This window comes from Vibrio sp. 10N.222.52.B7, from assembly GCF_041474275.1.
In the GTDB taxonomy this organism is placed as follows: Bacteria; Pseudomonadota; Gammaproteobacteria; order Enterobacterales; family Vibrionaceae; genus Vibrio; species Vibrio crassostreae_C.
On sequence record NZ_JBFRTU010000005.1, the window covers coordinates 1 to 55,477 of the forward strand.

55 protein-coding genes are annotated in these 55,477 nt (G+C 45.1%); 31 read left to right on the plus strand and 24 right to left on the minus strand.

The window, feature by feature from the left end; genetic code table 11:
- From pckA to hslR, 3 genes are all read right to left on the minus strand, one after another.
- On the minus strand, positions 1-1,166 hold a 1,166-nt coding region (pckA, locus tag AB4512_RS02115; protein WP_372174252.1), incomplete at its 3' end, for a phosphoenolpyruvate carboxykinase (ATP).
- A gap of 337 nt (positions 1,167-1,503) precedes the next feature.
- Positions 1,504-2,397 (minus strand): Hsp33 family molecular chaperone HslO, encoded by an 894-nt coding sequence (hslO, locus tag AB4512_RS02120; protein WP_017062491.1) that lies wholly within the window; start codon positions 2,395-2,397, stop codon positions 1,504-1,506.
- 18 nt (positions 2,398-2,415) lie between these two features.
- Positions 2,416-2,802 carry a ribosome-associated heat shock protein Hsp15 gene (hslR, locus tag AB4512_RS02125; RefSeq protein WP_017062490.1) on the minus strand — a complete coding sequence of 129 codons (387 nt, stop codon included), beginning with the start codon at positions 2,800-2,802 and terminating at the stop codon, positions 2,416-2,418.
- A 331-nt stretch (positions 2,803-3,133) separates the two neighbouring features.
- Between hslR and gspC the strand changes: the two genes are divergently transcribed.
- The 12 genes from gspC (at position 3,134) to AB4512_RS02185 (ending at position 14,666) form a co-directional block, all read left to right on the plus strand.
- On the plus strand, positions 3,134-4,015 hold the full coding sequence (gene gspC, locus AB4512_RS02130) for a type II secretion system protein GspC (RefSeq protein ID WP_017062489.1): 882 nt from the start codon (positions 3,134-3,136) through the stop codon (positions 4,013-4,015).
- A gap of 41 nt (positions 4,016-4,056) precedes the next feature.
- Positions 4,057-6,081: a type II secretion system secretin GspD gene (gene gspD, locus AB4512_RS02135; protein ID WP_372127721.1), complete on the plus strand. Its 2,025-nt coding sequence runs from the start codon at positions 4,057-4,059 to the stop codon at positions 6,079-6,081.
- Positions 6,081-7,583 carry a type II secretion system ATPase GspE gene (gene gspE / locus AB4512_RS02140; RefSeq protein ID WP_102320992.1) on the plus strand — a complete coding sequence of 501 codons (1,503 nt, stop codon included), beginning with the start codon at positions 6,081-6,083 and terminating at the stop codon, positions 7,581-7,583. The genes gspD and gspE overlap by 1 nt, the downstream gene beginning before the upstream one ends.
- 1 nt (position 7,584) lies before the next feature.
- Positions 7,585-8,805, plus strand: coding sequence for a type II secretion system inner membrane protein GspF (gene gspF / locus AB4512_RS02145; protein ID WP_372174255.1), 1,221 nt, complete (start codon positions 7,585-7,587; stop codon positions 8,803-8,805).
- 88 nt (positions 8,806-8,893) lie between these two features.
- Complete coding sequence (gspG, locus tag AB4512_RS02150) at positions 8,894-9,337, plus strand: type II secretion system major pseudopilin GspG (protein ID WP_017062485.1); 444 nt, start codon at positions 8,894-8,896, stop codon at positions 9,335-9,337.
- Between the two features lie 78 nt (positions 9,338-9,415).
- Positions 9,416-10,009: a type II secretion system minor pseudopilin GspH gene (gene gspH, locus AB4512_RS02155; RefSeq protein ID WP_372174257.1), complete on the plus strand. Its 594-nt coding sequence runs from the start codon at positions 9,416-9,418 to the stop codon at positions 10,007-10,009.
- Positions 9,996-10,391 carry a type II secretion system minor pseudopilin GspI gene (gspI, locus tag AB4512_RS02160; RefSeq protein ID WP_017062483.1) on the plus strand — a complete coding sequence of 132 codons (396 nt, stop codon included), beginning with the start codon at positions 9,996-9,998 and terminating at the stop codon, positions 10,389-10,391. The genes gspH and gspI overlap by 14 nt, the downstream gene beginning before the upstream one ends.
- Positions 10,378-11,145 carry a type II secretion system minor pseudopilin GspJ gene (gene gspJ, locus AB4512_RS02165; protein ID WP_017063073.1) on the plus strand — a complete coding sequence of 256 codons (768 nt, stop codon included), beginning with the start codon at positions 10,378-10,380 and terminating at the stop codon, positions 11,143-11,145. The genes gspI and gspJ overlap by 14 nt, the downstream gene beginning before the upstream one ends.
- Entirely contained in the window at positions 11,129-12,178 is a 1,050-nt protein-coding gene (gene gspK / locus AB4512_RS02170; RefSeq protein WP_372083054.1) for a type II secretion system minor pseudopilin GspK, read from the plus strand. Before gspJ ends, gspK begins: the two co-directional genes overlap by 17 nt.
- The gene (gene gspL, locus AB4512_RS02175) at positions 12,147-13,376 is read left to right on the plus strand and encodes a type II secretion system protein GspL (protein ID WP_372174259.1); all 1,230 of its coding nucleotides are present in this window, start codon (positions 12,147-12,149) and stop codon (positions 13,374-13,376) included. The genes gspK and gspL overlap by 32 nt, the downstream gene beginning before the upstream one ends.
- 20 nt (positions 13,377-13,396) lie before the next feature.
- Positions 13,397-13,885, plus strand: a complete 489-nt coding sequence (locus AB4512_RS02180) for a type II secretion system protein M (RefSeq protein WP_019826466.1) — start codon at positions 13,397-13,399, stop codon at positions 13,883-13,885.
- Between the two features lies 1 nt (position 13,886).
- Positions 13,887-14,666, plus strand: coding sequence for a type II secretion system protein N (locus AB4512_RS02185; protein ID WP_048607634.1), 780 nt, complete (start codon positions 13,887-13,889; stop codon positions 14,664-14,666).
- A 118-nt stretch (positions 14,667-14,784) separates the two neighbouring features.
- Here the strand turns inward: AB4512_RS02185 and cysQ are convergent, their stop codons facing one another.
- The 4 genes from cysQ to AB4512_RS02205 form a co-directional block, all read right to left on the minus strand.
- Positions 14,785-15,612, minus strand: a complete 828-nt coding sequence (gene cysQ / locus AB4512_RS02190) for a 3'(2'),5'-bisphosphate nucleotidase CysQ (protein WP_017062477.1) — start codon at positions 15,610-15,612, stop codon at positions 14,785-14,787.
- A gap of 36 nt (positions 15,613-15,648) precedes the next feature.
- A complete protein-coding gene (gene nudE / locus AB4512_RS02195) occupies positions 15,649-16,200 on the minus strand; it encodes an ADP compounds hydrolase NudE (protein WP_372174260.1) in 552 nt (183 codons plus the stop codon).
- Between the two features lie 277 nt (positions 16,201-16,477).
- Entirely contained in the window at positions 16,478-17,062 is a 585-nt protein-coding gene (gene nfuA / locus AB4512_RS02200; protein WP_372174261.1) for a Fe-S biogenesis protein NfuA, read from the minus strand.
- A gap of 109 nt (positions 17,063-17,171) precedes the next feature.
- Positions 17,172-17,885 carry a ComF family protein gene (locus AB4512_RS02205; RefSeq protein ID WP_372174263.1) on the minus strand — a complete coding sequence of 238 codons (714 nt, stop codon included), beginning with the start codon at positions 17,883-17,885 and terminating at the stop codon, positions 17,172-17,174.
- A gap of 93 nt (positions 17,886-17,978) precedes the next feature.
- On the opposite strand from AB4512_RS02205, the gene bioH reads away from it, so the two are divergent.
- Complete coding sequence (bioH, locus tag AB4512_RS02210) at positions 17,979-18,755, plus strand: pimeloyl-ACP methyl ester esterase BioH (protein WP_372174265.1); 777 nt, start codon at positions 17,979-17,981, stop codon at positions 18,753-18,755.
- Positions 18,756-19,110: 355 nt separating this feature from the next.
- The gene (locus AB4512_RS02215; RefSeq protein WP_017066129.1) at positions 19,111-19,584 is read left to right on the plus strand and encodes a hypothetical protein; all 474 of its coding nucleotides are present in this window, start codon (positions 19,111-19,113) and stop codon (positions 19,582-19,584) included.
- Positions 19,585-19,711: 127 nt separating this feature from the next.
- Here AB4512_RS02215 and AB4512_RS02220 read toward each other — a convergent pair whose 3' ends face one another.
- Both AB4512_RS02220 and greB read right to left on the minus strand, forming a co-directional pair.
- Positions 19,712-22,042 (minus strand): Tex family protein, encoded by a 2,331-nt coding sequence (locus AB4512_RS02220; protein WP_372174267.1) that lies wholly within the window; start codon positions 22,040-22,042, stop codon positions 19,712-19,714.
- 664 nt (positions 22,043-22,706) lie between these two features.
- Positions 22,707-23,189, minus strand: a complete 483-nt coding sequence (gene greB / locus AB4512_RS02225) for a transcription elongation factor GreB (protein WP_017063080.1) — start codon at positions 23,187-23,189, stop codon at positions 22,707-22,709.
- Positions 23,190-23,367: 178 nt separating this feature from the next.
- On the opposite strand from greB, the gene ompR reads away from it, so the two are divergent.
- Complete coding sequence (ompR, locus tag AB4512_RS02230) at positions 23,368-24,087, plus strand: two-component system response regulator OmpR (protein ID WP_008218409.1); 720 nt, start codon at positions 23,368-23,370, stop codon at positions 24,085-24,087.
- A gap of 153 nt (positions 24,088-24,240) precedes the next feature.
- Positions 24,241-25,536 (plus strand): two-component system sensor histidine kinase EnvZ, encoded by a 1,296-nt coding sequence (gene envZ, locus AB4512_RS02235; RefSeq protein WP_017062469.1) that lies wholly within the window; start codon positions 24,241-24,243, stop codon positions 25,534-25,536.
- A 276-nt stretch (positions 25,537-25,812) separates the two neighbouring features.
- Here envZ and recG read toward each other — a convergent pair whose 3' ends face one another.
- The 4 genes from recG to gmk form a co-directional block, all read right to left on the minus strand.
- A complete protein-coding gene (gene recG, locus AB4512_RS02240; protein ID WP_372174269.1) occupies positions 25,813-27,891 on the minus strand; it encodes an ATP-dependent DNA helicase RecG in 2,079 nt (692 codons plus the stop codon).
- 177 nt (positions 27,892-28,068) lie between these two features.
- Positions 28,069-30,195, minus strand: a complete 2,127-nt coding sequence (gene spoT, locus AB4512_RS02245; RefSeq protein WP_372174271.1) for a bifunctional GTP diphosphokinase/guanosine-3',5'-bis pyrophosphate 3'-pyrophosphohydrolase — start codon at positions 30,193-30,195, stop codon at positions 28,069-28,071.
- A gap of 53 nt (positions 30,196-30,248) precedes the next feature.
- A complete protein-coding gene (rpoZ, locus tag AB4512_RS02250; RefSeq protein WP_009848003.1) occupies positions 30,249-30,521 on the minus strand; it encodes a DNA-directed RNA polymerase subunit omega in 273 nt (90 codons plus the stop codon).
- A 119-nt stretch (positions 30,522-30,640) separates the two neighbouring features.
- A complete protein-coding gene (gene gmk / locus AB4512_RS02255; protein WP_017062466.1) occupies positions 30,641-31,264 on the minus strand; it encodes a guanylate kinase in 624 nt (207 codons plus the stop codon).
- 765 nt (positions 31,265-32,029) lie between these two features.
- Between gmk and AB4512_RS02260 the strand changes: the two genes are divergently transcribed.
- From AB4512_RS02260 to AB4512_RS02270, 3 genes are all read left to right on the plus strand, one after another.
- A complete protein-coding gene (locus AB4512_RS02260) occupies positions 32,030-33,400 on the plus strand; it encodes an NCS2 family permease (protein ID WP_372174272.1) in 1,371 nt (456 codons plus the stop codon).
- Between the two features lie 221 nt (positions 33,401-33,621).
- Complete coding sequence (locus AB4512_RS02265; RefSeq protein WP_372174274.1) at positions 33,622-34,047, plus strand: phosphate-starvation-inducible protein PsiE; 426 nt, start codon at positions 33,622-33,624, stop codon at positions 34,045-34,047.
- A gap of 310 nt (positions 34,048-34,357) precedes the next feature.
- Positions 34,358-34,570, plus strand: coding sequence for a cold-shock protein (locus AB4512_RS02270; RefSeq protein WP_017071067.1), 213 nt, complete (start codon positions 34,358-34,360; stop codon positions 34,568-34,570).
- 332 nt (positions 34,571-34,902) lie between these two features.
- Here the strand turns inward: AB4512_RS02270 and AB4512_RS02275 are convergent, their stop codons facing one another.
- Positions 34,903-35,769 carry a YicC/YloC family endoribonuclease gene (locus tag AB4512_RS02275; protein ID WP_017059268.1) on the minus strand — a complete coding sequence of 289 codons (867 nt, stop codon included), beginning with the start codon at positions 35,767-35,769 and terminating at the stop codon, positions 34,903-34,905.
- A 248-nt stretch (positions 35,770-36,017) separates the two neighbouring features.
- Between AB4512_RS02275 and rph the strand changes: the two genes are divergently transcribed.
- Positions 36,018-36,734: a ribonuclease PH gene (rph, locus tag AB4512_RS02280; protein ID WP_372174276.1), complete on the plus strand. Its 717-nt coding sequence runs from the start codon at positions 36,018-36,020 to the stop codon at positions 36,732-36,734.
- A gap of 107 nt (positions 36,735-36,841) precedes the next feature.
- Positions 36,842-37,483, plus strand: coding sequence for an orotate phosphoribosyltransferase (gene pyrE / locus AB4512_RS02285; protein ID WP_017059267.1), 642 nt, complete (start codon positions 36,842-36,844; stop codon positions 37,481-37,483).
- A 138-nt stretch (positions 37,484-37,621) separates the two neighbouring features.
- Here pyrE and lpxL read toward each other — a convergent pair whose 3' ends face one another.
- From lpxL to coaBC, 3 genes are all read right to left on the minus strand, one after another.
- Positions 37,622-38,602, minus strand: coding sequence for an LpxL/LpxP family Kdo(2)-lipid IV(A) lauroyl/palmitoleoyl acyltransferase (gene lpxL / locus AB4512_RS02290; RefSeq protein WP_372174277.1), 981 nt, complete (start codon positions 38,600-38,602; stop codon positions 37,622-37,624).
- A 39-nt stretch (positions 38,603-38,641) separates the two neighbouring features.
- Positions 38,642-39,232: a nucleoid occlusion factor SlmA gene (gene slmA, locus AB4512_RS02295; RefSeq protein ID WP_017063086.1), complete on the minus strand. Its 591-nt coding sequence runs from the start codon at positions 39,230-39,232 to the stop codon at positions 38,642-38,644.
- Between the two features lie 139 nt (positions 39,233-39,371).
- A complete protein-coding gene (coaBC, locus tag AB4512_RS02300; protein ID WP_136979983.1) occupies positions 39,372-40,613 on the minus strand; it encodes a bifunctional phosphopantothenoylcysteine decarboxylase/phosphopantothenate--cysteine ligase CoaBC in 1,242 nt (413 codons plus the stop codon).
- Positions 40,614-40,836: 223 nt separating this feature from the next.
- Between coaBC and radC the strand changes: the two genes are divergently transcribed.
- From radC to AB4512_RS02330, 6 genes are all read left to right on the plus strand, one after another.
- Positions 40,837-41,511, plus strand: coding sequence for a DNA repair protein RadC (gene radC / locus AB4512_RS02305; protein ID WP_048666236.1), 675 nt, complete (start codon positions 40,837-40,839; stop codon positions 41,509-41,511).
- Positions 41,512-41,802: 291 nt separating this feature from the next.
- Positions 41,803-42,039, plus strand: coding sequence for a 50S ribosomal protein L28 (rpmB, locus tag AB4512_RS02310; RefSeq protein ID WP_004728407.1), 237 nt, complete (start codon positions 41,803-41,805; stop codon positions 42,037-42,039).
- 13 nt (positions 42,040-42,052) lie between these two features.
- A complete protein-coding gene (rpmG, locus tag AB4512_RS02315) occupies positions 42,053-42,220 on the plus strand; it encodes a 50S ribosomal protein L33 (protein ID WP_002535344.1) in 168 nt (55 codons plus the stop codon).
- A 204-nt stretch (positions 42,221-42,424) separates the two neighbouring features.
- Complete coding sequence (locus tag AB4512_RS02320; RefSeq protein ID WP_372174279.1) at positions 42,425-42,949, plus strand: hypothetical protein; 525 nt, start codon at positions 42,425-42,427, stop codon at positions 42,947-42,949.
- A 2-nt stretch (positions 42,950-42,951) separates the two neighbouring features.
- Positions 42,952-43,761 carry a bifunctional DNA-formamidopyrimidine glycosylase/DNA-(apurinic or apyrimidinic site) lyase gene (gene mutM, locus AB4512_RS02325; protein ID WP_372174281.1) on the plus strand — a complete coding sequence of 270 codons (810 nt, stop codon included), beginning with the start codon at positions 42,952-42,954 and terminating at the stop codon, positions 43,759-43,761.
- Positions 43,762-43,852: 91 nt separating this feature from the next.
- Positions 43,853-44,857 carry an NAD-dependent epimerase gene (locus tag AB4512_RS02330; protein ID WP_010433784.1) on the plus strand — a complete coding sequence of 335 codons (1,005 nt, stop codon included), beginning with the start codon at positions 43,853-43,855 and terminating at the stop codon, positions 44,855-44,857.
- A gap of 134 nt (positions 44,858-44,991) precedes the next feature.
- Here the strand turns inward: AB4512_RS02330 and AB4512_RS02335 are convergent, their stop codons facing one another.
- The 3 genes from AB4512_RS02335 to AB4512_RS02345 form a co-directional block, all read right to left on the minus strand.
- On the minus strand, positions 44,992-45,744 hold the full coding sequence (locus AB4512_RS02335; RefSeq protein ID WP_016792613.1) for a glycosyltransferase family 25 protein: 753 nt from the start codon (positions 45,742-45,744) through the stop codon (positions 44,992-44,994).
- A 250-nt stretch (positions 45,745-45,994) separates the two neighbouring features.
- Positions 45,995-46,477, minus strand: coding sequence for a pantetheine-phosphate adenylyltransferase (coaD, locus tag AB4512_RS02340; protein ID WP_017063092.1), 483 nt, complete (start codon positions 46,475-46,477; stop codon positions 45,995-45,997).
- 1 nt (position 46,478) lies between these two features.
- On the minus strand, positions 46,479-47,561 hold the full coding sequence (locus tag AB4512_RS02345; RefSeq protein WP_017063093.1) for a glycosyltransferase family 9 protein: 1,083 nt from the start codon (positions 47,559-47,561) through the stop codon (positions 46,479-46,481).
- Between the two features lie 95 nt (positions 47,562-47,656).
- Here AB4512_RS02345 and AB4512_RS02350 point away from each other — a divergent pair, with 95 nt between their 5' ends.
- On the plus strand, positions 47,657-48,370 hold the full coding sequence (locus tag AB4512_RS02350; protein WP_372174283.1) for a 3-deoxy-D-manno-octulosonic acid kinase: 714 nt from the start codon (positions 47,657-47,659) through the stop codon (positions 48,368-48,370).
- Between the two features lie 40 nt (positions 48,371-48,410).
- Here AB4512_RS02350 and waaA read toward each other — a convergent pair whose 3' ends face one another.
- Positions 48,411-49,673 carry a lipid IV(A) 3-deoxy-D-manno-octulosonic acid transferase gene (gene waaA / locus AB4512_RS02355; RefSeq protein ID WP_372174284.1) on the minus strand — a complete coding sequence of 421 codons (1,263 nt, stop codon included), beginning with the start codon at positions 49,671-49,673 and terminating at the stop codon, positions 48,411-48,413.
- A gap of 132 nt (positions 49,674-49,805) precedes the next feature.
- On the opposite strand from waaA, the gene AB4512_RS02360 reads away from it, so the two are divergent.
- The 3 genes from AB4512_RS02360 to AB4512_RS02370 are packed head-to-tail and all read left to right on the plus strand — an operon-like array spanning position 49,806 to position 52,550.
- A complete protein-coding gene (locus AB4512_RS02360; protein ID WP_372174286.1) occupies positions 49,806-50,837 on the plus strand; it encodes a UDP-N-acetylglucosamine 2-epimerase in 1,032 nt (343 codons plus the stop codon).
- 9 nt (positions 50,838-50,846) lie between these two features.
- Positions 50,847-51,614: a glycosyltransferase family 2 protein gene (locus AB4512_RS02365; RefSeq protein ID WP_102508080.1), complete on the plus strand. Its 768-nt coding sequence runs from the start codon at positions 50,847-50,849 to the stop codon at positions 51,612-51,614.
- A 3-nt stretch (positions 51,615-51,617) separates the two neighbouring features.
- Positions 51,618-52,550 carry a polysaccharide pyruvyl transferase family protein gene (locus AB4512_RS02370; RefSeq protein WP_372174288.1) on the plus strand — a complete coding sequence of 311 codons (933 nt, stop codon included), beginning with the start codon at positions 51,618-51,620 and terminating at the stop codon, positions 52,548-52,550.
- A 46-nt stretch (positions 52,551-52,596) separates the two neighbouring features.
- Here the strand turns inward: AB4512_RS02370 and AB4512_RS02375 are convergent, their stop codons facing one another.
- The 3 genes from AB4512_RS02375 to AB4512_RS02385 all read right to left on the minus strand — a co-directional run.
- Positions 52,597-53,676 (minus strand): glycosyltransferase family 4 protein, encoded by a 1,080-nt coding sequence (locus tag AB4512_RS02375; protein WP_371725386.1) that lies wholly within the window; start codon positions 53,674-53,676, stop codon positions 52,597-52,599.
- A 4-nt stretch (positions 53,677-53,680) separates the two neighbouring features.
- Positions 53,681-54,427 (minus strand): glycosyltransferase family 25 protein, encoded by a 747-nt coding sequence (locus tag AB4512_RS02380; protein ID WP_372174290.1) that lies wholly within the window; start codon positions 54,425-54,427, stop codon positions 53,681-53,683.
- On the minus strand, positions 54,420-55,477 hold a 1,058-nt coding region (locus AB4512_RS02385; RefSeq protein ID WP_372174292.1), incomplete at its 5' end, for an O-antigen ligase family protein. The genes AB4512_RS02385 and AB4512_RS02380, both read right to left, overlap by 8 nt.

A 55,477-nucleotide genomic window follows, 5' to 3' on the forward strand; every position in this document is an offset into this window, starting at 1 on the left:
GCTGTGAAGCCAGATAGGAAGTGGTACTTCGTTTGTTCTGGAGTCAGTTTAGATACTGGCGGTAGAACACCAAATGCATCAGCGGTCAGGAAGATAACTTTTTGAGCGTGACCGGCTTTTGATACTGGTTTAACAATGTTGTCGATGTGATGAATCGGGTAAGAAACACGAGTGTTCTCTGTTTTTGAACCGTCATCAAAATCGATAGAACCATCGCCACGAACCGTTACGTTCTCTAGTAGTGCATCACGACGGATTGCGTTGTAGATTTCAGGTTCAGCTTCTTTAGATAGACGAATTGTCTTCGCGTAACAACCACCTTCAAAGTTGAAGATACCATCGTCATCCCAACCGTGCTCATCATCACCGATTAGCTCACGTTTAGGATCGGTTGATAGGGTTGTTTTACCAGTGCCTGATAGACCGAAGAAAATAGCGACATCGCCTTTCTCGCCAACGTTTGCACTACAGTGCATTGAAGCAATACCTTGTAGAGGTAGTAGGTAGTTCATCATTGCGAACATACCTTTTTTCATCTCACCGCCGTACCAAGTACCGCCAATGATCTGAACACGTTCAGTCAGGTTGAAAGCGACAAAGTTCTCAGAGTTTAGACCTTGTTTCTCCCAGTTAGGGTTGGTTGTTTTAGCACCGTTCATTACCACGAAATCAGGTTCGAACGTTGCTAGTTCTTCGTCGGTTGGACGAATGAACATGTTCTTAACGAAGTGCGCTTGCCACGCTACTTCAGTGATAATACGCACACTTAAACGCGTATCTGGGTTAGCACCACAATAACCGTCGATGACAAACAGACGCTTGCCAGATAGCTGAGTTGTTACAAGCTCTTTCAGCTCGTCCCATACTTCAGTGGTAATCGGTTTGTTGTCATTTTTGCCTTGATCTGACCACCACATGGTATCGCGTGTTGTGTCATCTTTAACAATGTACTTATCTTTTGGTGAGCGGCCAGTAAAGATACCAGTATCAACCGCAACGGAGCCTAGTTCCGTTACTACGCCTTTTTCGTAGCCTTCTAGACCCGGCAGTGTTTCTTCAACGAATAACTGCTCGTAGCTAGGATTACGAAGAACTTCGGTAACGCCAGTCAGTCCGTGCTTAGTTAGATCAATTTGTGCAGCCTTAGTATGTTCCATAACGGTCATAGGTGCTCCTTGTAGGATATTTTGTAGGGATTTTGTAATAATTTTTTATTGTTATCTGCTCACCATGCTAGCAACGAGGCTCGGGGGAAACAGGGATACAGCTCAAAAAATATCCATATTAACCTTGGGGTTTTAAGCGCCTCGTCACATATTGGCCCAACTAGTCTATCCTGTACGCAAACCTTTGCGCTAGGGGCGAGAACATTATTAATTGATTAAAATTAAGCGGTGATTTTATTACGAGATGTTACGGAGTTTGCGCTATTTTGATCACAAAAAAGGCCAGCTGAGGGCTGACCTTTTTGGGGTAAATTACGTGTTTTTGGTACGCCGTAAATTAATGAACCGTATTGCTGCCTTTATCTGCTGCTTCTGCGTACAGTGCATCAACATCATTCTTGTCGAACGAGTAGTTTGTGCCACAGTAATCGCAGTGTAGACCAACGCTTCCTTCGGTGCTTAGGATGTCGTAGATCTCTTCTTGAGCAACGGTAATGATAGCAGCGCCACTTCTTTCGCGTGAACAGCCACAGAAGAACTCAACCGGTTGTGGTGTGAATAGCTGTACTTTCTCTTGGTTGTACAAACGGTAAAGCAGTTCGTTCGCTTCTAGAGTGAATAGCTCTTCGTTTTTCACGGTGTCTGTTAGTTGCTCTAGGTGCTCGAAGTCGTCTGGAGTACCGGTGCCGTCAGGCATTACTTGTAGCAACATACCTGCAGCGTGTGCTTTGCCTTCATGCTCGCCAGTGCGCAGCCATAGACGAGTCTTAAGCTGTTCAGAGTTAGCGAAGTAGCCTTCAAGCACTTGTGCAAGCGTGTCACCTTCAAGACCAACGATACCTTGGTAACGCTCACCTTTCTTAGGATCGATAGTGATCACTAGATGACCTTTACCCATTAGGGCGTGTAGACCTGCGTCGTCTGCGATATCGCCTTCAAAGCGAGCAACACCACGGATCTTCTGATCGTGATCGCCATTGATAACTGCTAGAGATACTGGGCCGTCACCTTGCAGCTGCATCGTGATAGAACCTTCAAACTTTAGGGTCGCCGTTAGTAGCGTCGTTGAAACCAGTAGCTCACCCAACAGCTTTTGTACTGGAGCTGGGTATTCCTTGCTAGAAATAATCTGTTGGTACGCTTCGTCCATCTGTACCAATTCACCACGTACTGATAGGTCTTCAAATAGGTAGCGATTTAAAACATTACTTGTAGACATTGGGTCTGCCATTTGGCTATTCCTTCTAGCTTATTGAGTCTTGAACTTGATGATGTCACGACGTTGCTTTTTATCTGGGCGACGTTCTGGTGCTGGGCTATGAGCATTTAGCTTGCGCTGTTGTGCAAACTCTTCTCTTTTTGCCAAGCTTTCGGTGGTTTCTTCATAGAGGGTTTGAGCGATCGGGGCTCCACCACGATGGGCTGAGATTTTCTCGATCGTTACCGTCTTTTCTTCATTACCTTGGCGCAGTGTAATCACAGCCCCAAGTTCGACAATTTTACTTGGCTTGCTGCGCTGACCATTATAGTGGACTTTGCCACCATCGACCATGTTGCGAGCAATAGACCGGGTTTTGTAAAAACGAGCTGCCCACAACCATTTATCGAGTCTGACAGCTTCATTAGCAGTTTTCATATAGGGCTGTGCCTTATTAAGTGAGAAATGAATGCGGTTTAACTGTAACGAACAGTGCGCAACATGTTTTTGATGATGCTTATCACATTAAGTAGAAGCTTAAAGTGGAGGCGGTTGGCATTTTTTTCAAGTCATAATACAAAATAGCCATGTTATGCCGATTTATCGATTTGCTATGATATAGTTCAGGATCTTATTGCTTAAATAAGCTTGGTATCGAACGAATGAATAAAAAAGCTGAAAGTTTAATGATTTGCAGCGTTTGTCGTCATGAAAAGGGACTAGGAAAGTGAACTTTTTAGAGCTCAAAAATCGCGTAGGGAATTCTCCTATGTTGAGCCGCTTATTAGAGAATGGATTTGTACTTCAGCAGAAACTAAGCTTAGCGACCTGTTGTGTATTGATTGCAGCTTCCGCATGGATCTTAGGGCAGCTTGCATGGTTTATCGAACCTGCTGAGCAAACTATCGCGCCTTGGACAGCAACGGCTTCATCGTCTTCAGCACCTCAATCGACCCTTGATATCTCTTCTTTGCAGCAGAGCAACATGTTTGGTGCTTACAACCCAAGCACGCCCGCTGTGGTTGAACAGCAAGTTATCCAAGATGCGCCTAAGACGCGATTAAACCTCGTTTTAGTGGGTGCAGTCGCGAGCTCGAATCCAAAACTGAGCTTAGCGGTGATCGCCAATCGCGGCACGCAAGCGACCTACGGAATTAATGAAGAGATTGAAGGCACTCGAGCCAAGTTAAAAGCGGTATTAATCGACCGCGTTATCATTGATAACTCAGGACGAGACGAAACCTTGATGCTTGAAGGTATTGAGTACAAGCGTTTGGCTGTATCAGCGCCTGCGCCACCTCGTAGCTCTTCTTCGGTTCGTGGTAATAATCCGGCTTCAGCAGAAGAGAAGCTTGATGAAATTAAAGCGAAGATAATGAAAGATCCGCAACAAATCTTCCAATATGTTCGACTGTCTCAGGTGAAGCGTGACGATAAAGTGATCGGTTATCGTGTGAGCCCTGGCAAAGATTCAGAACTTTTTAACTCTGTTGGGCTCCAAAACGGAGATATTGCCACTCAGTTAAATGGACAAGACCTGACAGACCCTGCTGCTATGGGCAACATATTCCGTTCCATCTCAGAACTAACAGAGCTAAATCTGGTGGTCGAGAGAGATGGTCAACAACATGAAGTGTTTATTGAATTTTAAAACTTTGCGTCTAACGAAGGACGAAAGTGTAGGAGAAGTACGTGAAGCATTGGTTTAAGAAAAGTGCATGGTTATTGGCAGGAAGCTTGATCTGCACACCCGCAGCCATCGCGAGTGATTTTAGTGCCAGCTTTAAGGGCACTGACATTCAAGAGTTTATTAATATTGTTGGCCGCAACTTAGAGAAGACCATCATCGTTGAACCTTCGGTACGCGGGAAAATTGATGTGCGCAGTTATGACGTACTCAATGAAGAGCAATATTACAGCTTCTTCTTAAACGTATTAGAGGTGTATGGCTACGCGGTCGTTGAAATGGACTCGGGTGTTCTTAAGATCATCAAAGCCAAGGATTCGAAAACATCGGCAATTCCAGTCGTTGGAGACAGTGATACGATCAAAGGCGACAACGTGGTGACACGTGTTGTGACGGTTCGTAATGTCTCGGTGCGTGAACTTTCTCCTCTGCTTCGTCAACTAAACGACAATGCAGGCGCGGGTAACGTTGTGCACTACGACCCAGCCAACATCATCCTTATTACAGGCCGAGCGGCGGTAGTAAACCGTTTAGCTGAAATCATCAAGCGTGTTGACCAAGCGGGTGATAAAGAGATTGAAGTCGTTGAGCTAAAGAATGCTTCTGCGGCAGAAATGGTACGTATCGTTGATGCGTTAAGCAAAACCACTGATGCGAAAAACACACCTGCATTTCTACAACCTAAATTAGTTGCCGATGAACGTACCAATGCGATTCTTATTTCCGGTGACCCTAAGGTACGTAGCCGTTTAAGAAGGTTGATTGAACAGCTTGATGTGGAAATGGCAACCAAGGGCAACAACCAAGTAATTTACCTTAAATACGCCAAAGCAGAAGATTTAGTCGATGTGCTGAAAGGCGTGTCGGACAACCTGCAATCAGAAAAGCAATCTTCAACCAAAGGCAGCTCATCGCAACGTAACCAAGTGATGATCTCCGCTCACAGTGATACCAACTCGTTGGTGATTACCGCACAACCGGACATCATGAATGCGCTTCAAGATGTGATCGCACAGTTGGATATTCGTCGTGCTCAAGTATTGATTGAAGCCCTAATTGTCGAGATGGCAGAGGGTGATGGCATTAACCTTGGTGTGCAATGGGGTAACCTTGATACTGGTGCTGTGATTCAGTATGGCAACACAGGTGCGTCAATCGGTGGCGTAATGGTTGGTTTAGAAGAAGCGAAAGACACTGAAACGACCACCGCAGTCTATGATGATAATGGCGCCTTTTTGCGTAATGAAACGACCACAGAATCCGGTGACTACTCAACGTTAGCTTCTGCTCTTTCTGGCGTTAATGGCGCGGCAATGAGCGTAGTGATGGGTGACTGGACTGCCTTGATCAGTGCAGTAGCGACCGATTCAAATTCAAATATCCTATCTTCTCCAAGTATCACCGTGATGGATAACGGCGAAGCGTCGTTCATTGTGGGCGAAGAGGTGCCTGTTTTAACTGGCTCGACCGCAGGCTCAAGTAACGATAACCCATTCCAAACGGTTGAACGTAAAGAAGTGGGTATCAAGCTAAAAGTCGTGCCACAAATCAATGAAGGTGACTCAGTTCAGCTGCAAATAGAACAAGAAGTATCGAACGTATTAGGCGCAAACGGGGCAGTAGATGTTCGTTTTGCTAAGCGTCAGCTAAATACGTCAGTGATTGTTCAAGACGGTCAAATGCTGGTGCTGGGTGGCTTGATTGACGAGCGAGCGCTGGAAAGTGAATCTAAGGTGCCGTTCTTGGGCGATATCCCTGTTCTAGGACACCTGTTCAAATCAACCAGTACTCAGGTTGAGAAAAAGAACCTAATGGTATTCATCAAGCCGACCATTATTCGTGATGGTATGACGGCCGATGGTATTACTCAGCGTAAATACAACTTTATTCGTGCTGAGCAGTTGTATAAGTCAGAGCAGGGCCTGAAGCTGATGGATGACGATAATATTCCAGTACTGCCTAAATTTGGCGAAAGCATGAATTACCCGGCTGAACTTCAAGCCTTCATTGATCAGATGGAAACAGAATAATGGCTGAATTGGTAGGGGCGGCACGTACTTATCAGCGCTTGCCGTTTAGCTTTGCGAATCGCTATAAGATGGTGTTGGAGTATCAACATCCAGAGCGCGCACCGATACTTTATTATGTTGAGCCACTGAAATCGGCGGCGATCATTGAAGTGAGTCGTGTTGTGAAAAATGGTTTCACGCCACAAGCGATTACTCTCGATGAGTTTGATAAAAAACTGACCGATGCTTATCAGCGTGACTCGTCAGAAGCTCGTCAGCTCATGGAAGACATTGGTGCAGATAGTGATGACTTCTTCTCACTAGCGGAAGAACTGCCTCAAGACGAAGACTTACTTGAATCAGAGGATGATGCACCAATCATCAAGTTAATCAATGCGATGCTGGGTGAGGCGATCAAAGAGGGTGCTTCGGATATTCATATCGAAACCTTTGAGAAATCACTGTCGATCCGTTTCCGTATTGATGGTGTGCTGCGTGATGTGTTGGCGCCGAGCCGTAAACTGGCTCCGCTGCTCGTGTCACGTGTAAAGGTTATGGCTAAATTGGATATTGCGGAAAAACGCGTGCCACAAGATGGTCGTATTTCTTTGCGTATTGGTGGCCGAGCGGTTGATGTTCGTGTTTCAACCATGCCTTCTTCGCACGGTGAGCGTGTGGTAATGCGTCTGTTGGACAAAAACGCCACTCGTCTAGACTTGCACAGTTTAGGTATGACAGCAGAAAACCATGAAAACTTCCGTAAGCTGATTCAGCGCCCACACGGCATTATCTTGGTGACCGGCCCGACAGGTTCAGGTAAATCGACGACCCTGTACGCAGGCCTGCAAGAACTCAACAGCAATGAACGAAACATTTTAACCGTTGAAGACCCGATCGAATTCGATATCGATGGCATTGGTCAAACACAAGTGAACCCTAAGGTTGATATGACCTTTGCGCGTGGTTTACGTGCGATTCTTCGTCAAGATCCCGATGTGGTAATGATTGGTGAGATACGTGACTTAGAGACCGCAGAGATCGCTGTTCAAGCCTCTTTGACCGGTCACTTAGTTATGTCGACCCTTCACACCAATACGGCAATCGGTGCAATTACGCGTCTGCGTGATATGGGCATCGAACCCTTCTTGATCTCTTCTTCGCTGCTGGGTGTTTTGGCTCAGCGCCTGGTTCGTACTTTATGTAACGAATGTAAAGAACCTTATGAAGCCGATAAAGAGCAGAAGAAACTGTTTGGGTTGAAGAAGAAAGAAAGCCTGACGCTTTACCATGCCAAAGGTTGTGAAGAGTGTGGCCATAAGGGTTATCGAGGTCGTACTGGTATTCATGAGCTGCTGATGATTGATGACTCAGTACAAGAGCTGATTCACAGTGAGGCTGGCGAACAGGCGATTGAGAAAGCAATTCGTGGCACAACACCAAGTATTCGAGATGATGGCTTGAGCAAAGTTCTGAAAGGGGTAACGTCCTTAGAAGAAGTGATGCGTGTGACCAAGGAAGTCTAGTATGGCGGCATTTGAATACAAAGCGCTGGATGCCAAGGGTAAGAGCAAAAAGGGCTCGATTGAAGCGGATAACGCTCGTCAGGCTCGCCAGCGCTTAAAAGAACAAGGCTTGATGCCGGTTGAGATGACCGAAGCTAAAGCTAAAACGACGAAAGGTGCACAGCCTTCGACCAGCTTTAAGCGTGGTATCAGCACGCCAGACCTTGCTTTGATTACTCGCCAAATTTCCACCTTGGTGCAATCAGGCATGCCGCTAGAAGAGTGCTTGAAAGCCGTGGCGGAGCAATCTGAAAAGCCACGTATTCGAACCATGTTACTGGCGGTTCGTTCGAAGGTAACGGAAGGTTATTCGCTAGCCGATAGCTTGGCTGATTACCCACATATCTTTGATGAACTGTTTAGAGCCATGGTCGCGGCTGGTGAGAAATCGGGTCACTTAGATGCGGTATTGGAGCGACTGGCTGATTACGCAGAAAACCGTCAGAAGATGCGCTCTAAGTTGCTGCAAGCGATGATCTACCCTGTGGTGCTGGTGGTGTTTGCGGTGACGATTGTTTCGTTCCTGCTGGCAACCGTGGTACCTAAGATCGTTGAACCGATTATCCAAATGGGCCAAGAACTTCCTCAATCGACACAATTTTTATTGGCATCGAGTGAATTTATCCAGAATTGGGGCATCCAATTACTGTTGTTGATCATCGGTGTGATTGTGTTGATTAAGACCGCTCTGAAAAAGCCGGGTGTTCGCATGAGTTGGGATCGCAATCTATTAAGCATTCCACTGATCGGCAAGATCGCGAAAGGAATTAATACCTCTCGTTTTGCACGAACACTCTCTATCTGTACCTCGAGTGCGATTCCTATCCTTGAGGGGATGAAGGTTGCGGTTGATGTAATGTCGAATCACCATGTGAAGCAACAAGTACTGCAGGCGTCAGACAGTGTTAGAGAAGGGGCAAGCCTGCGTAAAGCGCTCGATCAAACCAAACTCTTCCCTCCAATGATGCTGCATATGATCGCCAGTGGTGAGCAGAGTGGTCAGTTAGAGCAAATGCTAACAAGAGCGGCAGATAACCAGGATCAAAGCTTTGAATCGACCGTGAATATCGCGTTAGGTATCTTTACGCCAGCACTTATCGCTTTGATGGCAGGCTTAGTGCTGTTCATTGTGATGGCGACTCTGATGCCGATGCTTGAAATGAATAATTTGATGAGTGGTTAATCAACTGCTCATAAGACGTTAGTTTTTGGATTAACGAGAAGAAGGACATTATTACCTTCAACTCGCTGTCTGTAATTTGGAGAAAATAATGAAAAACAGAATGAAGAAACAATCAGGCTTTACCCTATTAGAAGTGATGGTTGTTGTGGTTATCCTTGGCGTATTGGCGAGCTTTGTTGTACCTAACCTATTGGGTAACAAAGAGAAGGCTGACCAACAAAAAGCCATCACTGATATTGTGGCGCTAGAGAACGCGCTAGATATGTACAAACTGGATAACAGCGTTTACCCAACAACGGATCAAGGTCTTGATGCATTGGTTTCTAAGCCAAGCAGCCCAGAGCCTCGTAACTACCGCGACGGTGGCTACATCAAGCGTCTGCCAAACGACCCATGGGGTAACGAGTACCAATACCTAAGCCCTGGTGATAACGGCACTATCGATATTTTCACTCTTGGTGCTGATGGCCAAGAAGGTGGTGAAGGTATTGCGGCGGATATCGGCAACTGGAACATGCAGGATTTCCAATAAGCTTCAGCTTATTGTTTGATTCGTTATTGATGCTTGATACGTTATTGATGGTAGGACGTAAACAGATGGAGTCTAAAGGTGAAAACTAAGCAAACACAGCCAGGTTTCACCTTGATTGAGATTCTCTTGGTGTTGGTACTACTGTCAGTAACGGCGGTTGCGGTGATCGCGACCATTCCTACCAATAGCAAAGATGTTGCTAAAAAATACGCTCAAAGCTTTTATCAGCGAGTTCAATTACTCAATGAAGAGGCTATTTTGAGCGGCTTAAATTTTGGCGTTCGAGTTGATGAAAAGAAATCGACCTATGTACTGATGGCGCTTAAGTCTGAAGGCTGGCAAGAAGTCGATTTTGAAAAAATCCCCTCTTTAACTGAACTACCGGAAGAACTCGCATTGTCACTGACCTTAGGTGGTGGCGCATGGGAAGACGATGATCGGTTGTTCAACCCAGGAAGCTTGTTTGATGAAGATATGTTTGCTGATCTTGAAGAGGAAAAGAAGCCGAAACCACCACAGATCTACATCTTGTCGAGTGCTGAAATGACGCCATTTGTATTGTCGTTTTATCCAAATACCGGAGACACCATACAAGATGGTTGGCGTATTCGAGTATTGGACAATGGTGTGATTCGACTGCTAGAACCGGGAGAAGAAGATGAAGAGGAATAACCGTTCTCCTTATCGTTTTCGTGGTATGCCCCTTGGTTCTCGAGGAATGACGCTGCTTGAGGTATTGGTTGCGCTCGCTATCTTTGCGACTGCGGCGATCAGTGTGATTCGTGCTGTTACTCAGCACATCAATACCCTCAGTTATCTCGAAGAAAAAACCTTCGCGGCTATGGTCGTTGATAATCAAATGGCTTTGGTGATGCTGCATCCTGAGAAGCTAAAAAAAGCGCAGGGCACACAAGAGTTGGCCGAGAGAGAGTGGTTTTGGAAGGTCACGCCAATCGATACTAGCGATGATTTATTAAAGGCGTTTGATGTGAGTGTGGCAACCAGTAAACAAGCTTCTCCAGTGGTCACGGTGCGCAGCTATGTGGTCAAGTAAAAGCGTGTCGTTAGCTCAGAGCAAGTCGCTAAGTAAGAGCATGTCCGCCAATAAGCGTGTGCCTCGTAAACAAGGACTATCTTCGAAAGGGAGAGGCTTTACCTTAATTGAGGTTTTGGTCTCGATCGCTATCTTTGCCACGTTAAGCATGGCGGCTTATCAGGTAGTCAATCAGGTTCAGCGCAGCAACGAGCTTTCAATCGAGCGCAGTGCTCGTTTAAATCAACTGCAACGTAGCTTAGTCATTTTAGATAATGATTTTCGCCAGATGGCGGTGCGACAATTTCGTACCAACGGTGAAGAAGCATCATCTAAGCTGATCTTAATTAAAGAGTATTTACTGGATTCCGACAGCGTTGGCATCATGTTTACTCGCCTTGGCTGGCATAACCCACAGCAGCAGTTTCCTCGCGGAGAAGTCACCAAAGTGGGTTACCGCATTAAAGAAGAAACGCTTGAGCGTGTGTGGTGGCGCTACCCCGATACTCCTGCAGGACAAGAAGGTGTGATTACGCCTTTGCTTGATGATGTTGAAAGCTTGGAATTCGAGTTTTATGACGGAAGCCGCTGGGGGAAAGAGTGGCAAGCCGACAAATCGCTACCGAAAGCGGTAAGGTTAAAGCTAACCTTGAAAGATTATGGTGAGATAGAGCGTATTTATCTCACCCCTGGTGGCACGCTAGATCAGGCCGATGATTCTTCAAACAGTGACTCTTCAAGTAGTAATGAGGGGAATAATGACTCATCGAACTAATAAGTTTGCACTGACAAGGTCTGCCATGGGGCGCAAGCAGCGAGGTGTTGCGCTGATCATTATCCTGATGCTACTGGCGATAATGGCAACCATCGCAGGCAGTATGTCGGAACGCCTGTTTACTCAATTTAAGCGCGTGGGCAATCAACTGAATTACCAACAGGCTTACTGGTACAGCATTGGTGTCGAAGCGCTGGTGCAAGACGGCATTAGGCAAAGCTACAAAGACAGTGATACCGTCAACTTGAGTCAACCATGGGCGTTAGAAGAACAGGTATACCCGTTGGATTATGGTCAAGTTAAAGGCCGTATTGTTGATGCTCAGGCATGTTTTAATCTCAATGCGTTGGCTGGTGTGGCGACGACTTCAAGTAACCAAACACCTTATTTAATTACGGTTTGGCAAACCTTGTTGGAAAACCAAGATATTGAGCCTTATCAGGCCGAGGTTATCGCACATTCAAGCTGGGAATTTGTTGATAGTGATACCCGAACCACCTCTTCAGCAGGTGTCGAAGACAGTACTTATGAGGCGATGAAGCCATCTTATTTGGCAGCGAATGGCTTAATGGCCGATGAGTCCGAGCTACGCGCGGTTTATCAAGTCACGGGTGAGGTGATGAATAAGGTTCGCCCCTTTGTTTGTGCTTTGCCGAGCGACGATTTCCGTTTGAATGTGAATACTCTTACGGAAAAGCAGGCGCCGTTATTGGAAGCGATGTTTGCCCCCGGCTTAAGTGAATCGGATGCCAAACAGCTGATAGACAAACGCCCATTCGATGGTTGGGATACGGTGGATGCGTTTATGGCTGAACCTGCCATTGTGGGTGTGAGTGCCGAAGTTAGTAAAAAGGCGAAAGCATATTTAACTGTAGATAGCGCCTATTTTGAGCTTGATGCAGAGGTATTAGTTGAGCAGTCACGTGTACGTATACGGACGCTTTTCTATAGTAGTAATCGAGAAACAGTGACGGTAGTACGCCGTCGTTTTGGAGGAATCAGTGAGCGAGTTTCTGACCGTTCGACTGAGTAGCGAACCACAAAGCCCTGTGCAGTGGTTAGTTTGGTCGACAAGCCAACAAGAAGTGATAGCAAGTGGCGAACTGTCTAGCTGGGAGCAGCTGGATGAGTTAACGCCTTACGCTGAAAAGCGTAACTGTATCGCTTTATTGCCGGGAAATGAATGCTTAATTAAGCGTGTTGAGATCCCGAAAGGTGCTGCTCGCCAGTTCGATTCTATGCTGCCGTTTTTATTAGAAGACGAAGTCGCACAAGATATCGAAGACTTACACCTGACTATTTTAGAGAAAGACGCAACGCACGCGACAGTGTGTGGTGTGGAACGTGATTGGCTTAAGCAGGCGCTGGATACTTTCCGCGAAGCGAACATTATCTTTCGTAAAGTATTGCCTGATACCTTAGCGTTGCCTTTAGAAGATCAGGGCATCAGTGCGCTGCAGATCGACCAACATTGGTTATTGCGTCAAAGCAACTATCAAGCAGTGTCGATCAATGAGGCGTGGCTAGCGATGTTCTTACAAAGCGATTGGGTTGCCTTAGATGACGAAGAGCAATCACCAACGATTTTTAGCTACACCGCACTGCCAAGTGATGACGTTCAACTGCAAAGTGGCATTGAGTGGCAAGCTAAACCTGCGGAACTGGTGATGTCTTTACTGAGCCAACAAGCCATTACAAGTGGCGTAAACTTACTGACTGGCACCTTTAAAACCAAATCTTCATTCAGTAAGTACTGGCGTGTATGGCAAAAAGTAGCGATCGCAGCTTGTTTGCTGGTGGCGGTGATCGTCACTCAGCAAGTCTTAAAGGTTCAGCAGTACGAAGCACAAGCCGAAGCGTACCGAACGGAGAGTGAACGTATTTTTAGAAGCGTACTTCCGGGCAAGCAACGTATTCCGACGGTCAGCTACCTTAAGCGCCAGATGAACGACGAAGCTAAGAAGTATGGTGGCTCGGGTGATGGAGATTCCTTACTTGGATGGCTAGCGTTACTGCCAGAAACTTTAGGACAAGTGAAAGCCATCGAAGTGAATAGTATTCGCTACGACGGCAACCGCTCAGAGGTGAGATTGGAAGCGAAAAGTACTGACTTCCAATATTTCGAGACTGCGCGAGTGAAACTTGAAGAGAAGTTTACCGTTGAGCAAGGGCCATTGAATCGTAATGGTGATGCCGTATTTGGCAGCTTTACTCTTAAACCCCATCAATAACCTGCGTAAGGAGATCAGTGATGAGAAATATGATTGAGCCACTCCAAGCGTGGTGGACTTCAATAAGTCAAAGAGAGCAACGACTAGTGATTGGTTGCTCAATTCTATTGGTGGTCGGTGTCGTTTATTGGGGGCTAATCCAGCCACTCAGTCAGCGAGCTGAACTTGCGCAGACCCGCATTCAAAGCGAGAAGCAACTACTGGCTTGGGTAACCAATAAAGCCAATGAAGTGGTTGAGCTAAGAGGCAGCGGTGGCATCAGTGCGAGTCAACCTTTGAATCAATCTGTGCCTGCTTCTATGCGTCGCTTTAATATCGAGCTGATACGTGTACAACCACGTGGCGAGATGTTGCAAGTGTGGGTAAAACCTGTGCCTTTTAATAAGTTCGTTGACTGGCTTACATACCTGAAAGAAAAACAGGGTGTTGAGGTCGAGTTTATGGATATTGATCGCTCTGATAACCCTGGGGTTATTGACGTCAACCGACTACAGTTTAAACGAGGTTAATGTGAAACGCGGTTTATCTTTTAAGTATGGCCTGCTCTTCAGTAGCATCTTTATCGTCTTTTTCTCGGTCAGCTTGTTGCTGCACTTGCCGGCTTCTTTTGCTCTCAAGCAGGCTCCTGCTGTGCGCGGCTTGAGTATCGAAGGCGTGGAGGGCACCGTTTGGCAAGGCAGCGCTAACAACATCGTGTGGCAGCGCATCAATTACGGTTCAGTGCAGTGGGATTTCCAGTTTTCTAAGCTATTTCAAGCCAAAGCAGAACTGGCGGTTCGTTTTGGTCGTAACAGTGACATGAACTTATCAGGTAAAGGGCGTGTCGGGTACAGCATGAGCGGCGCGTACGCAGAGAACTTAGTAGCTTCAATGCCTGCTATGAACGTGATGAAATACGCTCCAGCTATTCCAGTACCGGTTTCTATTGGTGGACAAGTTGAACTGACGATCAAGCATGCGGTTCACGCTCAGCCTTGGTGTCAATCTGGCGAAGGTACACTGGCTTGGTCTGGTGCCGCAGTCGACTCTCCTGTTGGCTCGCTAGACCTTGGCCCTGTGATTGCAGACATAACCTGTGAAGACAGCACAATTGCAGCGAAAGGCACTCAGAAGAGCGATCAGGTAGACAGTGAGTTTTCAGCGAGCGTAACACCCAACCAACGCTATACGTCGGCGGCATGGTTTAAGCCGGGGGCGGAATTCCCGCCAGCAATGCAGAGTCAGCTTAAGTGGTTGGGCAACCCTGATAGCCAAGGTAAGTACCAGTTTACTTATCAAGGTCGTTTTTAGCTAAACAGCTAGGGTCACTAAATTACGAGATATAAAAAACGGGCACCTCACTGAGGTGCCCGTTTTGTTTGTTCTGAGAATCTAGAGGATATCTGACGGTTAAAGGGAGCAAACTCGCCTAGTCTTTGCCTTGCAAAATTTCCACCCACGGTAAATCTGCATCACCGAGCACAATGAAGTTTGGATTCTCAAGCGTTTCTCTTTCATTGTACGAAAGTGGTTCTAGTTGAGTACTTAAGATACGTCCGCCAGCTTCTTCAACAATGCACTGGGTTGCGGCGGTATCCCACTCTCCGGTTGGTCCAAGGCGCAGATAACAATCCACAGCACCTTCTGCTACTAAACATGCCTTAAGCGCTGCTGAGCCTAGAGGAACCAAATCATAATTCCATGCTGAGCTCATACGGCTAGTGATGCGATTGATGTCCTGGCGACGGCTGATCGCCATGGCGATTGACTGGTTTGGCAGCTCGTGACGATGCGTTTTGATTTTCACGCTGTCATTAAGGTCTGGGATCTTCCAAGCGCCTTTGCCACTGTAAGCGTAATAGCTCACACCTGAAACGGGTGCGTATACCACGCCCATCACTGGCTTGTTATGCTCGATTAGGGCGATAATTGTCGCGAAATCACCACTTCGTGCGATGAACTCCTGGGTACCATCGAGTGGGTCAACCAACCAGTAGCGATCCCATTGAGAGCGTTGCTCTAGGCTGATGTCGGCGTCTTCTTCGGATAATACGGGAATATCAGGCGTCAATTCACTGAGTTTTTTTAATATCAGCTTATGTGCTGCAAGATCGGCACTGGTTACTGGAGTGTCATCACTCTTAATGAACTCTTCGTAATCCTTTTTCTCGTATATCTCTAAGATGAGTTGACCAGCAGAGCGAGCAATCTCAATGACAGAGGGTAGGAGGTGAGACAAATCTTTTGTTATTGGCATAAATGTTCTCTTACTCTTAGAGCGAGCCTGAATGTTCTAGTTATTGTTTAATACACGAAGGCTTAAAAGCAGGGCTGTAATACTCCGAGCCTCACAGAAATCGAGATGTGTTAACAGTTCTTCGGCTTGAGCAAGTGGCCAGCGCACAATATCGAGTGGCTCTGGCTCATCACCTTCTAGCTTGTCTGGGTAGAGGTCTTCTGCAATAAACAACGTCATTTTGCTAGAGAAGTAAGAGGGTGCAAGGATCACTTCCTTCAGCGGAATAAGCTTGTTGGCACCGAAGCCTATCTCTTCTTTGAGTTCGCGAACGGCGGCTTCGTTTGGCTGCTCACCTGGATCGATAAGCCCTTTCGGAAAGCCCAGTTCATAGCGTTCTGTGCCCGCTGCGTATTCACGCACCAATAGAATGTCGCCTTGTTCAGTAATCGGAACCATCATTACTGCGTTGCGGCCACTAGGCTTCATGCGTTCGTAAGTGCGCTGTTCGCCGTTTGAAAAGCGTAAATCGAGAGACTCGATAGAGAATAGTTTTGATTGAGCGACAGTTTGCTGAGCCAAAATCTCTGGCTTGGTCCTTTTTGTCATTGCGCTCGCTCCTTAGCTCATTGGAATTCTTTCTTATAAAGTCATTCTAATATAGGGGAAATGACGTTGAGTTCCTAGATCCGAGTTTTCATATCCTAGAATTATTAGAGCAGGAACCGATTGCGATCACTTGAATACCTTACTCAAGGTGGTAACCAACCGAGAATTCTGGTTATTTCGTTCAGGAATACAAGAGCATATCTGCTTAGCCCTAAAACAAAAAAGGTTGATGCTTGCGCATCAACCTTTTAATCAGTGATTCATACTAACTGAGTAATTAGTAGTAAGAGTGCTCACCACGATCGTGCTCAGTTGCATCACGAACAGCGGTCAGTTCACCTTCGAATTGTTGAAGAAGTTCTTTCTCGATGCCTTCTTTTAGAGTCACATCAACCATAGAACAACCGTTACAACCACCGCCGAATGCTACGATAGCAGCACCGTCTTCAGTGATTTCCACCAAGCTAACGTGACCACCGTGACCAGCAAGCTGTGGGTTAACTTGTGTTTGGATTGCGTATTCAACGCGCTCTACAAGTGGTGCATCATCAGATACTTTACGCATTTTAGCGTTTGGTGCTTTAAGCGTTAGTTGAGAGCCCATTTTGTCAGTCACGAAGTCAATCTCAGCTTCGTCTAGGAATGGTAGGCTTAGCTCATCTACGTATGCACAGAATGCTTCGAAAGAAAGCTTTGTATCAGACGCTTCGATAGCATCTGTTGGGCAGTAAGAAACACCACACTCAGCGTTTTGTGTGCCTGGGTTTACCACGAACACACGAATGTTTGTACCTTCAGGCTGCTGTGACAGCAGATTGGCAAAATGAGTTTGAGCTGTTTCTGTAATAGTAATATTTGACACGACGAATACCTGAGTAGATTTGTAGGTTATTAGCGCCATTCTACTCCTGTCAGATTTGTAATTCAGCCCTTTTTTGTTGGATTGCTGTACAAGTAGTGATTCACAGCTTTTATCCAGAGGGCTCAGGAGTGCGGCAGATGCAGTAAATATCAATCCTTTTAACGCCCACTTCAAGTAGTAATTGGCATAATTGATACACAGTACTGCCGGTGGTTACAACATCATCAATTATCGCGACGTGAGAGGGGATAGTTCCTTGAACGTCTTGTTTTAGCAGCGCAAAAGCGCTCTTTAGATTGTGTAATCGTGCGGATTTAGTCAGCCCTTGCTGGGAAGCCGTTGAGCGAATTCGACGAAAGAGCACATCACTTTCAACGCCAAGCTCTTGAGCCGTGTAGTTGGCTAGCAGCTGACTTTGATTAAAGCCGCGATGAGTGTATCGGCGCCAATGCAGCGGTACGCTGGTGATCAGCGGAGCAGGATGTTCGATACGTGATGCCAATAGCTTAGATAGATCACGTGCAAACCAAAACTTATCAGCGTACTTCATTTGCTGAATATAACCTGCTGTCGGAAAGGTGTAGTCCCCAACGCAATAGAGACGATGCCAAGGTGGAGGTTGAGATAAGCACTGTCCGCACTGCTCTACTGTGAGCAGTGTTTTTAAACCACATCGTTGGCAGCGTGGTACTGGCTGAAAGAGTTTGAGACAAGAATTGCACCATCGAGGATGTGTATCACTGGGCAGTTTATCAAGTTTGCACAGGTGGCATTGAGGTGTGACCAGACGTGGTGTGTGTTTTTGTAGCCAATCAGATAACATAGCTCGTGATGCTTTTGGGTTATGGTGTTCCTTTTGCTCACCATACTGAAAAGCGCGGATTATCGCTGATGGAAAAAGTAGGGAATATTGAGAATGAGTGACGCGTTATATTGGCATGTTTCTGGACAAGGGCCTGATTTAGTTCTGGTTCACGGTTGGGGAATGAACGGTGCGGTATGGCAACAAACCGTTAATGCATTAGAAGCTGATTTTCGAGTGCATGTTGTCGATTTACCAGGGTATGGACACAGCGCGCACTGTCACGCTCAAGATCTTGAAGATATTGCTCAGCAGCTTTTGGCCGAAGCACCAAAGCAAGCGATTTGGGTGGGTTGGTCACTTGGTGGCTTGGTCGCAACGCACATGGCTCTCCATCACTCAGATTACGTGAGCAAGCTGGTGACTGTCGCCAGTTCTCCTAAATTCGCGGCCGCAAAAGAGCCCGTGTTATGGCGAGGCATTCAGCCAAACGTATTAAACGCATTCACCGAACAGCTGGTTGAAGATTTCCAAACCACCATCGAACGCTTTATGGCATTGCAAGCCATGGGCAGCCCTTCAGCAAGACAAGATGTAAAACAGCTCAAACAAGCGGTGCTGTCTCGCCCGTTGCCGAACCCTGACTCATTATTGGCAGGATTAAAGATGCTGTCGGATGTCGATCTGCGTGAACAACTGCCTGAGATTTCAGTACCAATGCTACGCTTGTATGGTCGATTAGATGGATTGGTGCCAATCAAGGTTGCGAAAGACTTAGGCACAGCCTTGCCTCATACCGAGCAATACATATTTACCCAGTCTTCGCATGCACCGTTTATGACCGAAGCGGATGCCTTTTGCAGTGAGCTTGTCAGCTTCGCACAAAAATAATTGCTAAATATATATCCGGCTTGGTCGATATATAAGCTAATACCAATCACAGTAAGTAAGTGTTCAAAAATAGCGTAGGTAAAAGGCTTGAGAACAAGGCAGCTTTTTTTTGACAAGTAGTTTCGATAAGTAGTTATTCTACAATCAAAAAATTTAACGCCGTTATCGAGCATTTTAACAAGCTAGGATGATCAGTTATTTACTACGATTGGTATAACACCAACGTGTTGCTTGATACTCAGACCTAACTCTCTCCTGAGCTGATTGCGGTAAGTTGGGCTATGCCTGTTGTGCTGACTCACAGTACAACAGCGTTATAGCAAAAACGATGGGCGATTCTTGAGGAGAGTTCGCGATGATTGTGTCACCTGCAACTGCAGTGAGTGTGCCACTAATCGCCCCGTCCGTTAATGTGCAAACAGAGCAAGTTGCGCGTGATAATAGAGTCCGAGAACCTATTGCTCCCGCAGTAGCATTGGCGAGAACCAATGCAGAGCGTAAGGTAAAATCAGACGATAAACGAAGGCAGCAGTCGGCTTGGGATCCTTCAGACCATCCAGGTTATGAAATGGAGAACGAGTCAGAGGCCAATTCGGTTAGCCAAGAAGAGCCACAAGACCCTTTTGATCGGCTGTTCAGCTTATTGGCACTGAAAACATACAGTGCTGATCAAGGCAAAGGTTATACCATGCGTTTCCGCCTGCCAAAGCATGTTTTAGATGCGGCGATTCAGGAAGGACAGATGGAGAAACGACGTAAGGTCATAAAGTATCATTATGGTCATGCTGTTGCGCCTCATGCTCCATCAGAGATGTTGGTGGTCTTATAAATCAAAAGTTTACGAGTCAACCAAGCTTCGATGTCTTTTTTGAACACATAATAAAAAAACCTGCATACCCTAAGGGATGCAGGTTTTCTGTTTTTAAGCTAATCCGTTTTTTAGGTGAGCTAACGGATTACTTTTTCGCTTTAGCAAAAGCAGCTGCGAATGCACCGCCCATTGCGCTATTTTGTTGTGGCTCTTCACGACGGCGTTGTCCACCTTGCGAGTGTTGATTCGGGCGGCTTTGCGTGCGAGGTGCACTTGAACGTTGAGCTCGGTTGTCTTGTCCCGGCTCGTCTTTCATACGCATGCTGAGTGCAATACGTTTACGCTGAACATCCACTTCCATCACTTTCACTTTCACGATGTCACCCGCTTTAACCACTTCACGTGGATCAGAGACAAAGCGATCGGTAAGCGCTGAAATGTGCACTAAACCATCTTGATGAACGCCAATATCGACGAAGGCACCGAAGTTAGCCACGTTTGATACCACACCTTCTAGAATCATGCCCGGCTCTAAGTCTGAAACGCTGTTTACACCGTCGGCGAAGGTAGCAGTCTTGAACTCTGGGCGAGGGTCACGGCCCGGCTTGTCCAGCTCTTTGATGATGTCAGTCACCGTCGGTACACCAAAGTTTTCATTGGTGTAATCAATTGCATGCAGGCCACGCAGGAAGTCTGTGTTACCCACCAGAGATTTGATGTCTTTGTGGTTTTTCTCAGCGATGCTTTTCACCACAGGGTAAGCTTCTGGGTGAACCGATGATGCATCGAGAGGGTTCTTGCCGTCCATAATTCGTAGGAAACCAGCACACTGTTCAAAGGCTTTTGGCCCCAAGCGAGCGACTTTCTTCAGCGTAGTACGTGCTTCGAAGCGACCATTCTCATCACGGAAATCCACGATGTTTTGAGCGATGGTGCTAGAAAGGCCCGCTACGCGAGTTAGCAGTGCGGCAGACGCAGTATTCACATCAACGCCTACGGCGTTTACACAGTCTTCGACAATCGCATCTAGACGCTTAGCGAGCATAGTTTGGCTCACATCGTGTTGGTATTGGCCCACACCGATCGATTTAGGGTCAATCTTCACCAGCTCTGCCAATGGATCTTGCAGACGACGCGCGATAGACACCGCACCACGGATCGATACGTCCATGTTCGGGAATTCTTTTGCCGCTAACTCAGATGCTGAGTACACCGATGCACCTGCTTCGCTAACTATAATTTTTTGCGCTTTTAGGTTGCCACGCTTAATCACATCAGCCACGAAGCTGTCGGTTTCGCGTGAAGCCGTGCCGTTACCAATCGCAATCAGGTCGACATTGAACTGACGAACCATCTGCTCAACCACGTGTGCCGATTTGTCGTATTGCTTTTGAGGTGGGTGAGGGTAAATCGTTTCTGTCGCGAGAACCTTACCGGTTGAATCCACGACAGCGATTTTCGAACCGGTACGTAAACCCGGGTCCAAGCCTAAGGTTGCTCGAGGGCCAGCTGGCGCTGCCATGAGTAGGTCTTTTAGGTTGGTTGCGAATACTTCAATCGCTTCGATCTCAGCACGCTCTTTCATCGCACCCATCAATTCTGTTTCCATGTGCATAGAAACCTTGATGCGCCATGCCCAGCTAATCACTTGCTTACGCCATGCATCCGCAGGTGCGCTGCTTAAGGTAATACCGTAGTGATCAGAGATGATGTTTTCGCAGTAAGAACCACGTACACCTTCTTCTTGCTCTGGGTCTGCGTTCATTGCCAGTGTTAGGAAGCCTTCATTGCGGCCACGTAACATGGCAAGTGCACGGTGAGACGGTACTTTGCTCAGAGCTTCGTTATGCTCGAAGTAGTCTTTGAACTTCTCACCTTCGTTCTCTTTGCCAGCCACAACACGAGCACCAAGCTCTGCATTACGATTTAGGTGTTGGCGAATCTTTTCAAGCAGGTTTGCGTCTTCCGCAATGCGCTCCATGATGATCGCGCGTGCGCCATCGAGTGCAGCTTTGGTATCGGCAATGCCTTTATCGCTGCTGATGAAGTTAGCGGCTTCCGTTTCCGGATCGTGCTGTGGTTCATTCCACAGTGTGTCGGCAAGTGGTTCTAAGCCCGCTTCAATCGCGATCTGGCCTTTAGTACGGCGCTTTGGTTTGTATGGCAGGTATAAATCTTCTAGGCGAGTCTTGCTGTCTGCTTGAGTGATATCACGCTCGAGTTCTGGCGTGAGTTTTCCTTGGTCTTGAATCGACTTAAGAATTGTTTGGCGACGATCGTCTAGCTCGCGAAGGTATGAAAGGCGGCTATCAAGGTTACGTAGTTGGGTATCGTCTAAGCCACCCGTAACTTCTTTACGGTAGCGGGCAATAAAGGGAACGGTGTTACCGTCGTCAATTAGGTTTACTGCGGCAGTGACTTGCTCAGAACGGACATTCAGTTCTTCAGCGATCAGTCGACAGATAGCTTGGCTCATCCGATGAATCTCTTATTTAATATCATGACAAATACATGGGGGTGAGCGTACGCTTTTTCTAGCTTTGGCTGTGTAATTATCCTGTCAGAAGTCGAATTTCCGTTTCTGATACCCGCTTTGTGCGAGATCTCTTACAAGTGATGTGAGACTAAGTCGCTTTAGACCGATGAAATCGTCTTGATGTTACATTAAGTTGCTGATTTTATTTGATTGTGTGTTTGTGGGCGTATTTCTCACCTGAAATGTTTTTTAAGACTATCTAGGAAACACGGCCATTTGCCGTAATATTTAACTTGTCGACAGGGAGTTGGCAGGAACAGGAAAAAGCCTAATGGACTAGGTATCTTCAGGATGAAGATTTGATTACTTAGGATGAGTGGTCAGCAAGGAAGTGATAATCTCTGGATGAGATTCGCCAGTCAGGATGACAGGCTAGAATGGACACCGCTAGGATGGCGATGAACAAAAAGGAAATTGGTTAAAGGATTTAGCCACTATCAAGGAAAGATGCAGGGAGCACCTTATCTCGAAGAGATAAACAGTAGCCGGATTGCTGCGATAGAGACTTAACCCCGCTAGGCGAAAGCCTTGCGGGGTTTTCTTTTATCTGGAGTTTGGGTTTGCTTGAACACTCAGCTCATCGCTAGGTGTTTATTAGGTTTGGTTATTCGTTGTCTGCGTAGCAAATTGAGTTAATGAACCACTCTTTGTCGCCTTCTGGTGTTTTTACCGTAAACTCATCATCCACTTCTTTCTTGAGCAGAGCTCTAGCCATTGGTGAGTCGATAGATATATAGCCTTTAGCATCGCCGTAGATCTCTTCTGGGCCGACAATTCGAAACTTCTTAATTTCCCCATCATCATTCTCAATTTCGACCCAAGCACCGAAAAAGACCTTACCTTCTTGTTGAGGTGAGTAATCCACGATCGTGACATCAGGTAGGAACTTTCTTAAGAAACGCACTCGGCGATCAATCTGACGAAGCAAACGCTTATTGAAGGTGTAATCTGCGTTTTCTGAACGATCTCCTAGGCTTGCAGCCCAAGTGACTATTTTGGTGATCTCTGGACGCTTCTCGTGCCATAAGTGGTCATGTTCTGCTTTGAGTTTGTTATAACCTTCTCGGGTGATAAGTTTGGTTTTCATAAATCTGACTTAATGAAATGATGATCTAAGATAGAATATATAGAAAGGCAACATACGTTAACAATTATTTAGGCGACTTTTTCTCCAATAATGTTACATTTTTAATGTCTTATACCAATATACAATTTACCAAGAATGCTTAACCTTAGGTTTAAGCTTTAATAGGTGGAACCATTACATGCAAGAAAACTACAAAATTTTAGTGGTCGATGACGATGCTCGTTTACGTGCACTGTTAGAACGCTATCTGTCAGAGCAGGGCTTTCAAGTGCGTAGCGTGGCAAACAGTGAGCAGATGGACCGCCTGTTAACCCGTGAAAATTTTCACTTGATGGTATTGGATTTAATGTTGCCGGGCGAAGATGGTCTATCGATCTGTCGTCGTCTACGAAACGCAAACAACTCGCTACCAATCCTGATGCTTACTGCAAAGGGTGATGAAGTGGATCGCATTGTGGGCTTGGAAGTGGGTGCTGATGATTACCTGCCAAAACCATTTAATCCACGTGAACTGCTTGCTCGTATTAAAGCTGTACTGCGTCGCCAAGTCATTGAAGCACCGGGTGCACCAAGCACAGAAGAGTCTGTGGTTGAGTTTGGTGAGTTCCGCTTGAACTTAGGTACTCGCGAAATGTTCCGCGGTGAAGAGCCAATGCCGCTTACTTCGGGTGAATTTGCGGTTCTTAAGTCCTTGGTAACGAATGCTCGTGAGCCAATGTCTCGCGATAAGCTGATGAACATGGCTCGTGGCCGTGAGTATTCAGCAATGGAACGTTCTATCGATGTTCAGATTTCACGTCTGCGTCGTCTAGTTGAAGAAGATCCAAGCAAACCTCGCTACATCCAAACGGTGTGGGGCTTGGGTTATGTATTCGTTCCAGATGGCAAAGCTGTGTAATTCAGCTTAATAAGCTCTACAGTAGCTTTATCGATTCTGTGAATCTTACGGGTCATCTCATTAATATGCGATGGCCCGTTTTCTATTCAGCACAATGGTTTAGAGTTATAGTCATATAACACTTTCTTTATCTTTCTACATCTCGGGTACCCCATGCGTATACGTAGCTCCTTTACTCAGTCGATAGTGCTTTTCTTAACGCTATTGGTCGCTAGCCAAATTTTTTCTTATTACGCGGTGTTTAACTATGCGTTGATGCCAAGTTTGCAGCAGTTTAATAAGATTTTGGCTCACGAGCTAAACCTGGTATTGGACCAAGGCAGTGATATCGAGATCGATGCGCCATTGCGTCAGCGTGTGCTTGAACAGCTCGGGGTAACCGTTCACGCCAAGGACAGCGAAGCGGCGGGTGAGTATTACCATGCGGTCGCAATCGACCTGATGAGTGAGGAGATGACCAAGGAGCTGGGTTCTGAAACTGAAGTGCGGCTGATCTTGGGTAAAGAGAGCTATGTGCTTTGGATGGACATTGCGCAGTTACCCAACTCTTTAATTCGTATTCCGTTATCAGAGCTGCAAGAAGAGGATTTTGCACCACTGTTTCGTAACAGTCTGATCATGGCGCTGTTGATTGTCGCAGGTGGTTGGTTGTTTATCCGATTGCAAAACCGTCCGTTGATAGCGCTAGAGAAAGCGGCGCAAGGTGTCGGGCGAGGTGATATTCCACCGCCATTGCCAGTTCAAGGCGCACAAGAGATTCGCTCGGTAACTCGAGCCTTTAACCAGATGTCGAAAGGCATCCAAGAGCTAGAAGAAGACCGCGCCTTGTTGATGGCGGGTATCAGCCATGATTTACGTACTCCGTTAACGCGTATTCGCTTAGCAACCGAGATGATGTCGCCAGAAGACAGCTATTTGGCGGAAGGCATCATCAGTGATACCGAAGAGTGTAACGAGATCATCAGTCAGTTCATGGATTACCTAAAGCCTGTTGACAGAGACTCATTCCAAGCGGTGTTTGTCGATGATATTGCGCGAGAAGTCTCTAGCTCTGAAGGTGGCTATGAGGTCCAGATTGAAACCGATATTCCAGAAACCATGAAACCTGCGTTGGGCAACCCGATCGCAATGAAGCGTGCTGTGAGCAACTTGGTGGTGAATGCGCTGCGTTACGGTAATGGTTGGGTCAAGGTATCAACTGGTATGACGGCGGATAACAAGCTTGCTTGGGTGACGGTAGAAGATAACGGGCCGGGTATTCCACAAGACCAGATCGGAAAGCTGTTTGAACCTTTCACGCGTGGTGACACGGCTCGTGGTAGCGAAGGAACGGGCTTGGGCTTAGCAATTGTGAAACGTATCGTTAGCCAGCATCAAGGTGCTGTTGTGGTCAATAACCGCAGTGAAGGTGGCTTAAAAGCGCAGATCAGTTTCCCGGTTAAGCCCTAGTTATCATCGGTCCGTTTGATGACGATAAGTTCGGTTCGGGGAACGGTTAAGAGATCCCCGACTCGGTCATTCTTCCCTCTCCGAGGATGACGAATTGCTAACCATGGACTTTGATGATGAAAGTTTACTTTGATCGTCATTCCCTATCGTGAGGAACGAGCGAATAGGGAATCTCGCTCTTGCTTGATGAAAGTAACGCACACTAAAAAGGCTTCCTTGAGGAAGCCTTTTTTACGTTTGAATACGGTCTCAGTGTTAACTATGCCTTAGTGTTAACTACGCCTTAGAGTAAACATCGCGTTCACCCAACCAACGGTTGATGATCGCCTTAGCATTGTCTGGGTAGCTATCGTGAATATGACGCGCAATACGCTGCACTTCAGGTATCAAACGTTGGTCACGAATTAGATCAGCGATCTTGAAATCAGCCAAGCCAGTTTGTTTGGTACCGAGCAATTCACCGGGGCCACGGATTTCTAAGTCGCGCTGTGCAATCACAAAGCCATCGTTACTTTCACGTAGCACACCTAGGCGTTTCTGAGCGGTTTTAGACAGCGGAGAGTGATACAACAATACACAATGACTTGCGACCGAACCTCGGCCGACACGGCCACGCAGTTGGTGCAGTTGCGCTAGGCCAAGACGTTCTGGGTTCTCGATGATCATTAAGCTCGAATTCGGAACATCCACACCAACTTCAATCACGGTTGTCGCAACCAATAGATGCAGCTTGTTCTCTTTGAACTCTCGCATCACCGCTTGTTTCTCGGCGGGTTTCATACGGCCATGGACTAAACCAATTTTTACGTCAGGCAGTTTGCGTTGTAGCTCTTCTGCTGTATCAGCTGCAGCTTGAGCTTCCAGTACTTCCGATTCATCAATCAGCGTACATACCCAGTAGGCTTGTTTGCCTTCATTGAGACACGCATTTTTCACACGTTCAACAATGTCATCGCGCTTGGTATCAGGAATTGCCACGGTTTGAATTGGGGTTCGTCCCGGTGGCAGTTCATCAATAATCGAAGTTTCGAGGTCGGCATAGGCCGTCATTGCTAACGTTCGTGGGATTGGGGTAGCGGTCATGACCAACTGATGTGGGTAGTAGCCTTGCTTTGCGCCTTTCTCACGTAGCTCTAATCGCTGGTGGACACCAAATCGGTGTTGCTCATCAATGATCACTAAACCAAGGTTTTTGAACTCGACATGCTCTTGGAACAGGGCATGAGTACCGACCACCATTTGCGCTTCGCCACTGGCAATACGTGTTAGTTCAGTTTCACGAGCTTTGCCTTTGAGCTTACCTGCTAGCCATCCAACTTGAATACCCATTGCCTCAAACCAGTTGGCAAAGTTAATCGCGTGTTGTTCTGCGAGTAGTTCAGTGGGTGCCATAAGTGCTACTTGCTGACCATATTCGAGTGCGCGAACGGCTGCCAGTGCGGCGACTAAGGTTTTACCAGAGCCCACATCACCTTGCACTAAACGCATCATAGGATGCGGCTTTTCCAAGTCAGCTTCGATCTCTTTGGTCACTCGTGCTTGGGCATTGGTTGGTGAAAACGGCAGCTGAGCCAGTAGCTTATCTTTAAGGGTGTTTACTGGAGGAAAAGGCATTGCCTTGTCTTGCTGCCCTTTGCTACGAACAGACAACATAGACAGGTTTTGAGCCAGTAACTCTTCCATAATTAGGCGCAGTTGCGCAGGGTGCTTGCCTTCATCAAACAGCTCTAGGTCAATGCCCGGGGGCGGCCTGTGAATGGTATGCAGTGCTTGTGCGAGGGTAATTTGGTGGTCGTATAAACCTGATGGGAGAAGCTCGTTAACTGCGGCCTTGTCGATTAGCTCTAAGGCTTGATCGGTAAGATTACGCAGCGTGACTTGTCTTAGCCCTTCGGTGGTTGGGTACACCGGAGTCAGATTGGCTTCAACGTCTGGCTGTTGCCTCGGCGCAAAGAATTTGTAGTCAGGGTGGACGATCTCAAGCCCCATATTACCGCGCTTGATCTCACCATAAGCATGCACTTGTTTGCCTTCGGCAAAGTTATTCTTCATGCCTGCAGTGAAGTTGAAAAAACGCAGTGTAATAGTGCCATTACCATCACTGATCTTTACTGCGAGCATCTTACGTTTACCGAAAATGGTATCGACGTGCATTACCTTGCCTTGCACTGCTGCCCATAAACCAGCATGAAGTTTTACGATTGGATAGATACGCGTTCGATCTTCGTAGCGCAAAGGCAGGTGAAATAGCAGGTCTTGTACATTGTTAAGCCCAACCTTCTCTAGTTTCTCTGCGACTTTAGCGCCGACTCCAGATAAAGAGTTGAGAGGGATAGCAGATAAAAGCTGTGACATAACAAGGCTCATAAACGTAAGAGAGATGATCTATTCAAGCATTTTACTGGATTTTTGTACAGGCAGGAATGGGAGGGAGCGCGGTAAATACTAGGATTACGGTTATAAAAATCCCCTTAAGCGATAAAGCATTAAGGGGATTTAAATTCTTGGCAAAACTATTATCAAGTTTAAACGTTAGTTCTTACGACGTCTTACTTTCAGCGCGTGTGGCATCACACGTAGCTTTTTCATAATACTCGCAAGGTGAACACGATCTTTGGTCGTCAGCAAGATTGTCACTGTGTACAAGCGTCCATCACGTTCTTCGGTTGAAATACCATGAATGTTTGAGCCTGTTTTCGAGATAACGTTAGTTAACTCAGCCAGTGCACCTTGGTGGTTCTGCAGATCAACCTGAAGTTCAGCTGTGAACTCTTGGTCGTAATCGTCAGACCATTCCACCGCCATGTACTTGTCTGGTTCTTTTTGGTAACCACGAACGTTTGGACACGTTTCACGGTGAACCACAAGGCCACGACCTGGAGAGACATGGGCAATGATGTGATCATCTGGAATCGGGTGACAACAGTTAGCGAACGTCAGTAGTAGACCTTCAGCACCACGGATCGGAAGTTTCTTCCTCGGTGTGTCACTGTTGTTTTCTACTTCAGTCAGTTCGTCAGCATCACCAAGCAGACGACGAGCAATTACGATACTCATCAGCTCACCAAGACCAATCGACGCCAGTAAGTCTTCAACATTGTCTAGGCGAAGATCAGACAATACGTGGTCGATATTCTCTTGGCCGATATCGCCAATAGAGTGTTCGCCAAGTGCGTGGTTCAGTAGACGACGACCTAAGGTAATCGACTCTTCGCGGCGCATCGTTTTTAGAACCTGACGGATTTTAGTACGTGCGCGTGAGGTCACTACGTAGTTGAGCCATGCTGCATTCGGGCGTGCACCCGGAGCACTGATGATCTCAATCGTTTGACCGTTTTTCAGTGATTTGCTGAGTGGGTAAGGGTTCATGTCTACACGAGCACCTACACACATGTTGCCGACATCGGTATGTACCGCGTAAGCAAAATCGACCGCTGTTGCGCCCGCAGGAAGTTCGACAATGCGACCCTTCGGCGTGAACACGAAGATCTCATCTGGGAACAGATCAGACTTAACGTTTTCAATGAATTCGAATGAGTTACCCGCGCTTTGTTGCAGCTCAAGTAAGCTCTGCATCCAACGTTGTGCTTTAACCTGTGCGGTTGTGCCATTACTGCTGCGTGAGCCGTTGCCTTTGTAAGACCAGTGCGCTGCGACACCTTTGTCTGCCATTTGATCCATATCTTCAGTACGGATCTGAACCTCAACTGGCACCCCGTGAGGGCCGATCATTGACGTGTGCAGAGATTGGTAGCCGTTGGCTTTTGGTACCGCAATGTAATCTTTCATGCGGCCAGGACGAGGCTTGTACAGGCTGTGAGCCTGACCAAGTACGCGATAACAAGTATCTGGGGTATCAACCACGACGCGGAAAGCGTAGATGTCCATAATGGTGTGGAAGCGCTGCTCTTTAGTTTTCATCTTGTTGTAGATGGAGAACAGGTTCTTTTCACGACCAAGTACGCGAGCTGGTAAACCGACCTCTTCAAGGCGGCCTTCAATTTCGCTATGGATACGTTGGATCATTTCCTTACGGTTACCACGCGCAGCTTTCACTACGTTTTTAAGTACGCGATAACGGTTAGGATAGAGGGCTTCAAAGCCTAACTCTTCTAGTTCGGTCTTGATGTTATGAATACCAAGACGGTGAGCTAGTGGAGAATAAATCTCTAGGGTTTCACGAGCAATACGACGCTTTTTGTCAGGACGAAGTGCCCCAAGCGTGCGCATGTTGTGAGTACGGTCAGCTAATTTGATCAAGATAACGCGGATGTCTTGCACCATGGCGAGAACCATCTTGCGGAAGTTCTCTGCTTGCGCTTCTTTGCGATCACGAAATTTAAGCTTATCCAGCTTAGATACACCATCAACCAATTCAGCAACGGTATTGCCAAATTTTTCCTCTAGATCTTCTTTAGTGACATCACAGTCTTCGATGACATCATGAAGCAGAGCAGCTTGCAGGGTTTCGATATCCAGACGCATTTCTGCCAGGATTCTTGAAACAGCTACAGGGTGGATAATGTATGGTTCACCGCTTGAGCGGGTTTGCCCTTCATGGGCGTCTCTCGCTACCACATAAGATTGACGCAGAGCCTCAATTTGAGGCTCTGTTAGGTATTCTTGGGCAACGTCTTTGAGGCTATCGAATAGATACAAATTAAAGGCCCGGAAGGTTAATTAGTTCGAATGACGCTTTTTGCGAATATGAGCTAACGAGTGTGAGCGATGCTGCTTACTGCTGCAAGTTCAGCCGCTTCTTGCTCTTGTTGCTCTTGACGTTCACGAGCATCTAGTACGTCTTTAGTGATAAGACCTTCTTCGATTTCGCGAAGAGCGATAACCGTTGGCTTATCGTTTTCTTCAGGCACTAGTGAATCTTTACCGCCAGTTTGCATTTGACGTGCGCGGCGAGCCGCAATAAGAACTAGGTCGAAACGGTTGCCAACTTTTTCAACAGCGTCTTGAACAGTTACGCGTGCCATGAGGACTCCAAATAGTAATTAACTAATAAATTTTTGATGACGAGAAAGTATACAAGTTTAACTAGATACTTTCTAGATCACCGTATACTTATCTCAATAGAAAATCTAGGGGATCTAGATTATTCCGCTAATAAAGCAGTAAGCATGCCGCTGTATTTCGCTGCTTGCTTATCTTCTTTTAAGCGTTCCGCACGAATGATAGCTCTGAAGTCCATTAGGGCTGCATCAAAGTCGTCATTCACGATCACATAATCATATTCTGCATAGTGAGAAATCTCTGATTTTGCTTCGCTCATGCGTTTCGCAATAACTTCGTCGCTGTCTTGACCGCGAACATTCAAACGACGCTCTAGTTCACCATTTGATGGTGGAAGAATGAATACACTCTTCGCTTGAGGCATTTGTTCACGGATCTGACGAGCACCTTGCCAGTCGATATCTAGGAATACATCGATACCGCGGTTTAGGTTTTCTTCAATCCAAACGCGTGAAGTACCGTAGTAGTTGCCGAACACTTCAGCGTACTCTAGGAATTCACCTTTAGTAATAAGGTCTTCAAAATGATGCTTCTCTACGAAGTGGTAGTGAACACCATTTTCTTCACCAGGGCGCATACCGCGAGTGGTGTGTGAAACAGATACCTTCATTGCGTAGGTTGGATTGGTTTCTAGCATTGCTGAGATCAAGCTCGACTTACCTGCGCCACTAGGTGCAGATACGATGTAAAGAGTACCTTTGCCCATCTGTATATTTCCACTGTTGGTTGGATTGAGTGAAGGCAATAAACCTACACTTTAAAAGATAGCACTGACTCTAATTTTTGTTCCGATGGCGCATCTACTAATTGTGCCGTTGGTTACGTCTATAAAGAGATAACGAGTAAAACTAATAGAAGCAACTGGTGAAAATTAGGTCAGAAAAATGGAGGCGAAGAGTAGCATATTTAGATGATTGAGAACAACTGGCTTGATCGTTATTTATTAGCGAATGATCTTCTCAAGGATCTTTGTATAAATGTAATGACTCGTCATCGGTACTTTTTTATGTGATCTGGACAAAATTTGTTGAAGTTTTAATCTCAATCCTTACAATCCGCGCAAACGATTAAATGCTGTATATATCTAGGGTCTGTTGACCTTTCGCGATGGAGTTTTGTTCGAGAAAAAATCGTTTTAGGCGCGGCAAGGAGTTTGTAACCTAGCATTCTAAGTAAAGACTCCTTAACAAAGCATAAAACGATTTTAGCCGAACCCTTCGGGCAGCGTTTGTTGGTGATTTCTACTGCGTTATCGACTTCTTATGTAGGCTAGTACACATCAAAGTCTCTGCCTTGTAGAAAACCCCAACAACTCGCTGCAAAAATCATCTCGAAGGGCCAGCAGACCCTACTAGACTAGATGTTTCTACTACCGAGCCTACCTTGGTGACTACAGTTTTTAGTGTAGAGACCTCTCTATTCTCACAGCATTTGAATCACCAAATTCTTAATTTATTGCATAGGTTTTGTTGTGAGTACCGATTCCACCCTGAAAGCCCAGAACACCTCTGGCTCGCTTGATTCGATGTTTAAAATCACTGAAAGAAAAACCACGATTGGCACTGAGCTGTACGCGGGTTTCATTACTTTCTTGGCGATGAGTTACATTCTGGCGGTTAACCCAGCAATTTTGGGTGATATTCCAGGCATGGACAAAGGTGCCGTGTTTACTGCAACGGCTCTGTCTGCGGCAATCGCAACCCTAATTATGGGCATTTGGGGCAACTACCCTGTAATGCTAGCGCCGGGCATGAGTATGAACGGCTTTTTCAAAGGTCTGCTGTTAAGTGGATCTGTTGCCGTGCTTTGGAATGAAGCGCTGTTCGGTATCTTCCTATCTGGTATCCTGTACCTCGCGTTCTCGTTAACCAATATTCGTAAATCGATGATTGAGTCGATTCCTGAAGATTTGAAGTTGGCGATTACGGTGTCTCTTGGACTGTTCATTGCTTTCTTAGGTCTTAAGAATGCGGGCATCATCGTTTCTAACCCATTCGTATTGGTTGGCTTAGGCGACATTTCCGATCCAAAAGTGATCATCGCTTATGTGAGCATCTTCATCGCACTGGGTTGTATGGTTCGCGACATCAAGCTAGCAACGTTCATCTCATTCGTTTCTGCTATCGTGTTGACGATTCTTGCTGACGTTTTCATGGGCACTTCAAATGCACCAATCCCAGAGCAGTTCATTGCTATGCCACCAAGCATGGCTGGCAGCTTCGGCGCTATCTTCGATTTCTCTGCTTTCACGCCAGAGAAAATGTTCGACTTACTGTTCATCGTACTTATATTCTTGATTGTCGATTTCTTTGATGGCTTGAGCACCATTGTCGGCGTTGGCCGTGATGCGGGCATCATCGATAAAGACGGTAAGGTGCCAAACGCGAAATCGGCTCTAGTAGCAGATGCGGGTGGTACAGTGATTGGTTCGATTCTTGGTACCACATCGATCACTGCTTTCTCTGAGTCTGGTATCGCTTCTTCTCAAGGTGCAAAAACGGGTTTGGCAGCAGTCATGGTGGCTGGTCTGTTCCTAATCTCGCTATTCCTATACCCAATCTTCTCTATCTTCTCGGCTGCAATGGTTGCACCGGCGATGGTAGTAGTCGGCATCTACATGGTAGGTCGTCTTGGTCAGATCAACTGGGAAAAGAAAGAGTCACGCATTGCAGCCTTCTTTACCATCATGTTCACAATGCTAAGCTTCTCTCCAGCGAACGGTATGGCGATGGGCTTCATCAGCTACGCATTCACAATGGTTGTCGCAGGTAAGCGCAAAGAAGTACACCCGCTTATCTACGGACTGTGTGTGGTGTTCTTAACTTACCTGATTCTGCTTTAAGGCTAATTAGTCACTAAGAAGTCGCTAAGTAAAAGACAAACAGATGGCTCTGCAGTGAATGCGGGGCCATTTTTGTATTTGTTGCTTTTTACCGTTGCTTCTTAATGTTGGTTACCGATGAGTTGATGGCGTTAGCCTAAAGTCGGTGCTTTGACAGTACGCGACTTATATTGATGCATGCTATTGTAGAGACTGGATTAATTATTTTTTGAAGAGTGACTATGCCTTCTCACTTACCTAAATCTTTTAGTAAGCCGTTTTTAAAAGTATTCCACATTATGGAAGCGGTATTGCTGGTGGCGATCACGCTCGCGACCTTGTTTGCGATGGTCGAAGAGTTCATGCATGTCTTCGCTGAACGCCGAGTGCAATTGACCGACATTCTGCTGATGTTTATCTATTTAGAAGTGTTGGCGATGGTTCAGCAGTTTGTGATGAACGGTAAGATCCCAGTGCGATACCCAATCTATATCGCGATGATGGCGATTGCTCGTTACATCACTTTGGGCATGAAAGAACTCGATGCGGTATTGATCGTTTGGTTATCTTTAGCGGCATTTATCTTAGCATCAGCAACTCTGTTGATTCGAGTCGGTCACCATTACTGGCCATATGTCGATCTCAGAACTAAGCAGCCGGACGAGTAAATTTTTTGAGATCAAAGTCTTACAAATCAAGCCCGGCGACCTAGCTGGGCTTGAATTCAAGCCAACCGAACAAAAAAACATCAAATTGTCCAAATAACGCTTTACAAGCAGGCTCAGATCACCAAGAATGGCGTCGCTCTGTTCTCAGGGTTATTAAATGAAACATCCAGTTGTAAAGTAGAACCCTTAGTATTGCTTCATTGTTATTCTCAGTGTTTCCCTTAGCTTCATAGATACATTAAATAATTCAAGCTTTCAGCGCATCGCACTTTTGGCGATTAATTTTTTATTTTTATATAAGGGACACATCATGTCTAACAAAGTAAACGGCGTAGTAAAATGGTTTAACGAAGAGAAAGGCTTCGGTTTCCTAACTCAAGACAACGGCGGCGCTGACGTATTCGTACACTTCCGTGCAATCGCTTCTGAAGGTTTCAAGACTCTTAAAGAAGGCCAACAAGTGTCTTTCGAAGTAGAGCAAGGCCAAAAAGGTCTTCAAGCTGCAAACGTTGTAGCTCTATAAGATTTTAAGTCGGCGCAGGTTGCAACAGCAACTTGCGTCACTTTCTCTCTCAAATTTGTTTCCCCCCTCAGTTTTACCGCAACACTCTTCTCCATTAGCAATACCCTCTCTAAGTATTCAAAAATCCTGTTTTACGTCCGTTATCTCGTTCTAACTATCGTTGTATCTGTTCTTTGCTCTAACTCAACCTTCTACGTAACAACCAGTCACTTGCTCATCCTGATTACTATTACTGTATCCATAAAAAAAAGCCCCTAAAATTAGGAGCTCATTTTGATCTAATCAACACTGATTAAGCTGATTATTCTTTATCGTGTACAGCTTACAGACTGTTATTCAATGTTTTGGATCTGCTCACGCATCTGTTCGATAAGAACCTTAAGCTCTACGCCTGATGCTGTGATGTCTGTGCTGATAGACTTAGACGCTAGCGTGTTTGACTCACGGTTGAACTCTTGCATCATGAAGTCTAGCTTACGGCCACAAGCGCCACCTTTCTTCAGTACTGCATTTGCTTCTTTCACGTGAGAATCTAGACGGTCTAGCTCTTCTGCTACGTCTGACTTCTGCGCAAGTAGGATAAGCTCTTGCTCAACACGAGAACCTTCAAGTTCGATTTTCGCATCTTCAAATTTGGTAAGAAGACGCTCACGTTGCCACTCTAGGATCTCAGGCATGCGTGCACGAACTTTCACTACTTCTTCAGTGATTGCATCTAAGCGCTGTACGATTAGCGCCTTCATGTTCTCACCTTCACGAGCACGAGCATCAATGAACTCTGCGATAGCATCGTTGAATGCTTCAAGTAGGTCTTTGTTGATGGCATCCATGTCTTGCTCTGGCGTTTCCATCACACCAGGCCAATTCATGACTTGGAATGGGTTCAAACGGCTGTCTTCACCTGTCATCGTCATTACTTGGTTCGCCGCATTGATTACTTGCTGAGCCAAACCTTCGTTAATGCTTAGTTCGCCCTTTGCAGCAGGGTTTGCTTCAAAGCGTAGGTTACATTCAACCTTACCGCGTGCAAGACGCTTACGGAAACGCTCACGCAAGATTGGCTCTAAACCACGGAACTGTTCAGGCATACGGAAGTAAGTTTCTAGGTAGCGTTGGTTTACACTACGGATTTCCCATACTGCGCTGCCCCAATCGCCTTTTACTTCTTTGCGTGCGTACGCGGTCATACTATAAATCATCGAATTTTCCTGTCTTTTATCATTCTGAAAATAACGCGCACGCATAGTATCACGATATGGTGTGCTCTCGAAGCCTGTCGCTTTTCACTGTAAATAGCCTTTCGTGATAAATAGCTTTGAACGGTAAATAGATTTGCACGATAAACTGCTATATAATCTTGCCCCAATCAAAACTGTCTCACCCCTTTCTTAGGTGATGCACTCTTTCGATAGTAAATCACTTCAGACTGTTAATAAGGTAGATACCAATGCGTCCAAATGACCGCGCTGTAGATCAAATTCGTCCAATTAAAATTACTCGTAACTACACAGCTTATGCTGAAGGTTCTGTATTAGTTGAGTTCGGCAACACTAAAGTTCTATGTAATGCGACGGTAGAAGAAAACGTACCGCGTTGGTTAAAAGGCCAAGGAAAGGGTTGGGTAACGGCTGAATACGGCATGCTGCCACGTGCAACGCACACTCGTAACCGTCGTGAAGCGGCGAGCGGCAAGCAAGGTGGTCGTACGATGGAAATCCAACGTCTGATCGCTCGTAGCCTACGTGCTGTTGTTGACCTGAAAGTAATGGGTGAAATTATGATCACTGTCGATTGTGATGTTATCCAAGCAGACGGCGGTACTCGTACTGCTTCTATCTCAGGTGCAAGCGTTGCAATGGCTGATGCTATCAACAGCCTACTAGCAAGCGGCAAACTGAAAAAGAACCCAATAAAAGGCCACGTAGCGGCAGTTTCAGTGGGCATCGTTGGTGCACAAGCACTGTGTGACCTTGAGTACGTTGAAGACTCAGCAGCCGATACCGACATGAACGTTGTAATGACGGAAGACGGTAAGATGATTGAGATTCAAGGTACCGCAGAAGGCGAACCGTTCAGCCACGAAGAGCTGATGCAGCTTTTAGCCCTGGCTAATAAGGGCATTGCCGATATCGTCGAAGCGCAGAAAGCTGCGTTGGCCGACTAGTCATTTTTAATAGCTCCCAATTTGGGGGCTATTTTTTTGTCTGTAAAACCTGAAAGGGTGGTACAGGGCGTAAGTTAAGTTTTATTGAGTAAACATAGAGGAAAAACATGAAAGCATATCAACGTGAATTTATTGAATTTGCACTAGAGAAAGAAGTACTTAAGTTTGGTGAGTTTACTTTAAAGTCTGGCCGCAAGAGCCCTTACTTCTTCAATGCTGGATTGTTTAATACAGGTCGTGACCTAGCGCGCTTAGGTCGCTTCTATGCAGCAGCATTGGCTGATTCTGGCATTGAGTTTGATGTACTATTTGGTCCTGCATACAAAGGTATCCCAATTGCAACGACGACAGCGGTTGCACTAGCGGATCACCACGATGTAGACACGCCTTACTGTTTTAACCGTAAAGAAGCGAAAAACCACGGTGAAGGTGGCAACCTTGTCGGTAGCGCGCTTGAAGGTCGCATCATGTTAGTGGACGACGTGATCACTGCAGGTACTGCGATTCGTGAGTCGATGGAAATCATCCAAGCAAATGGCGCTGATTTAGCGGGTGTGCTTGTTGCTATCGACCGTCAAGAGAAGGGCAAAGGCGAACTGTCTGCGATTCAAGAAGTTGAGCGTGACTTCGGTTGTGCGATTATCTCAATCGTTAGCCTGACTGACTTGGTGACTTTCCTTGAAGAGAAAGGCACCGACGCAGCGCATCTAGAGTCAGTAAAAGCGTACCGCGCTCAATATGGTATCTAATGCCTGAAGTTTTGAACCTGATGGTTTAGATCCCTAGGTTTAGAATTTCAAAACGAGAAAGGCCCGAGAGATAAATATCTTTCGGGCCTTTTACTTTTCTATTGAGGTGAGCTGCTTTCTTATCTGAAGATAGGTGCTCTATTTGTAACGAATGCCGCGTTCAGCTTCTGGGTCTTCCATAGTCTTAAAGCGCTTGTGCAGCCACATCCACTGTTCTGGTGCTCTTAAGATAATCTTCTCAAGGTAGCGGTTCATGTAGGCGGCAGCCGCTTTCTCATCTTTCTGCGGGTAGTTTTCTTCGATTGACTCATCAGCCATGATTTCATATTTGCCGTTGGCATTTCTAAAACCAGACCCCGGAACAAGTGCACATCGGCTGGTGTAAGCCAGAATACTGGTGCCTGTTGTGGTACACGCATCTTCTACTGCGAAGAAAGGCACAAACACAGATTTGTTACGGCCGTAATCATGATCCGGCAGATAGAAAAGGATCTCACCCTGACGCAGGATTCGAATCATACGTTTGACGTCTTTACGGTGAATCAGTCGATTGCCGTTCTGAGTACGACCGCGGTATTGAATGAATTCATAAGCTGGGTTGTTGTGCGGGCGATAAACACCTAAACCTGAAATACCGAGAACAGCCATTGCTCGCGCGGTGATCTCTAGGTTCAAGGCATGTACGCAACATAGTAGAACACCTTTACCGTTGTCTTTGTGTGTACGCAGCGTTTGGGTATCTTTATCTACTAGGATTCTTTTGAAGCGCCACGTTGGCCAAAACCAGGTAATGCCCGTTTCGATGAGTGCCATACCTGTGTTCTTAAAGTTCTCACTGACCATTGCCGCGACTTCATCTGCTGGCTTGTCTGGGAAGGCGAGCTCCAAATTACGTGTTGCTACCGCGACGCGCTTTTTACCATAGCGAGCCCCCAAAGAGCCTAACGATCGGCCTAACAGCAGTAAGAGGCGATAAGGGAGAACGTTAACGATAAGCGCCAATAACCCAAAACCGAACCATACTCCCCAGTATTTAGGGTGGAGTAACGCCAGAGTAAAGGGTGGCTTAGTAATAACGTGTTGTGCAGTGCTGTTTGTCGGAGAAGTTTTCGTCGTCATAACCATCACTTAAGATTTGATTGCTACTTAATTTGATTGTTACTTAATCTGAGCGCTTAGCAGAGCCCAATAAGCATCAAAGTTTTCTGTTGGTTGATATTTGAAGTCTGAGCGAACAAATCGATTCAAGCTGCCTTCAACTTGACCGAGCAGTTGAGCGGCTAAGATTTTCTCATCAACCGGGAATGATTTCCCTTCACGAAGCTTTCTTTCACGCAGGATCTGGCGAAGTTGCGTCTCAATGCGTTCGAAAAGTTGGTTGATGCGATCACGCAGGCGTTCATTTTCAAACATTAGAGCATGACCAGACAAAATTCGAGTCAGGCCTGGGTTACGTTCTGAGAAAACTAAGATAAGTTGTAGTACTAGGCGTATGCGCTCTAGCGTGTCTTTCTCTTCATCCAGAATACGGTTGATTCGAGACATCAACGCTTCTTCAATGAACTCGATTAGGCCTTCAAACATGCGAGCTTTGCTTGGGAAGTGGCGGTATAACGCAGCCTCAGAAACACCCACTTGCTTGGCTAACTTTACCGTTGTGATACGAGAAGCACCTTCGGTCGATTCCAACATTTGTGCGAGAGCTTGTAGGATTTCTTCACGACGGTTTGATTTTCGAGCACCAGCCATCTATTTACTTCCTTTCCTAAAGATGAGGATTGAGTGAAGAAGGATTATAAACACCATTCAATTCTGTTTCCTAGTTTTGTAAGCCCTAGGTCAACAGAATCGAGAGGTGTCAGCAGATTATCAGAGCAAATTTGTGCGTTTATACATTAATAAGCTGTTGGATCTGATCGAGGATCTGGAAACCAAGTGTGTCTTTGCTCTCCAGTGGTAGAGATTTATCGCCGCCTTTCCAATAAAGGTGCAGCTCATTGCTACTGCTATTGAAGCCTTGGCCTTCAACTGAGACGTCGTTGGCGCAGATCATATCGAGGTTCTTTCTTTCCAGTTTACCGCGTGCGTACTTCTCAACATCTTGAGTTTCTGCTGCGAAGCCGACAGTAAATGGGCGACCTTCGGTCATTGAAGCGACAGAAGCGACAATATCTGGGTTTTTAACCATTTGAATGGTCATGTCGTCTTTACCGTCGACCTTTTTAAGCTTTTGGTCTGCGATGGTCTCAGGGCGATAATCGGCAACCGCGGCGCAGCTGATGAAAATATCATGTTGAGAAGCGTTTGCTGCAACCGCATCAAACATCTGTTGAGCGCTGTCGACATCGATACGATTAACCTTATTTGGTGTCGCGAGTGATACAGGGCCGCTGACTAGAGTTACTGTTGCGCCTTGTTTCGCTGCCGCTTCAGCCAGAGCATAGCCCATCTTGCCCGAGCTGTGGTTGGTAATGTAACGCACAGGGTCAATGGCTTCACGAGTTGGACCCGCCGTGATTAACACAGAGCGACCAGCAAGAGGTTTAGGTTGGAAGAAGTCTTCACAGCGGTGCACGAGCTGCATAGGCTCTAGCATGCGACCCATTCCCACATCACCACACGCTTGTTCGCCAGCCGCCGGTCCCCAAATCTCACAACCACGACGTTTTAGTGTTGCGATGTTCTCTTGAGTCGCAGGGTGGCTGTACATCTGTTGGTTCATTGCCGGAGATACCGCAACTGGCGCATCGGTTGCTAGAACCAAAGTGGTCAGTAGGTCGTTACCCATGCCAGCTGTCATGCGCGCAATCAGATCAGCGGTTGCTGGCGCTAGTAATACCAAATCAGCCCATTTTGCGAGCTCAATGTGCCCCATGGAAGCCTCAGCAGCAGGATCAAGCAAACTATCAGACACTGGCCTTCCAGAGACGGCTTGCATGGTGAGAGGAGTAATGAACTCCTTGGCTGCATTCGTCATCACGACTTGTACTTGTGCTCCACGTTCAATTAAGCGTCGAGTCAGTTCGGCACATTTATACGCAGCGATACCACCACTAATGCCAAGTAGGATTTTTTTCCCAGCCAGGCCTTGTAGGTCAGCGTTATCCAGTTGATTAACCAATGTTTGCATGATTCTGTTCCTTAATTTCTCTGCGACTTACGATATCAGAACAAAGGATAAGTGCCTAGAAGCAGAACTCGAACAGAGTTGACGCTCATCAAGTTGGTGTTATCAAACTTATCAATTACACGATTTTGTTAGTGTCTCGTTTCCTTTGATCTCTATCGAAGGATCTCTGATTACGATCTCATTAAGGTGATGGGTTGTGTTCATGACCAATGATTGTCTTTATATGCCAATAGATAAAATACCTGCCGAATCGATGCCGAGAGAAAAGTTGTTAAATAGAGGGCCTGATTCTTTGAGTGATGCTGAACTGCTCGCGATATTCCTGCGAACAGGGACACAAGGAATGAACGTCTTGGAACTCGCTGACAAGTTGATCAAAGACTTTGGCTCGCTCCGTCATCTTTTTTCAGCAACACAGGAAGAGTTTTGTGCTCATAAAGGGATGGGGCAGGCCAAGTATGTTCAATTGCAGGCTGTATTAGAGATGACGCAGCGTTATCTAGCAGAGACTTTATCTCGTGGAGATGCGCTTACTAGCCCAAGTCATACTAAGCTTTATCTCTCGAGCATGTTGCGCGATCGCCAGCGAGAAGCCTTTTATATATTGTTCCTTGATAACCAAAATAGGGTAATAAAGGACGAGGTGATGTTTGAAGGAACCATCGATGCCGCATCGGTTTACCCGCGGGAAGTGGTTAAACGGTCACTTCATCACAATGCGGCGGCATTAATCTTGGCTCATAACCATCCTTCAGGTGTTGCTGAGCCCAGCCAAGCGGATAGGCGGATTACACGCCGATTAACCGACGCATTAGCGCTGGTGGACATCCGAGTTCTCGACCATTTTGTCGTTGGAGATGGTGAAGTTGTCTCTTTTGCAGAGCGTGGATGGATTTGAATCACATTTTAGGTTGTTAGTTGCGTTAAATCTGCTATTATTCCGGCCACATTTTTAGACCTAAAATCAGCTCTGATTACTCAAGCAAGCTGCGCTGCACAAAAAAAGATCACGAAATCCGTAAAAAGGATCTGTTCGGGTCTTGAGCAATGCGTGTCAAGTTAGTATAATGCGCGACCTTTGATAGCCTTGTATGGATTTTCCATAACGGTTTTTACCTTCTATTTTAATTGATAGAGAGGTTCGGCCACCAAGGTTGATATCGAGCTGAAACGATTGGAGAAGACATTCATGTCCCGAGTATGCCAAGTAACTGGTAAGCGTCCAGTAACGGGTAACAACCGTTCACACGCACGCAATGCTACTAAGCGCCGTTTTCTGCCGAACCTACAAACTCATCGTTTCTGGGTAGAGAGCGAAAAACGTTTTGTTAAACTACGTCTAACTGCTAAAGGCATGCGTATCATTGATAAGAAAGGCATCGATGCTGTTCTTGTTGATATCCGTGCACGTGGCGAAAACGTTTAAGAGGAATTAAGCAATGGCTAAAGGCATTCGTGAGAAAATTCGTCTAGTATCTTCTGCAGGTACTGGTCACTTCTACACAACTGATAAGAACAAGCGTAACATGCCAGGCAAATTTGAGATCAAAAAGTTTGATCCAGTAGTTCGCCAACACGTTATGTACAAAGAAGCTAAAATCAAGTAATTGATGCTTTTTTTGCTCTTCTTCAGTAGAAGAAAGAATTGAAAAACCCAGTTTAATCGCTGGGTTTTTTTATATCTAAAATTTGAGTAACTCAATTATTCTTGCTTGATATAGCCTCTGATAGATAGAAATCTGTACAACATAGAAAGTATTGCCACTTTCACGATATACTGAATGTTCAATAGGTTAGATGAGCAGAATCAGATGAGATATCGTGGACGCCGGTGGAACAACATACTCATGTTCAGTGTGATCGCTTTTATTGGCGTGTTAAACCTTCCAACATTGATCAAAGCGTACCTTATCGAGCCTGAACCGCAGGTTGATAGCCCTTATCCTTATCTCCTGAACCCAACAGCAAAGCTTCAAGCGTTACACTTTGCTAAGTGGTCTGTCATTCAACAAGATAATCAATGGGTTTACCAGTTCGAAGATACTGACTTTCCTCAAGCCACCAATGCACAAGAGCTGTCACAACGTTGGAAAGAGCTTGTGGGCACGGAAGTCGACTCACAGACCTACACAGACCTTACGCCTCGGTTAAGTACACCACACACCATCGAAGTATGGTATCAAGACCAAGAAGAGCCCCAGCGTATTACCTATTATCAATTGCCTGAGTTCTGGTTGTTAAAAAACTGGAATGATCAGTGGTTGGCGGTGTCTATTGAAGAGAGCTACCTGTTTCCAAGCTTTAACGCTAACCACTCCTCTAAATCGGACGACTAACTATGCCTGAATTACCCGAAGTCGAAGTAAGCAGAATGGGGATCTCGCCTCATTTAGTCGGTGAGACCATTAAAACTCTTACTTTTCGCACGCCCAAGCTGCGTTGGGATATCCCACAAGAGTTAAAAGCATTAGAAGGGCAGATGATTCGCTCCATCTCGCGTCGTGCAAAGTACCTATTGATTGAAACGGATACTGGCACTGCCATTGTTCACCTTGGTATGTCTGGCTCACTACGCGTATTAGACGCTGACTTTCCAGCAGCCAAGCACGATCACGTGGATCTTAAGCTCACCAATGGCAAAGTATTGCGCTACAACGACCCTCGCCGCTTTGGCGCTTGGTTGTGGTCGGCGCCTGATGAAGTCCACTCTGTGTTGCTTGGTTCTGGTCCTGAGCCGTTAACGGACGACTTTAACGCTGATTACATTGCTGAGAAAGCAGAAAAGCGTAAAGTCGCAGTCAAGCAGTTCATCATGGACAACAAAGTAGTGGTCGGTGTCGGGAATATCTACGCTAACGAAGCCTTGTTCTCTGCAAAAATCCACCCGTTACGATCGGCAAACAAAGTGACCAAAGCCGAATGGATCTTGTTAACCGATGAGATTAAACAAGTACTCGCAACGGCTATCAAGCAAGGTGGTACTACGCTGAAAGATTTTTCTCAGGCTGATGGTAAACCAGGCTACTTCGCACAAGAGCTGCAAGTGTATGGTAAAGCAGGTGAAAAGTGCCCTAACTGTGAAGCTCTAATCCAAGAGTTAAAAATAGGGCAAAGAAATACGTTTTTTTGCGAAGAGTGCCAAGTATAAAAAAGCTGAACGCGTGTTCACTTTTTACTGCTAGTAGATATAAGTGCTAGTCGCTATAATTGCAATAATGATATGAATTGAGAATAGTAGAATGAAATATTTAGTAACTGGCGTTGCCGGTTTTATCGGCTCTGCAGTGTCAGAGCGACTATGCGCAGCAGGCCATGAGGTTGTCGGTATTGATAACTTGAATGACTACTACGAAGTCTCTCTGAAACATGACCGCCTTAAACGTATCGAACATGAAAACCTGACCTTTATCGAGCTGGATCTTGCTGATAGAGAGGGCATGGCGAAGCTGTTTGCTGAGCAAAAATTTGACCGTGTGATTCACTTAGCAGCGCAAGCTGGCGTTCGTTACTCAATTGATAACCCGATGGCGTATGCCGATAGCAACCTTGTCGGTCACTTAGCTATTCTTGAAGGTTGTCGCCATAATAAGGTTGAACACCTCGTTTATGCTTCATCGAGTTCCGTTTATGGCTTGAATCAAAAAATGCCATTCCATACAGCAGACAGTGTTGATCACCCGATTTCACTGTACGCCGCGACTAAGAAGTCGAATGAGTTGATGGCGCATACCTATTCTCATTTATACGACGTACCAACGACAGGTCTTCGCTTCTTTACGGTTTACGGCCCTTGGAGTCGCCCTGATATGGCGATGTTCAAGTTTGCGAACCTAATCGTAGCGGGCAAAGAAATCGACATTTATAACAACGGCGACATGATGCGTGACTTCACTTATATCGATGATATTGTTGAAGGTATTATTCGTGTTCAAGATCGTATTCCAGCCAAGCAACCAGATTGGACCGTTGAGCAAGGGTCACCAGCAACCAGTTCTGCTCCGTATCGCGTGTTTAACATCGGTCACGGCAGCCCGGTTAAATTAATGGACTACATCGAAGCATTAGAAGGTGCTCTAGGTGTTGAAGCGAAAAAGAACTTCATGCCAATGCAGCCTGGTGATGTGTACGCGACTTACGCTGATACGGAAGATTTGTTTGAAGCGGTTGGCTATAAACCTCAAGTGAAGATCCAAGAAGGCGCGAAAGCTTTCGCGGATTGGTATAAAGCCTATTACTCGCTGTAGTAATTGATAAACTTTGAATAAAAAATAGCGCTCACTGAGCGCTATTTTTATAGGTAATCGCATGATTGCTTTTTAGGTATAAGTATAAGCATAAAGAGAGGGGGCAATTTAATGTGAGTGTACTTTTCCTAGACCTAGAATTTTGGTCTGAACTCTTTATCTAGTACTGCAAGGTGATAAAGGTTTGTTGATAGATTAAGTGCCATACTCTTTATTTTGTTCACAATCTTCATAAAGGCGACAGAATAGTCTTTTCTACCTTTATGTTTACGACTACCGATAATTGACGGCCGTTTACTACGCTGTAATCCAGCAGAAGAAACACCAAACATGGGGTGCTTATGAATCCAAGTATTCCTTAAGAATACATCAACTGGATAATTAAAAGTTGAACTTTGTTCGATGAAAGCTTGTGCCGCTTTGGGAGATATAGCATAGCAGGCGGTTCCTTGAGGAACTTTCAAATACTTTACAAGATGCTGTGTATCGTACTTATCAACTGAATAATGTAGTCTATTCTTACTGTCTTGTAAGCGAATAAAACCACACTGCTCAATATGCTGCTCGGCGATAGTCAAAGTATTGCGAAATATATCGATATCAATATCGGCATGATCTTCGAAGACTAAAATGGGTTCATTTAACTCTATGCATTTTTGCCAAATAAGATAATGGCTTGCATAACACCCCACTTCCCCAATTGCATGCGGTCTACCCATATTGTGTAAAAAAGCTCTATCGTGAATTCTTGTTAGTAGAGGATGTTCATCGGTTCGTGCATCCACTCCGATAAAAAACTCAAAATCAACCTGAGCATCCTTAAGGGCGTTAGCTGTTGATTTTTGCCTACAATGGTTTGCTTTTAAGGTAATACAGTATGATTTCATAAAGCTATATTGATGTGTTTATTTATAGTGAACCATAGTAACACTCGCCTGGATTTTTGTAATAACGGTTCACTTATTTAGCGATTATGGTTGTGACGGGCTTCAAGAATGTTGAGGCAGTATGGCTGATTGACTATTAGTGGTTCTGTAGTGTCGGAAAGATCGTGCTCGGGGCGGATTAAATTATAGGTATTAATAAAAATAGCGCTCACTGAGCGCTATTTTTATTTTTCGGAGTAGATAAAGAGAACTACTTGGCTGTTTTTATTGTGATTTCGTCTGCTACTTTTTGTGGCACAAACTGACTAATATCCCCGCCGTGTATAGCGACTTCACGAACAATGGTTGAAGAGAGGAAAGCATATTCTTCTGAAGGGGTAAGGAACACGCTTTCAAGCCCTGGTAGTAACTTGCGGTACATGCTAGTGAGTCCAAACTCGTACTCAAAATCCATGGTTGTTCTTAGGCCTCGCACCAACACATTCGCTTGCTGCTGTTTAGCAAAATCGACCAGTAACCCCGAAAATCCTTCAACAGACACGTTAGGTAAGTGAGACACCGCATCACGTAACAACTCTACACGTTCATCTAATTCAAACATGGTTTTTTTACTTGGGCTCGCTGCTACTCCAACAGTGATATGGTCGAACATGCTAGCGGCACGAACAATGATATCAAGGTGGCCATTGGTCACCGGATCAAAAGTTCCTGGATAAATAACGTGTGTGCTCATTTTAGCTGTCCTTGCTTAATGTAGTGTTCGAATTCGGTGCTTTACTAGAGTTTAAGGCCTTATCGAGTTGCTGCTTTACCATATCGAGTGTGATGTCTTTCATCAGGTCATCGCCTTTAGCACGGGTTCCCCATGGAAGGTCTGCGACTGGTTTACCTTGTTGTGCTTCTACGTGCTGTTGATAAACACTCACTACGATATCGAGATCGTTGTAAGGTCCTGTTCTACGAGGGTCGCTGTGTGCGTACAAGCCGATTACAGGCGTTGACTGCGTAGTTGCCAAGTGGGCTGGGCCAGTATCAGGTGCCAATACCACCGTTGCATGTTTCAGTACGGCAGTCAGTTGCTTCAAGTTCGTTTTGCCAATCAAGTTGGTTACTGGCGACTGGCATAATTTTTCGATGTCGCTACCAAGGTTAACTTCTCTTGGTGCCGGAGAACCACATAACACCACTTGCATGCCTTGTTCGACAGCATAATCAGCAATAGCTGCATATCGCTCAGTTAACCAATTGCGTGAATCTTTGCTTGCAGCTGGGGAGATAACCAAGGTCGGCTTGTCTGCCATGGTGCTAATTGCGAGTTGTTCATCTTCTGGTGTTAAAGGGATATCCCATTGAGGCTTATCGAAGGGGGCACCAATGTAGCGAGCAAATTCGGCAAAGTTATCCAACACATGAAACTTATCTGAAATAGGTAGGTGGTGGTTGGTAAAGAGTGACTGCATTTCACGAGTACGGTTTTTGCCAAATCCCACTTTGCACTTCGCCTTTATCCCCCAAGATAGCACGCTGGCTCTGAGTGCGGCTTGCATATGCAGAAGTGCATCAAATTTACGATCAGATAGCTGACGCCATAATTCACGCATTCCTTTGAAGCCTTGTTTCTTATCGAAAACAATCACCTCAATACCGGGTAGATCGCCGATCAGCATGGCTTCTATTTTGCCCGTTATCCAAGTGATTTTCGTTTCAGGCCACTGCTTCTGGATGGCTTGAACCACAGAAATAGCATGACAAACATCGCCAATCGCGGAGAGGCGAAGTATGCAAAGAGATTGAGGTGCAGTTGAGAACAGTGACATAAAGTGCCCGAAAAAGTGAATAACATCAGAATTATGCAGATACTCGCATTAGTTGTAAAATAGCAATGACGAAAAGCGACCCAAAGGCCTCATAGATGGAAACAATTAGCACCAACAACCAAACAATTTGGTATGACCCTGAACTTTTGGCTCAGGTACCAGAGGGCGATATCGATCAGATCTTTGAGGCTGAATATTGGCAGCAACAAGACGCCATTTCAGGCAGTGCTCAAGGGCGCGGTACCACATGGTTCATTCAGCTTGATGGAATACAGGCCGCATTGCGCCATTATCGCCGTGGCGGATTGTTTGGGAAGCTAGTCGAAGACCAATTTCGTTTCTCTGATTGGGAGAGTACTCGCTGCGCTATGGAGCTTAATGTCCTAAAGATATTGGCAAACGCAGGTGTGAATGTACCGAAGCCCATTGCTGCTAGAGCCATTAAAAGCGGACTACTTTATCGAGCGGACTTAATGTCTGAACGAATTCCCAATGCCAAAGATCTGGTTGATGTCTTGGTCAATGGCCCGATAGATGCGGATGTTTATCGTCGAATTGGCCAAGAGGTACGCAAGATGCACGATGCTGGGGTTAATCATACCGATCTCAACATTCATAATATCCTGCTTGATGACTCGCAAAGGGTGTGGATTATTGACTTTGATAAGTGTGGTCAGCAAGCGGGTGATGACTGGAAAGAAGGCAACTTGAATCGCTTAAAGCGCTCGTTCTTAAAAGAAGTGAACAAGCGCCAGATTCAATGGCAAGAGTCGGATTGGGAGCCGATATTAAAGGGTTATCAAGGTTAGATGTTAAAGGGCTACCAAGGCTAATTAGGTCAAATAGTTGTTAGCTAAGAATGTATTCCAAGGTTTTATCCAACGCCCCTCGGTTCTGCTCAACTACTTGATAAGCCGCTAAGCCTTTAGTTTTGCGCAGCTCTGATTGTTTGAACAGTCGTTGGAGTTGGCCTGCGATATCTTGGCTATCTTGACATATAACCACGGCATTGGCTTCCAGTAGCTTGTCTGTGATCTCGCTGAAGTTAAAGTAGCTAGGACCATTCAATAAAGGTAGTTGTAGGGCTGCTGGTTCTAGAAGATTGTGGCCACCTACCTTATCGCCTACAAGGCTTCCTCCCATAAAACACACATCAGCACCACCGAGTAAGGTCAACATTTCTCCCATCGTATCAGCAATATACACTTCAACATCAGAGGCGATAGGTTGTTGACTTGTTCGAGTGATGGTGTTGAATTCTTGCTGTTTAGCCAGTTCCGTCACTTGGCTGAATCGTTCAGGGTGACGAGGTACAATCATCAATAACGCTCTTGGGTTGTCTTTTAGAAGTTGCTTATGAGCATCTAAAACAATTTCATCTTCACCTTGGTGGGTACTCGCAGCAATCCAGACATCACGATTAAAGCCGACTTGATCCCTCAAAGCTTTACCTTTTTCTACTTGTTCAGAAGAGACTTCAATATCAAACTTGATTGAGCCTGTCACATGCACCGATGCTTTATCTAACCCTAATCGTATAAAACGCTCAGCATCACTTGGGTATTGGCAGAGTACTTGAGAAAGGTTTTTCGCTAGAAGGTTAAAGACGGATTGGAATTTAGCATAGCGCTGGCACGAGCGCTCAGATAGGCGAGCGTTGAGTACTGAAATAGGAATCCCAGCTTTCGCGACGCAATGTAACGTGTTTGGCCAAAGCTCTGTTTCCATAATCAACATTTGCTTTGGTTTTACTGATTTAAGGAAGCCTCGTACACACCAAGAAAAATCAATCGGCATGTAGCGATGTTCGACCAAATCACCGAGTTTTTCTATCTGCTCTGCACCCGTGCTGGTTGTGGTGGTAACGATAATGGCTTGGTTTGGATTGCGTCGCTTCAGTTGCTTTATGATCGGTACGGCGGCAATCGATTCACCAACCGATACTGCGTGAATCCAGATAGGATTCTTACCTTGAGCTTGCGGTGTGATCCCGAAATGTTCTTTCCAACGCTGACCAAAACTTGGCTTTCCAGGTTTGCTCTTATAAAGCCCATACAGCAGTAGCGGAGAAGCTAATGACAATATGAGAGTATAGATAAGTCGTATAAGCATAAGAACAGTGACACCAGAAGGCAAAATCAATATTCAGAAGAGTATTTTCTTCAATCTCGAAAGTAAAGAGCGTTATAATTAAATGCTTAGTTGCGCTTTCAAACGGACATGGTGAATTTTATCTCATCGCTTATGCAAACCGATCAAACCTATCGTTTCTTGCTCTACGTCGAGCAAAATTATTCATTTGCTATTCTTCGCCCATTCTATGATTACGCGAAGCAACTCGGCCATGAGGTTAAGTGGTTGCTTGTTGGTGAAGACGCTTCTGAACATCTTTTACTGGATCAAGAGCAGAGCGTCTCTTTGACAGAAGCTATTGCCTTTAATCCTTCTGCCGTTCTAGTGCCCGGCGATCGCGTTCCTGCTTTTATCCCTGGATTGAAGGTGCAAGTGTTTCACGGTTTGAACGAGAGCAAACGAGGGAACTTATATCCTGAACGTGGTCTATTTGATTTGTATTGCACTGAAGGCCATGAAAGAACGAGCTCATTGGAACCACTAGCTAAACAGCGCGGCTATTTTCAAGTAAAAGAGACCGGGTGGCTGAAGCTCGATAGCTTGTTTAATTACCAAGCCAGTGACAAGCATTTTGAAAGACCGCAAATTCTATTTGCTTCCACTTTTTCGCCAAGCTTATCCTGTGCCGAATTGGTTTATGAAGAGCTTAAGCGCTTAAGCAAACTGAGCCAGTGGCAATGGTTAGTCACACTGCACCCTAAAATGAAGCTAGAGACACGAGAGAAATACCAAGCGTTGGAAGGTGATAATCTTCTGTTCTTCGATAATGATCGAGTGATTGAGATGCAGCATCGTGCTGATGTGATGGTATGTGACAACTCATCGATTTTTCAGGAGTTTTTGTTGCTCAATAAGCCTGTTGTTACGGTCAATAATCGAAACCCTCAAACGAGCTTCATTAATATAACCCAAGCGGAACAGTTAGAATCAGCAATTCAACAAGCGATGCTGCCTGATGAAGCAAGAGATAAAGCCATTGCTAATTATGGTCCGTCGATAACGCCATATTTAGATGGGCAATCCTCAGCGAGAGTTCTGAGTGCTATTACTGATGTGCTAGAAAGCGGCTGGCAAGATAACAAGCCAAAAAATTGGATTCGTAACTTTAAAATCCGTAAATCATTAAACTATTGGAAATTCTAGGGCTGAATAATGAGAAAACATACCCTGTCTGTCATTGTTATTACCAAGAATGAAGAAGACCGAATTGAAACTTGCCTTAAATCTGTTGTTGATATTGCCGATGAACTGATTGTTCTAGACAGTGGCTCAACAGATGCAACCGTTGAAATATGCCAAAAATATACAGATAACGTGACAATCACAGATTGGCCTGGTTTTGGTAAGCAAAAGCAGCGAGCGCTAGATAAAGCGACATGTGATTGGGTGCTATCAATTGATGCTGACGAAGCTCTCGATAAAGAGATGAGCAACGCTCTTGTTGAACTATTAAAACAAGATCAAATCAAACACACTGCGTACAAGCTGCCTTGGGGAGTGACGCTTTATGGCACGACTCTAAAACATGGCCGCAGTGCTCGTGCTGTGTTGAGACTCTTTAAAAGAGAGGGCTCTCGATATACGTTGGATGAAGTTCATGAAACCGCTATACCGGAACAAGGAACGACGGGCACTCTGAAAGGTTACTTGCTCCACTATACCCACAGAGATTATGGGCACGGCTTAGATAAAGCAGCGCAATATGCTTGGCTTGGTTCTCAAAAGTACCACCGTAAAGGTAAGAAGTCACACGGCCTATTCCTTGCTCTAATAAGAGCAATATGGACGTTCTTCTTGGTCTATATTATCCGCCGTGGCTTTATGGATGGCAGTGTCGGTTTCATCATGGCTATGACCTACGCTCAAGTGAATTTCAATAAATATGTTGGCTTGTGGCTTATCGAAAAAGAAAGGAGTTAACCAGTGGCTTTTAAATTAGAGTACTGCCTGTCAGATACTTACAATGTAGGGGATGATCTTAACCCTTGGCTATGGCCACAACTGTTTGGTGACTTGATTGTAGAAGATAGCTCTCGTTATTTTTTAGGCATAGGGACGATTTTGACGGAGAAGCGATTAAATAAAACGCTTTCAGGTGCGGACGAAGTTATTATTTTCTCATCAGGTGCATGGGAGTGGAACGTCCCCAAGTTATCTGACAAGTGTACTGTTTATGGTGTAAGAGGGCCTAGGACGGCAAAAAAATTAGGGTTAAAACCCGAACTGGTGGTTGGAGATGGTGCTTATCTCCTTCGTGAAGTTGACTTCCCTAAAGCGGAAATACAAAAAGGGAAGATTGGCTTTATACCTCATCATCGTAGTGAAGATTTTATCGATTGGGATAAAGTTTGCCAGAAGATAGGTTTAACATACATTACAGCAAAACAACCGGTCGAGACTTTTTTGTTGGCTCTTCAAGAGTGTGAGTCCGTTGTGACTGAGGCCATGCACGGTGCAATTATTGCGGACGCACTTCGCATCCCTTGGAAAGGAGTTCGTTTCTCTCCTGCATTTGACGATGAAAAGTGGTATGACTTTGCTGAATCTATGGATGTAGAGCTAACCTTACACGACTTACCTTTTATGAGTGTTAATAAAATGCCCATTGGTAAATTGTTAGAAAATACGTATAAGAGAAATGTAGCTAAATTATTTAAATCTTCATCGAGAAAGTGGCTGTCACTTGTGACTGTGTACAAACTGGCCTCTAATGGCGATATGAAAAATTTACAATTGAAGCTTAAAGTCTTAGCCAATGACAAGAGCAATTACCAGTTGAGCTCTTTAGAACAACTCAATGCGACAGTCGAGATTCAAAAAGAAGTGATAAATAAAATTATCAAAGATCAGAACTAAATCGTTAGGGCAGGCTAAATCATTTTCCTGCCCTGTTAGTATCAAATTATTTCTTAGTTAGTTTTTCAAAAAAGTTAATATGCTGTTTTACTGTTTCTGATGACGAAAAGTAGCGTTGAAGTCTGATCTTTGCTTTACGTCCCATCTCCGCGCAATGTTCTTTATTCTTCGCCATATTGTTTATAGATTCACCTAATAACTGAGCGTTTTTTACGGGAACAATGTGGCCAGTTTCGTTTTCTTCAATAAGTTCTGGGGAGCCACCAGTTGTCGTTACGATGGATGGTGTCCCATTCGCCATGGCTTCAACAATCGTTCTTGGGAGCCCCTCTCCACTGATTGATGGTTGAATTTGAAAATCAGCCATAGCCATAATGGATGGAACATCTTTTCTGTGACCAATGAAGTGTATTCTCTCTGACATAGGGCTATCTTTCGCCATATCAAAATAAGGTTCGTAACCACTGCCAATTAAAAGAAGATGAAAGTTTGGGTTATCAACAAAGTGTGTAGCTCTGATTAGAACATCAATTCCCTTGCTGGGCCTAACATGAGCAGCACACACAGCAATGACATTATTGGAGTCTAAGCCAAACTCTTCTGGCTTATTTTCCTGAACAGTATACCAGTCTAGTTCGTGACCTTTGTAGATGGTAACTACATTATCTTTATTGCACCAAACTCTCTTTTTAACGTCATTGGCGACAGCTTTTGATACGCATACAACACCACTGACTTTTGGGTGCAGGTGAGTGAGGTAGGCTGAAGGATCATGGCGATACAGGCCACCTGTAGTCCCGCGATATGTGATTAATTTTGTTTTCTTACCAATACAAGCAAACGCAGCGTTTGGTATCGTCTTAGAATTAAATGCATAAAAAATGTCATAGGCTTTGCTGTTCAGTTCAGCCCTATAAGCTTTGATAGTCTTTAAACAAATCTTTTTATTTGGGTAGGCATCAACAACTCTTACGCCATTTTCTTGAAACCGTTGAGCGTATTCTGCATCGCCTTGGGTAAGAACTGTGACCTCATGACCTTGCTTTACCATTTCTATAAACATTTCGGCTTCAGGACGTACACTATTTCGAGCATGATAGTAGGAACTAGCAATAAGAATTTTCATTGGATTACCGCTTCGAGTATTTGAATTTTATATTATGTAGATGGCGTTGGATGGTTTCATTAAGATTAAACCACTCACGTTTACATTTTTTTAATAGACTTCTATTAGCTGTTTTTTTTGCGTAGCCTATTTCAGAGTCAAACTTAGGGTCATTAGTGACACAAGGTTCTTTAGTTCCATAGCATTCAACTTCATTCGCCCAAAATCGATCCATATATATGTCGACAGCCATGTACCACTCTTTAGAGTGTAGTAACAGTTTATTCGCTCCTTGAGGTGTAAGATAATAAGCAGTTGTACTCATATGCCCTTTTGTGAATTTGTGGATGTTGGTCGAAGAACATTTTAGTATAGAATAAGAACTGAACTCTCGACGTTTATTATTAAATAACCGAATACATTCGATAGATTCAGGTAGTTCAGGAATATCTTTTAAAAAATTTAAAAATGTCTTTTTAAATAACAAAGCATCGTCTTCAATAATAATTATTGGCTGATTTAGCTCTATACATTTTTCCCAGAGTAAAAAGTGACTTGCGTAACAGCCTAATTGACCAGCGTTAAGCGTTTTTGCTCTATATGTTTGGCTTAATTCATCATTATAACGTTTCAGTAATGGATGAGGAGGTGATGTTCTGCCGTCCACGGCAGAAAAGAGCTCAAAAGGAAGAGATAGTTCATCTAGTTGACGACTAATGTTTTTTTTTCTATCTGTGGAAGATTCTAAATTTATGACAAATATTTTAGTCATTGGTAACTCTCTTACATCTTGAGCAAATAGGTAGAAGGAACAATAAATACAACATCAGGGGTTGAGGGTGATTGAAAGGGACATCTGTTAGCCCTGCAATGAAAAATAGACTAACTAAACCAATCACTATATATGTATCGAGTGATGGTAAATTTTTCACTATCATTAGTGGATAAATTAGAAGTCCAATTACAAGTGTTAGCCCTATAATTCCAGACTTAACCATTTTATCTAAAAATTGATTGTGGTAGTGAGCTGAAGCGAAGTGAAAAAGTTGTTTGGATATTTCACCATTTTTCAACTTACCTTTTAATATTTCTCGTTGTTCTTGTCCGTGTCCTAGTATTGGTTTTTGTTTTATTAGTTCTGGTGCCAGCATCCACATTTGTAGCCTAAGCCCAATAGAAGTACTATAGTCATTTGATTGTATTCTCTCTATTTCATAGATGGTTCTGTCATATCTATCATTTATTTTTTCTTTAAATAAGAATACACCAGTAGAAGTTAGAATGGCTGTGAATATAAAGGCAAGTAATATTTTCCTTTTTGAAGGCGGGTTCTTAATGCATTTAGTAATGAATATAAAAAAGATACTCAAAGTAAACGCTAACCAGATACCTCTAGTTTCACTTAGGATAATAGGTGGGAGTGACAATAAAAAAGCTATCAAAGGAAGTGTTTTTCCCTTTAAAGATGAATTATCTAGCAATAAAGAGAAAGCGATTATGGATATCAAAGCGCAAGCTGTCGCGTAAGGTATTGGGTTTATATAGCCAGCATCACGTTCTATACCTATATAAAGGTTGAAATATACGCTATTGACACATACAGCAAAACTACCGACTAAAACTATCCATTGAATCACTCTTTGAGTCAGGATTTGATATGGAAAAAATAAAAGAAACAGTGTCGAACCAAGCAGTGCTCTCATCTCTCTAGAGCTTGAACCATGGTAATAGTAACTAAATATTGTATATGCACATAATAGAGATAATAACCAAATAAATGGCGATTTTAGGTTTTTAATTATGATCTCTTTTCTATACAAAA

Excerpts from the sequence above, each read along its gene's own strand:
- recG (WP_372174269.1), bottom strand. The coding sequence starts at position 27,891 with ATGTCACAGCTTTTATCTGCTATCCCTCTCAACTCTTTATCTGGAGTC.
- AB4512_RS02360 (WP_372174286.1), top strand. The coding sequence starts at position 49,806 with ATGCAAACCGATCAAACCTATCGTTTCTTGCTCTACGTCGAGCAAAAT.
- AB4512_RS02180 (WP_019826466.1), top strand. The coding sequence starts at position 13,397 with ATGAGAAATATGATTGAGCCACTCCAAGCGTGGTGGACTTCAATAAGT.
- radC (WP_048666236.1), top strand. The coding sequence starts at position 40,837 with ATGCCAATAGATAAAATACCTGCCGAATCGATGCCGAGAGAAAAGTTG.
- hslR (WP_017062490.1), bottom strand. The coding sequence starts at position 2,802 with ATGAAAACTGCTAATGAAGCTGTCAGACTCGATAAATGGTTGTGGGCA.
- waaA (WP_372174284.1), bottom strand. The coding sequence starts at position 49,673 with ATGCTTATACGACTTATCTATACTCTCATATTGTCATTAGCTTCTCCG.
- gspJ (WP_017063073.1), top strand. The coding sequence starts at position 10,378 with ATGTGGTCAAGTAAAAGCGTGTCGTTAGCTCAGAGCAAGTCGCTAAGT.
- AB4512_RS02205 (WP_372174263.1), bottom strand. The coding sequence starts at position 17,885 with ATGTTATCTGATTGGCTACAAAAACACACACCACGTCTGGTCACACCT.
- cysQ (WP_017062477.1), bottom strand. The coding sequence starts at position 15,612 with ATGCCAATAACAAAAGATTTGTCTCACCTCCTACCCTCTGTCATTGAG.
- AB4512_RS02270 (WP_017071067.1), top strand. The coding sequence starts at position 34,358 with ATGTCTAACAAAGTAAACGGCGTAGTAAAATGGTTTAACGAAGAGAAA.
- AB4512_RS02275 (WP_017059268.1), bottom strand. The coding sequence starts at position 35,769 with ATGATTTATAGTATGACCGCGTACGCACGCAAAGAAGTAAAAGGCGAT.
- gspI (WP_017062483.1), top strand. The coding sequence starts at position 9,996 with ATGAAGAGGAATAACCGTTCTCCTTATCGTTTTCGTGGTATGCCCCTT.
- rph (WP_372174276.1), top strand. The coding sequence starts at position 36,018 with ATGCGTCCAAATGACCGCGCTGTAGATCAAATTCGTCCAATTAAAATT.
- AB4512_RS02365 (WP_102508080.1), top strand. The coding sequence starts at position 50,847 with ATGAGAAAACATACCCTGTCTGTCATTGTTATTACCAAGAATGAAGAA.
- AB4512_RS02215 (WP_017066129.1), top strand. The coding sequence starts at position 19,111 with ATGATTGTGTCACCTGCAACTGCAGTGAGTGTGCCACTAATCGCCCCG.
- gspF (WP_372174255.1), top strand. The coding sequence starts at position 7,585 with ATGGCGGCATTTGAATACAAAGCGCTGGATGCCAAGGGTAAGAGCAAA.
- envZ (WP_017062469.1), top strand. The coding sequence starts at position 24,241 with ATGCGTATACGTAGCTCCTTTACTCAGTCGATAGTGCTTTTCTTAACG.
- AB4512_RS02335 (WP_016792613.1), bottom strand. The coding sequence starts at position 45,744 with ATGAAATCATACTGTATTACCTTAAAAGCAAACCATTGTAGGCAAAAA.
- coaD (WP_017063092.1), bottom strand. The coding sequence starts at position 46,477 with ATGAGCACACACGTTATTTATCCAGGAACTTTTGATCCGGTGACCAAT.
- lpxL (WP_372174277.1), bottom strand. The coding sequence starts at position 38,602 with ATGACGACGAAAACTTCTCCGACAAACAGCACTGCACAACACGTTATT.
- gspK (WP_372083054.1), top strand. The coding sequence starts at position 11,129 with ATGACTCATCGAACTAATAAGTTTGCACTGACAAGGTCTGCCATGGGG.
- nudE (WP_372174260.1), bottom strand. The coding sequence starts at position 16,200 with ATGACAAAAAGGACCAAGCCAGAGATTTTGGCTCAGCAAACTGTCGCT.
- AB4512_RS02330 (WP_010433784.1), top strand. The coding sequence starts at position 43,853 with ATGAAATATTTAGTAACTGGCGTTGCCGGTTTTATCGGCTCTGCAGTG.
- hslO (WP_017062491.1), bottom strand. The coding sequence starts at position 2,397 with ATGGCAGACCCAATGTCTACAAGTAATGTTTTAAATCGCTACCTATTT.
- rpmG (WP_002535344.1), top strand. The coding sequence starts at position 42,053 with ATGGCTAAAGGCATTCGTGAGAAAATTCGTCTAGTATCTTCTGCAGGT.
- AB4512_RS02220 (WP_372174267.1), bottom strand. The coding sequence starts at position 22,042 with ATGAGCCAAGCTATCTGTCGACTGATCGCTGAAGAACTGAATGTCCGT.
- AB4512_RS02320 (WP_372174279.1), top strand. The coding sequence starts at position 42,425 with ATGAGATATCGTGGACGCCGGTGGAACAACATACTCATGTTCAGTGTG.
- gspG (WP_017062485.1), top strand. The coding sequence starts at position 8,894 with ATGAAAAACAGAATGAAGAAACAATCAGGCTTTACCCTATTAGAAGTG.
- AB4512_RS02350 (WP_372174283.1), top strand. The coding sequence starts at position 47,657 with ATGGAAACAATTAGCACCAACAACCAAACAATTTGGTATGACCCTGAA.
- rpmB (WP_004728407.1), top strand. The coding sequence starts at position 41,803 with ATGTCCCGAGTATGCCAAGTAACTGGTAAGCGTCCAGTAACGGGTAAC.
- pyrE (WP_017059267.1), top strand. The coding sequence starts at position 36,842 with ATGAAAGCATATCAACGTGAATTTATTGAATTTGCACTAGAGAAAGAA.
- mutM (WP_372174281.1), top strand. The coding sequence starts at position 42,952 with ATGCCTGAATTACCCGAAGTCGAAGTAAGCAGAATGGGGATCTCGCCT.
- greB (WP_017063080.1), bottom strand. The coding sequence starts at position 23,189 with ATGAAAACCAAACTTATCACCCGAGAAGGTTATAACAAACTCAAAGCA.
- AB4512_RS02345 (WP_017063093.1), bottom strand. The coding sequence starts at position 47,561 with ATGTCACTGTTCTCAACTGCACCTCAATCTCTTTGCATACTTCGCCTC.
- AB4512_RS02380 (WP_372174290.1), bottom strand. The coding sequence starts at position 54,427 with ATGACTAAAATATTTGTCATAAATTTAGAATCTTCCACAGATAGAAAA.
- gmk (WP_017062466.1), bottom strand. The coding sequence starts at position 31,264 with ATGGGCAAAGGTACTCTTTACATCGTATCTGCACCTAGTGGCGCAGGT.
- bioH (WP_372174265.1), top strand. The coding sequence starts at position 17,979 with ATGAGTGACGCGTTATATTGGCATGTTTCTGGACAAGGGCCTGATTTA.
- ompR (WP_008218409.1), top strand. The coding sequence starts at position 23,368 with ATGCAAGAAAACTACAAAATTTTAGTGGTCGATGACGATGCTCGTTTA.
- AB4512_RS02265 (WP_372174274.1), top strand. The coding sequence starts at position 33,622 with ATGCCTTCTCACTTACCTAAATCTTTTAGTAAGCCGTTTTTAAAAGTA.
- AB4512_RS02375 (WP_371725386.1), bottom strand. The coding sequence starts at position 53,676 with ATGAAAATTCTTATTGCTAGTTCCTACTATCATGCTCGAAATAGTGTA.
- gspC (WP_017062489.1), top strand. The coding sequence starts at position 3,134 with ATGTTGAGCCGCTTATTAGAGAATGGATTTGTACTTCAGCAGAAACTA.
- gspE (WP_102320992.1), top strand. The coding sequence starts at position 6,081 with ATGGCTGAATTGGTAGGGGCGGCACGTACTTATCAGCGCTTGCCGTTT.
- slmA (WP_017063086.1), bottom strand. The coding sequence starts at position 39,232 with ATGGCTGGTGCTCGAAAATCAAACCGTCGTGAAGAAATCCTACAAGCT.
- rpoZ (WP_009848003.1), bottom strand. The coding sequence starts at position 30,521 with ATGGCACGCGTAACTGTTCAAGACGCTGTTGAAAAAGTTGGCAACCGT.
- coaBC (WP_136979983.1), bottom strand. The coding sequence starts at position 40,613 with ATGCAAACATTGGTTAATCAACTGGATAACGCTGACCTACAAGGCCTG.